This is a genomic window from Streptococcus sp. HMSC064D12, from assembly GCF_001837205.1.
Lineage (GTDB): Bacteria > Bacillota > Bacilli > Lactobacillales > Streptococcaceae > Streptococcus > Streptococcus salivarius_D.
In genome coordinates this window covers 39,324-92,845 of the sequence record NZ_KV831722.1, presented here as the reverse complement: position 1 = coordinate 92,845, position 53,522 = coordinate 39,324, and the positions used below count along the sequence as shown (strand labels likewise).

Here is a 53,522-nt window from a genome sequence, read left to right as displayed (position 1 = left end):
TTGAGGGGTATCCAAAAGGAATTTAACCTTACGACTGCCAATCTCTTGATCTGCTGTAGCAATGATTTGTTCCAAGAACCAGTTTGATTTTTCATACTTGTCCCAGAAGAAGGTGTGGGCTTGAGAAAGCTCGAAACTTTCCAATTTGAAGTCTGAGATTAATTTATGGCGGAAAGTATTTAGTGCCGCAAACATCCAGCAACGTCCTGAAGCTTTCTGATTAGACACCTCATCTTTAGTCAAATCGATTGAGAAAACATGGTCATTTTCAACTTCTGATTGACGTGTTTCGATAGATTTGAGCAAGCCATTGTGAGTTACAGCATTTTCGATAGCACTGTATTTGGCATTGGCCTCATAGTCTGCAAATAGTTTATCTGTGAAATCTGTTGATAGTGAAGTCATAAGATTCCTCCTTTTAAGCCTTATTCCTCTCTATTTTATCACTAATTTCTGAAAATTCAATTTAAAAATAACCCTAGGTTTAACCTAGGGTTATGACAATCTTATTCCACTTTATCAAACTGCGTTTCAGGTGCTGGTTTCGTTGGTTGACAAGACATGATAAGGAGGACAATGCTTCCAATCAATGAGAAGATAGCCAAGATTCGTATAAGACCTATATAACTTAGAAGTACCCAAGCCGGATGAAATCCTGCATCTCTCAAACGACGGATTTGTAGAGACAATTGAGGGATAAGTTCAATTAAGCTAAAAAGCATTAGTGGCCAAGCATAGGTAATAATTATTTTTTGCAGTTCAGTCGAATTATTCAACAGAGCTGGGTCACTAAGATCAACATTACTGAAGAAAGGAATAAGAACACAAAAAACAGTAAGAATAGTAATAATAATGACATTAACCAAGTAAGCCCACCAGTAGTCTGGACGAGTCGAACGGCCTCTAAAGTCAAAGGCACGCTTCCAAAAATCAATATAAGCTTTAATCATAACTCATTTCTCCTCTTATTTCCAAAAATCATCAAAAATGGTGATTGGCAAGTGACGTTTGTGTTGACCTTTACGCCACCAAGACTCAATCGTTTCCTGAGCTTTGGCTGAGACTTCCTTGCCTTCAAGGTAGTCATCAATTTCACGATAGGTCACTCCAAGTGCCACTTCATCAGCGATTCCTGGTTTGTCCTCTTCCAAGTCAGCTGTTGGCACTTTTTCATAAAGGGCCTTGTCTGCACCAAGTTCTGCAAGAAGGGCTGCACCTTGACGCTTGTTTAGACGAAAGAGCGGCAAAATATCCGCACCACCGTCACCAAATTTTGTGAAGAAGCCCGTAAGGTTTTCAGCGGCGTGGTCTGTTCCGATAACTGCCCCACTATTTTCACCAGCAACCGCATATTGGGTAATCATACGTTGGCGGGCCTTGATATTTCCCTTATTGAAGTCAGAAACGGTGACACCTGCCTTGGCAAGTTCAGCAACCTGACCATCAACAGCTTCTTTGATATTAACCGCAAGACTCACATCTGGCTTGATAAAAGTAAGAGCACGTTGGGCATCATCTTCATCTGCTTGGACACCATATGGTAAACGAATGGCAATAAACTGATAGTCTTTTCCTGTCTCTGCACGGAGCTCTTCAATCGCAAGTTGTGCCAGACGACCAGCCAATGTAGAATCTTGACCTCCTGAGATTCCCAAAACATATGTTTTAAGGAATGGATGTTTGAGCATGTAGGCCTTCAAAAAATCAACGGATTTTCGAATTTCTTCCTTTGGATCAATGCTAGGTTTAACGCCTAGTTGAGCAATAATAGTTTCTTGCAAAGTCATAATTTCTCCCTTTACTCTGACAAGTCATGGGCTTTCTTACGGACATTATCAATCAAGGTCATCTTGTTATCCCAGACATCTTTAGCCAAGTCAACTGGATAATCTTGAGGGTTAAGCACGCGCTTGTACTCATTCCAAAGTTCGTCCAATTCCTTAGTAGCATAAGCCTTGATTTCATCAAGACTTGGTAAGTCATAGATTAGTTGCCCTTTGTCGTAGATTGGAACCAAGAGTGGCACTGCATCAAAATCACGAACCGTCTTATTGATGTAAGTATATGTTGGGTGGAACATATTAATTTCATCTAAAGCATTAACATCCGTATCTGCGAAAGTGATATAGTCACCTTCTGATTTGCCCTTAGCACGACTCGTAATACGCCAAACTTGCTTCTTACCTGGTGTCGAAACCTTCTCAGCATTATTGGACAACTTGATAGTATCATGCATGACTCCCTTATCATCTTCCATTGAGACAATCTTGTAAACAGCACCCAAGGCTGGTTGGTCATAGGCAGTGATGAGCTTAGTACCTACTCCCCAAACATCAATCTTAGCCTTCTGCATCTTCAAGTTAAGGATAGTATTTTCATCAAGGTCGTTTGAAGCGTAAATCTTAGCATCAGGGAAACCAGCTGCATCCAGTTGCTTACGGACCTGCTTCGATAGATAAGCCAAGTCACCTGAATCAAGACGAACACCCAAGAAATTAATCTTATCACCTAGCTCTTTAGCGACACGGATAGCATTCGGAACACCAATCTTAAGGGTGTCATAAGTATCTACAAGGAATACACAGTCCTTATGAGTAGATGCATAGGCTTTAAAAGCGTCATAATCATTGCCATAGGCTTGAACAAGAGCATGGGCATGAGTCCCAGAAACTGGGATTCCAAAAATCTTGCCGGCACGTACATTTGACGTTGCATCAGCACCACCAATCACGGCTGCACGCGTTCCCCAGATTGCTGCATCCATCTCTTGTGCACGACGTGTCCCAAATTCCAACAGAGGAGCATCCTCAATGACAGAACGAATACGAGCTGCCTTGGTAGCAATAAGAATCTGGTAATTGAGGATATTTAGCAAGGCAGTCTCTACTAGCTGACACTGAGCCAAGGGACCTTCCACTTGGAAAATCGGTTCATTAGCAAATACCAAATCACCCTCAAGAGCTGAATTGATAGTCAACTCGAGTTTTAGGTTGGCTAGATAGTCCAGAAAATCCTCAGGATAACCTAAATCTTTTAGATAAGCAATATCAGTTTCTGAGAAGGTCAGATTTTCAAGATAGTTGACAATACGCTCCAGACCTGCGAACACAGCAAAGCCATTTTTAAACGGAAGTTGACGGAAATAAACTTCAAAAACGGCCTTTTTATTGTGAATACCTTGGTTAAAGTAAACCTGCATCATATTGATTTGATACAAGTCAGTGTGCAAGGTTAAACTATCATCTTTATACATGGAATTCCTCCAATCGAATAGGTACTTCTTTTTTTGTTATTAATAGCCTGTATATACTGACTATTATAGCATTTTTGAGCAATTGTCTCCACTTTTCAGAAAGTTAATTATTGTTTGGATTTTCCGATTTTTCTAATGCTTGTTTTGACAAAAAAGAGTAGCCTGAGGAGACTACTCTTTATTTCTATTCATATCTTAGGGACTCGACAGGGTCCATTTTACTGATTTTACGGGCTGGAAGGTAGGCTGACAGATAGCCCATCAAGAGTGAGAAACCAAACATGATGAGAATTGATGTCAGATTTAGGTCAAACACCTTGCTGACACTTGGGTAGAGATGTGAAACAATCATGTTAGCCAAGCTTCCAATGCCCTGCGATACAAGGAGGGCAAGAGCTAGTGAGATACCCGTAATCCAGAGGGCCTCATAAACAAAGATAGCTTTCACATCACGATTAAGATAACCGACAGCCTTCATGACACCAATCTCTTTTGAGCGTTGCATGATATTAATATAGATGATAATCCCAATCATGACAGCTGAAACTAGGATAGCTTGTGACGAAAGGATAATCAAGAGTGCTTGGATAACACGGATGAATTTAATAATGACATCGAGGATGGCCTGCTGTGAAAGAACCAGGTACTTCTTGTTTTTCTGTAACTTTTTAGTGACTTCCTTAGTCTTGGCTGGATTCTTAAGCTCCAAAAGCATGTAAGAGACTGTTTTGGTAAAGCCATTTTCTTTGAGCAATTCCTCCAATTGTTTGGCTGGCATATAGCTATTGCTCTCTTCAGCATCCTCGCTGTCATCAACAATACGGACAATCTTAGTCTTGATATCAGCTACTTTAGTTCCCTCAGCAGTATTTTCAACAATCTGAGCTGAGATTTCTTTGCCGATAAAGTCTTTAGCCTTGAGCTTCTTCCCTGTTTCTTCATTGTAATGTTTGACAAAACTCATCGGAAGGGTTAAACCCTTTTCATCTGCGGATTTAAAAGGCTTTCCGGCTGAAATCTTATCCTTACCATTGCGAGATGTAGATATTTTTGTGTTCTTGTAGAGACTGATAACCTGAGAATAGTTAGGAAGGTCCTTGCTGAAATCTATGGTCTTGCCATCAAGGGTAAGACTTGCCATGTTCATTCCGAAGGGACTCTCCAAATACTTAATGTCATCACTCTTAATCTGGCTACGAATAAACTTCTCGTCATCCGCATTTAGAACCCCTCTGGCTGCTGATTTAGCACTAAGACTGATCTGAATTTGGGATGGAATGTTGCCACCATCGGTACTGTCATTAATCATACCAACAATAGCATTTCCCAAACCAAAGGAAATCAAGACACCTATAAAACCAATGGAAGTTGCCGTCGCAATCAAAAGATTACGCCACTTACGTTCCATAAAGTTGTTCAATGACAATTTGAGTTTATTCTTGAGGGTCAACCCCTTATTTTTCGATTGTTTCAACGACTTCACCATCCTTCATTTTAATGACAACATCCGCATAATCCGCCACTTCAGGGTTATGGGTTACGATAATCATAGTTTTACCTGCCTCGGCTAGCTCTTTAAAAATTTCGAGAACATTTTCCTGAGACTGAGAATCAAGAGAACCTGTCGGTTCATCAGCCACAATCATTTCTGGATTGTTGACCAGGGCACGGGCAATTGCCACACGTTGTTTTTGCCCACCAGAAAGCTGCTTAACATTTTTCTTGATAAAGTCTCCGATTCCAAGACGGCTAAGCTCCCTTTCCGCAATCTCGGCCATCTCTTTATCAGTCATATTTTTAACGTAAAGAGGCATCTTGACATTTTCAAGGACTGATTGATGAGGGATAAGATTGAAATTTTGAAAGACAAAGCCAATGTGGGCCTTTCTAAAATAGGTCAGGTCACGCTCTGAAAAATCTCGCATGTTCTGCTTCTTGAAATAAAGATTTCCTTGATACTGACTATCCAAGCCACTAATAATACTAAGCAGGCTGGTCTTACCACAGCCAGATGGACCGTAGATAGCAGTGATCTTTCCTGGTGCAATCTCAAGCGTAACATCATTCAAAGCGCGCTCTTGGTTCGTACCGTCGAGATTATAGTACTTTGAGATGTGGTCGATGGTTAAAATGGACATGGTTTCCTCCGTAAATTTGATTTAGATTAGAATTCGATTAACTTTCCTTCGCTTATCTGCAAGAAAATTTCAAGCAAAATAACAAAAACAGTTAACTAATCACCTTCTAAAACGATACATTAATTATAAACATTAAATGATTATAAAAATAGTGACATAAATGTCACTATGGCATGAAAAAAGCCAAAGTCTTATAGACTTTGGCCTTAGTTTATTGACAATAAATACGAATAGCTTCTGCGAGAAAGGCGGCAGTACCCGATCCTCCGACTTTATCGATAAAACTAGAAAAGCGATTATCTGTTTGATACATCTGACCTAGACCAGCTAATACCGTTTGGTCACATGGATAAAAATGCTGACTAATATAATCTTGTAACGCCTTTACTTGCTCCTGAACACTATCATCACCAGGATTATACTCCTTGAGCTGTCCAAAGGTAGACATGATTGCAGTCATCTCCTTTGTAACTTCAGGGAAGGACCCCTCTTCCTTAGCCGCAAAAGCTTGATAAGCTTCTGTCTGACCCCATCTAGCCTGAGCTTCTTCCTGAAAGGCTTTTACAGCTTTTTGATCAAATGCTTCAAATGACATTTCTTCTTCCTCCATTTGTAAGGCCTTGGCATGAGCTATGACGGCTTCCAACCGGGACTTTTTCAGCTCTAAGAGCTTAATCTGATCCCTAAGCGCTTGAACTTTGTCATAACCTGGTTGACCTACGATTTCCTTAATTTTTTTGAGAGGAAAGTCTAACTCACGGTAAAGCAATATTTCCTGCAAACGGACAACCGCATCGCGATTATAGTAACGGTAACCATTTTCAGCCACAACCGACGGTTTCAGCAAATCAATTTCGTCATAATAATGAAGGGTGCGCACACTGACACCTGATAGTTGGCTCACTTCTTTTACAGATTTCATTAGAACTCCTCTCTGATTAAGAGTATAGGCTATGACGTGGCGTGAGGGTCAAGAGGAAAAAGAGTATTTTTTTGAAGTTTACTATAATTTATTACTTTTCTTTCTTTTTCTGGCTTCGACGATGCAGTAAAGCTTGATTAATACGCTGTGTTCTCATATGCATTTGCCAAATGAGATATAGCCAGATAATACTATAAACGGAAATGAAAATAATCCAGATAGCAGGGTTCGTTAAAGCCTCATACCAGCCTGATATCAGGCAAGTCACTGTAAGTACAATCGCCGTCAACAAGAAATGCAAGATTATTCTAAGCCTATACGATATGCGGTCAAGCTCTTCCAAAATCCACGAGAGCATTCCCATCAAACCACTCATCATAAAGAGGGCTAAAATATTTCCTACACTAACTTTGGGATAGATAAGCTGGGGAAATAATTGACCAAGTAAAAGGAGTGCAAGGTAAAAGAACGATCCCGTTCTCACGCCGGATACAAAATAAGCAATTAAACGTTTCATTGGTTCCTCCTACACCCCTAAATAATCCATCAAGGATTTGACATATTTTCGGCTGACACTGGACTTCACTCCACCTGTCATTTTAGCCATCATATTGCCAGAAAAACTATCTGATAGGGACTCCAAATGATCTATATTCATAACAGCATGACGTGATATCTGTAAAAAACTTCGACGATTGATGCGATGCTGAAAGTTTGTCAGTGTCTCTCTCATCGTATAGGTATTGTTTACGGTATAAATCGTCAACACATTCTTATCAATCTCAGCTAGGATAATATCGTCAATTTTTACCATAACCAAATGATCATCCGTTTTAATAGGAATCACCACTTGATTTACAACTGAAAATTGTTCGAGATAATCCATTACCTCTCGTGCTTGATCAGACAATCGCTCTGCTTGGATGACCACACAGGGATCCTTTGCCGAAATATCTGATTTTTCTTCAAAACGAAGTTTCATTCCTATTCCAACTCTCACTTATTTTTTCTGACTAGTTCTTTTCACTAAAATAATCCAAAGAATACTTGCTAGAAGAATACCTCCTAACACTATAAGGTAAGTATTTTCCTTTGTCAATAAACCTTGCCACTTGAGCTGAACGCCCATTTTTTCTTGAAACTCTTGAAGAAGGTTATCTTGACCTTTAAAGGTCTCACTTAATGTTTCTTTCATGAGGACTTGCCGATAAAGTGCAGCAATATAAGTTGCTGGAGTACATTTCATTAGTAGTTGTGCAAAATCAGGTAGAACGCCCAAGGGTACATAAGTTCCTACCAAAAAACCAGAAGCTGTCCCCACTATGGTCGCAAACTTTCCAAGACTGTCTACGGATTGGAAAAAGTAAACAAGAATGGCATTCACTAAGCTAGAAAGCAGGCTACTAAGCATCATAATTAGGAGAAGTTCGGGTAGTATGTATAATTTTGGCACTTCTCTAAAATAGCTACACATCAGCACATACATAAGGACCTGCATGGCAAAAGAAATGATGATTGCACTCGCTAGATACGAAAATGGTAACCGCCACTTCCCTTGATTCGATAAATAAAGATCCTTATCTACTTGATGTTCACGGTCCTTTACCAACTGAGTTAGGGCAGCCAGACTCGTCGTAATCCCTGTCACAGCTAGCGTCCCACTCATCAACCAATTATTTAACAAAGGGCCACTATTGGGGAGCTGAGCCCAAGCATCTGTTAGATTTTTTTGAAGAAAAATAATATAAAGAATAAAGGAAATCAAGGCTCCCAACAAGGAGAAGAAAACTCCTGGACGATTCCTGAAGTACAATAAAAAATTTCGCTTTAGTAAGGCTAGCATTAGCGAACCTCCCTTCCTGTAAGTGCAATAAAGGCATCATCCATGGTCCCTGGACGAAACTCAAAATGGGCTATTCTATCTCTAACTTGTGCCAGGTAATCAATGGCTTCCCTTTCACTCTCAGGTTGAAAAACATACTCCAGTTGACTTTGTTGCTCTACTGACATTCCCGAAGTTTTAAGACTTTCTATCTGCTCTATCTCCTTGAAACGAATCTTCAAGATGTTTTTTGCATACTGGCTCTTAATATCTAATGCCGATCCCTGAGCAATCAATTTCCCATGGTCCACAATATAAATCTGATCAGCTTCATCTGCTTCGTCAAGATAATGCGTGGTCAGTACAACGGTCATTCCCTCTTCTCTCTGCAATTGATAGAGCAAATCCCAAATAGACTTCCGAGTTTGGATATCCAGACCTGTCGTTGGTTCATCTAAGAACAGAATATCTGGTTGTGAGAGCAAAGCACGTGCAATGTCAACCCGACGCTTTTGACCACCTGAAAGCGTCCCATATTTCTGCTTTTGAAAAGCTGATAGACCTAGCCGGTCAATGAGACTAGATACACGATTGGGTTTCAAGCCTTTATACTGTCTCGCACGAATGGCCAGATTTTCCCTAACCGTCAACATCTCATCTAAAACACTGGTTTGGAAGACCACACCAATCTTAGTACCTGGTTCATAGATGATTTCACCTTGCGTTGGTTGTTTCAAACCAATCAACATGGAAATCGTTGTTGATTTCCCCGCCCCATTTGGCCCTAGAATCGCATTAAACGTTCCCTTTTCAAACTGTAAGTGAATATTGTTTACGGCTAGATGATTTCCATATCGTTTACTGATGTTTTTAGCTTGTAAAATCATTTTTTCCCCTCCTTTTGATAGAACCAGTCTAGCAAAAAAGCCGTTTAAAAAACGGCTTTTAGGGATAAGTGGTTAAAATGAGAGTCTAAGTGGCGAGATGGAAGAGCTAAAAATCAGGAAGCTGTTCAAGAAATCATTACACACGATCCATTCTATCAAAATGAGATTGCCCAATATGATGTCATTGAATTTGAGGCAAGTAAGTATTGTCCTGAATTTAAAACTATCATCGGTAAACCTTTTGGCGATAAGTAACTAGATTTGGAAACAGTTAAAATCTATTCTTCAATACTAGTAAAACAGCTCCTTTCTATTTAGAAAAGAGCTGTTTCTTTAAAGAGAAACACATTAATGTCCTTTATTCTTGTCTCTTCGTTTTTGCTGTTTGCGTTCAAATTTCTCTTGTTTGAGCAATTGCTTTTGGACACTAGATTGATGTTTTGAAATCTTTTTCCTTTCCTCGTACTGCAACTGCAATAGTTCTTTCGACTTGGAAGAAACTTTCTGATTTACTTGTTTCTTCACAGCTCGCTGTAATCGTTTAGGATTCTTAATTTTTACATGTTGATTAGCTGTAGTCTCTGGACTAAAAGATAATTGGGTAAACTGAGTCTGTAAAATCTCTAGAATTTCATCATCTTTTGGCTCCTGACCAAATGTCACACGACAAACTTGATAAGATTCTCGATAAACTTGTTCGAACAAACCATGCCAAAATCCATCTTCAAAATAAACTGTCAATCCAATTGAAATTGTTTCCACGACAGCACCTCCTTAAATCTATCCCTAAGAATGGACAACCAAGGAGGAAGGTTACTGATAGGCTTGCCTACGTCTGGACTACCAACCAGAACTGTGTTTTTATCTTAGTTGGGACTATTATAGCATATTTATAATCTTATGTTATTGCTTCTTCAAATGCCTATCAAAAAAATGAATCGTAGCTAACCAAGAATCCTTGCTCTCTTTCATCAGTAAACGCCAATCTTTTCGATAGCGATGATTGGGTTGATGAGCCACTGTCAACATGTGACCTGTTTCATGGTATTTTTTAAATGTAATGTGGTGTCCTTTATAATATGAAACAATATCACCAATTGCTGACGAGGCATCCCATATTTCATCAACAGTACTTCCGAGCAATAAGATTGGTGAGTGCATTTGACCAATATCTATCCTAGCAGAGCAATCTTTAGGGAAGGATTTTTTTAAAAGTTTGCTGAACAGATAATCTCTAAGTCGAAACTTTTGATAAGGAAGTTCTTTTTGCAAATACGTCCAAGAAGAAGTATGGGAGTTCCATTTTCCTTTTATCCCTTCATACACCACATCAGAGGGTGAATTTAGTACCAAACATTGAACGTCATTAAAAATGCTCTCCTCAGCTAAAACTAACTCTGCTCCCTTAGACCGTCCATAGATTCCAATTCTTTCACTATCTACTTGAGGATGCTGACGTAGATAATCCTTTGCTTCCACAAGGCACTCTAAAGGAATACGTTCCAAATGTTTTGGCAACCCCTCTAAACCAAAGTAGGCAACTGCTAGGCAAATATAACCTCTAGAAGATAGAAGCTGAGCTATATTCTGTGCCTTTTCAATCCTTCCTTCACTACCGCTCACAATAATCAATGCTGGTGCTTTTATTGCCTTTTTATCATAAAAGAGTCTCCCTTGAAAATGTTTCTCGTAAATATCTTGATGACTAATTTGCGAACTCATATAATATCTTGTGAAAGTTCTCTTTGCGACGACAGTATTACCTTGTATAATTTTGATTTCCACAAAAAAGTGATCTAATAAGGGAATTTTAGAAAGAGAATTTGGAAGTTTCTTTTTCCTATTGGTCAAGGGTTTGGCATTAAAGAATAACCCCATTGTTGCAATGTCTTCATAAGAGCCAGAACAAGATGGAGTTTGTGAAATATCAATAATACCATTCTTATCTGATACAAAAGTCGCTGTTGATTTCCATAAAACATCATGAGCTAAAAGCATGGGAGCATTGATACAATAATAATCGGATAGAAACATTTCGACTCGATAGATTTCTCTTGGTTTTAAGCCATCGATGACAATATTAAAAGATTCGTCTGCTAAATCAGACTCTGAGATCAGTTCAATTTTTATATTCATATCTTCCCCTTTTTGTTAATGTGATTAACAATATAGTTTTTAAATTACCGTGATTTTTACCACGGTAATTCTTGCCATACCTTTTCAACATCATCCATCAGTTTCATAACCATTTGAAGGTCCTCATCACTATAGTTTTTTAAAACTGAAAAAATGGCTGTCTCAATATGTTCTTGTTGCTCTTTATGAATGTTAAAAACGTCAACCCCTTTTTGGGATAATATCAGATATTTATTTTTTTCATTATCCGGTGCAAATTCAAAAGAAACAAGGTCTTTCTTGGTTAAACGTCTAACACTCTGAGTAATGGCACTCCTAGAGACTTCAAGTAACTCAGATAATGTCACTAAATTCACAGGCTGATTCCGACCTATTAGGTCAATCAAATGGACTTCATTAATAGTGATTGATTTATCAATACTGTTCCGATGTTGATCTTTTTTCAACTGTTCAAAGGCTAAAACAAAACTATTAAAACGATTATTAAACTTATGCAGTTCTTTCTTATTCATAGTGTCCCTCTTTTTGTTAACAACATTAACAAAACTACTATTTCCTGTCAAGCTGAACCTAAAAAATCCTCCAGAGCTAGGCTCTGAAGGATTTATTTTTATTTAACAACAATATTAACGAGTTTATTAGGTACCGCAATCACTTTCACGATTTCCTTACCATCAATCTCTGCCTTGACTTTTTCATTAGCAAGAGCGACTTCTTGCAACTCTTCGCGTGAAAGGTCTTTCGCAACCATGAGTTTGGCACGAACTTTACCTTTGATTTGAACGACGATTTCGATTTCGTCTTCAACCAATTTGCTTTCATCCCATGTTGGCCAAGCTACATAAGAGATAGACTCACCTGTTTCTGCGACTGTTTGCCAGAGTTCTTCCGCCAAGTGAGGCGCAAATGGGGCGATCAATTGGATAAAGCCTTTGGCGTAATCCACATAGAGTTTATCTTCCTTGTTGGCAGCATTGACAAAGACCATGAGCTGAGCAATGGCTGTGTTGAATTTCATAGACTCGATTTGCTCAGTAACAGATTTAACGGTTTCGTTATAAACCTTGTCAAGAGAGCCATTGTTTTCCGCAACGATTTCTTTACTTGTAATCAAACGATAAACACGGTCAAGGAATTTACGGCTTCCTTCCAATCCTTCTTCAGACCAAGCGATTGAAGCATCGAGTGGTCCCATGAACATTTCATAGACACGAAGGGTATCAGCACCGTATTGTTCCACCACATCGTCTGGGTTAACCACGTTCTTGAGGGATTTAGACATCTTGGCTGGTGCTTGCTCCAACTCTTCCCCTGTTTCCACATGGAAGAAGGAACCGTCACGTTTTTCAACCTTGTCAGTTGCCACAAGAGCTCCACGGTGATCACGGTAGCTTGTTCCCAAGATCATTCCTTGGTTAAAGAGTTTTTGGAATGGCTCTTTAGTCGGTACAACACCAAGGTCATAGAGGAATTTGTGCCAGAAACGAGCGTAAAGCAAGTGAAGCACGGCGTGTTCTGCACCACCCACATAGATATCTACTGGCAACCATTGTTTGAGGAGATCCTCGTCAGCCAATTTCTCTGTGTTGTGTGGATCGATATAGCGGAGGTAGTACCAGCTTGAACCTGCCCATTGTGGCATAGTATTAGTCTCACGACGACCTTTGACACCATCCTCACGAGTCACTTCAAGCCAGTCTGTCAAGTTAGCCAATGGGCTTTCACCAGTACCTGAAGGGCGAATGTCCTTGGTTACTGGCAAGACAAGTGGGAGTTCACTTTCTGGAACAGCTGTTGAAGTACCATCTTCCCAATGAATGATTGGGATTGGTTCACCCCAGTAACGTTGACGGCTAAAGAGCCAGTCACGAAGGCGGTAAGTGATTTTTTCTTGACCAAAGCCTTTTTCTTCCAACCAAGCCACGATTTTAGCAATCGCTTCTTCTTTGTTGAGACCGTTCAAGAAGTCAGAGTTGACGTGAAGGCCATCTTCTGTGTAAGCAGCCTCTTCAACGTTCCCACCTTCAAGCACTTCTACGATTGGAAGGTCAAACTGTTTAGCAAATTCCCAGTCACGCTCATCGTGGGCAGGTACGGCCATGACAGCGCCTGTTCCGTAGCTGGCAAGAACATAGTCCGCAATCCAGATTGGGATTTCTTTACCATTGACAGGGTTGACGGCATAAGCACCAGTCCAAACCCCTGTTTTTTCCTTAGCAAGGTCTGTACGGGCCAAGTCTGATTTAAGGCTGGCTTGATGTTTGTAGTCAGCTACAGCCTCAGCTTGTTCAGGTGTTGTGATAGCATCTACCAAGTCATGCTCAGGAGCCAAAACAGTGAAGGTCGCACCAAAAAGAGTATCTGGACGTGTCGTAAAGACTGTGAATTCCTTGTCTGTCCCTTTTACTTTGAAAGTTACGTTAGCACCAGTTGATTTACCAATCCAGTTGCGTTGCATGTCCTTGATAGACTCTGGCCAGTCAAGATCATCCAAGTCATTGAGCAAGCGCTCAGCATAGGCAGTGATTTTGAGCATCCATTGACGCATTGGTTTGCGGACAACTGGATAGCCACCACGCTCAGATGTTCCATCTGGAAGAACTTCTTCGTTGGCGATAGCTGTTCCCAATTCTTCAACCCAGTTTACTGGCACTTCAGCTTCATAAGCCAAACCTTTTTCGTAAAGCTTAGTGAAAATCCATTGCGTCCACTTGTAGTAGTTTGGATCTGTAGTATTGACTTCACGGTCCCAGTCGTAAGAGAAGCCAAGCGCATTGATTTGGCGTTTGAAGTTGGCAATGTTTTCTGCTGTGAATTCTGCTGGGTCATTCCCTGTATCCATAGCGTATTGCTCTGCAGGCAAACCAAAGGCATCCCATCCCATTGGGTGAAGGACATTGTAACCTTGCGCACGTTTGAAACGGCTGAGGATATCAGTCGCTGTATAACCTTCTGGGTGTCCTACGTGAAGACCCGCTCCAGATGGATAAGGGAACATGTCAAGCGCATAAAACTTAGGTTTTGAGGCATCTGTTCCTGTCTTAAAAGTGTGATGGTCAGCCCAGTATTTTTGCCACTTAGGCTCGATTTCTTTATGATTGTAAAAACTCATGGTTTCTCTCCAATATTCGTAATGCTTCTATTATAGCATTTTTGAAGGATTTTTAAAGATGATAAGGGAACTTTAAGAGGCAAATTCACCTGAGCCTATTTTGCATCTTTTTCATTCTTTTTAAGTTTTTTTGCGTTTTTGTGTTGCAAAAAAGCAAAAAGATGCTATACTAGTATCAGAAAGAAGGTGACACATGTATCAGGAACAACGATTAGAGAAAATATTAACACTCTTGGAAGAGCGAGGAAGCCTTTCTGTCAAGGAAATGGTTGACGCATTGGGTGTTTCCAAAGATACCGTCAGAAGAGATTTCGACTGCCTCAGCCAGAGGAATTTGGCTCAGCGTACCCATGGTGGCATTCTTCCAGTTAAAAATACCACTGTTCTTGGCTTCCAAGAACGTCAGGAAGAACTCACTGAAGACAAGAAAAAATTGGCAGACCTAGCGCTTAGCTTGGTCAAAGACCAGTCTCTCCTCTTCTTCGATGTCTCTACCTTGATGCTTGAGGTTTCACAAAAATTGACTAAGAGCGTCACTGTCTACTCCCACTCTTTGGACAATGCCTTGGTCCTAAGTGGCAAAGAAGAAATCGACTTTCATCTCTTGGGAGGAAGATTTTACAGCAAAAACCGCTTCTACTATTCGCTTCACGAGGCCCAGCTCTTGCAACATCTACAATTTGACTTAGCTTTCTTCGGAGCGGCTAGTCTCAGTCAAGGAGTGGTCAGCTATGAAGATGAAGAGGACGTTGCTGTCAAACAACTGGCCATGCAAGCTGCTAGAATCAAGATACTTATTGCTGAATCTGATAAATATGAAAAGCACTCCAAATATATCTTGGGCAAGATTGAAGACTTTGACTACTGGATTACAGATAAGAAACCTGATCCTGATTTGGTCGAGTCTCTTAAAGATAAAGTAACGATTTTATACGATGGAAAGGATAGCGACTATGAGTAATATTCGTTTGATTATCAGTGACATTGATGGCACTATTCTCACTAGTAACCACCAGGTAGATGAGCAACTGATTGAGGTAATGCCAGAGCTTGAAAAAGCAAATATTCCCTTTGTTTTAGCTTCTGCCCGTTCGCCACTGGGGATGCAACCAATTGCTCATAAACTGGGACTTCATGACAATCCCATCGCTTGCTACAACGGCGCCTTAGTACTTGAGGGTGATCGTACTATCATACAACACCCTGTGGATAAAGCTGAAATCCAAGAACTTCTTAACTACTTATCCACAGATTATCCAAGTGTCTCTGTGAATATCTACTCTGGCAAGGACTGGATCACCAACGAACTAGACAAATGGTCTCAGCTAGAAGGAAGTATTACGGGTGAATCTCCTATCATTAAGGAACTGCAAGACACGGTCTCAGACTCAGAACCACCTATCCACAAGCTATTGTTGATTGATGAGCCTGAAGTTATCCAGGACCTCCACCAAAAACTCCTAAGCATGGATTTTCCACAGACAGCCTTCTACTTATCTAAAGATAACTACCTTGAAGTCACTGCCAAACATGTTTCTAAAGAACATGCTCTCCTTGAGGTTGCCAAATATTATGACCTTCCTCTTGAAGAAGTCATGACCATCGGAGATAACTTCAACGATAGTCCTATGCTAGCTCTAGCCGGTCTAGGAATTGCTATGGGCAATGCACCTGAAGGGGTTAAGGAAACAGCAAACTTAGTAACGGCTTCAAATGATGAGCATGGAGTCGCTCAAGCTATTAGAGAACATGCCCTAAACTAAGCTAATATCTAATGGTGGGAACAGCCTTTAATTGCCAACTCGAATTTTAGAACACATCTTATAACTAAGATAACATTTAGGGTGGGAACAGCCCTTAATTGCCAACTCGAATTTTAGAACAAAAGGAAAGGTGCCCTAGAGGTGCCTTTCCTTTTTCAACGAAAAAAGCCTTCCTCTCTCGAAGAAGACCCAAATTTTCTAAAGATAAAGAAGGAGACCTGTAAGAATCCCAATGGCATAGCCTGCCAAAACATCACTTGGATAGTGAACACCACCTAGCACGCGCAAAAAAGCTAGAGCGCCAGCCAGAAAAAGCATAGCCCCACCTAGCCAGGGGTTAAGCGTCAGTGCCAACATAGCAATGACAGTCGCTGAGAAAACATGCCGACTGGGAAAGGACTTGCCCAGACTGTCCTTCTTAATAAGGGGTTGAATAGCCCAGGTCTGGTATGGACGTGGTCGATTATAGAGGCTACGACCAAGAGAAAGAAGGAAAAAGCCTCCCCCCATAATAAGCACTGTCGTAGAGAGAACAAACCAACCATTCCTTAGCCAAACCCAAATAAGAAATATAGGAAAAAGCAGGTAAAAAGTCCTAGTTATAAGCTTGTTCAACCCTTCTAAAACCTTAGCGTAAGAACGCAAAGGAGCGCTAATCCTATCGTAAAATCGTTTGTAATTCATCATCATCCGTTAGAAAAAAAGGGAGTGACACAGAACTAAATTTCAAAAATCTAGCTTCTAGCCTCTCCCTCAAGTTTAATGAGATAGTCTTCCAAGGTTGAAGTCTCTTAGTCCAACCTCTTTTTGTCTATCTTAAAGTTCAGCGATTTGGTAAAGTTCAAGTTCAGCAGCTGTTTCTGAACCAAACATATTAATCATGATTTTAACCTTGTTGTTTTCAATTTCTACAACACGGCCTTCTTGACCCATAAAGGCACCATCGATGATTTGAACCACATCACCAACCTTGATATTAGTATCAAAGACATCAACTGTTTGACCCATTGAAATCAAGATTTGACGGATTTCTTCTTCCAAAAGTGGTGTTGGTTTAGAACGGTTACCGTGAGAACCAACGAAACCAGTAACGTTTGGAGTGTTACGGACAACGAACCATGCTTCGTCTGTCATTACCATCTCAACAAGAACGTAACCAGGGAAGCGGTTTTCTTCCACTTCTTTAACTTTACCGTTTTTCTCAACATTGACCGTTTGAGTTGGGATTTCAACACGCAAGATATTTTCAAGCATGTTATAAGTTTGTGCACGTTGCAAAAGGTTTTCTTTAACTTTGTTTTCGTATCCTGAATAGGTTTGAAGGACGAACCAGCCCTTGTCGAATGAATCTAGCATTTTAGGATTCCTTTCTTTTTTCTATATGACATTTAAACACCTTCGGCTAGCTATCTTCTAGATTCGAGTGTTAAATGTCAATAAATGTCTATGGTTTAATTCAAAGCGTAATAAAAAAGCCTGGTGGCCCTTGTTCTCGCTTTTATCTGCATTTATTATAACAAAAAAGAGCAGACATTCCCACTCTTTTTGTGTTTTCTTTAGAAAAAGTTAATCAGTGCTGACATAGCGCGACTCAACAATTCATCAAACGCATAGATGATGACAGTGAAGAACGCAGTATACTCAAGAACTGAAATAAAATCGTGCCAGCGTTGTTTACGGTCTGGCCAAGTCGTGTCTTTCAAGACTTTGAAAATACTTCCAGTTTGTCTCACGGTGTCTCCTATCTTGTTTCCTTATGCAAGGTGTATTTTTTACAATGTTTACAAAATTTGTTAACTTCTAGTCGTGTTGGTTTGGGAGTGCTACTCACATTAATTGAGTAGTTTCGGCTCCCACATTCAGCACACGCTAGGCTTGCTTTTTTCTGTGCCATAACGCCTCCGTTCTTTTTATCTTACCACTTTTAAATGCAATTGACAAGCTATCTGAATAGACCTGAGAAGGAGTCTGTAATCTTATCCCAAAGGCTGCTTGCTTGATCTTTAACGTCATTCACAACGTCTGATGCCTTGTCTGTCCATGACTTGTTACTGCTATTGCGCGAGTCATTTGGATCTGCCGTATAGTCTAGTGTTTGACCATCAGCTGCATAGGCATTTTCAACGGTAAACTCAGTACCTGGTGTATTTGGCAAAACATCCGCAGCGATGTAGCTGAAAATCGTCGAAGCTGTTCCCGAGCTAGCTCCTGTTAGGTAGTGACTCTCGTCAGTCTTATCAAAACCAATCCAGGTCGTCATAACCACATCAGGAGTATAACCAATCACCCACTGGTCGCTAGTCAAATCCTTGTTAAATTCAGCCTGAACAGTACCTGTCTTACCTGCCATCGTATAACCTGTGTAGTTGGCATTCACAGCGGAACCATTTGAGAAGGTACCAAGCATCATGCTGGTCATCTGGTTAGCTACTGACTGGCTGATAACACGTTTAGACTTCTTACTATGGGTAGCAATAATGTCACCACTGGCATTTTCAATTTTAGTGATGAAATAAGCCGTGTTCATCTCACCACCATTAGCAAAGGTCGCATATGCCTGAGCCATTTGAAGAGGACTGGCTGTCACACCACCACCAAGTGAAATCCCCAGTTCTTCTGGAACATTGTCAAAGTTGAGACCGAATTTTTGACCGTAACTGATCCCTTTTTGAATACCGATTTGATTAAATAGGTAAACTGCTGGGACATTGTAGGAGTTGGCCAAAGCTTGATACATGGGGATATCCTCTGTCTCAATATCACCATAGTTAGTTGGGGTATAGCCGTTGTAGTCGATTGGTTTATTAGGGAGATCCTTGTTGATACTCCACCCTGAAGCCAAGGCCGGGGCATAAACTACCAAAGGTTTGATGGTCGAACCAGGACTACGCTTACCTTGGGTTGCATAGTTGAAATTACGGAAGGTTGTATCACTGGTACCACCTACACGACCTACTAGACCACGGACCGCTCCAGTTGTTGGATCAAGTGCCACACTAGCGGACTGGGCTGTACTACCATCACTTTCTGATGTAGGGAAGAGATAAGTATTTTCGTAGGTTTGCTGCATGTTAGCTTGTGAGTTGGCATCCATCTCTGTGTAGATCTTGTAGCCATTTTTAACAATTTCATCCTCACTCAAGCCATAAGTTTTCGTAGCTTCTTCAATGACGGCATCGAAGTAAGACGGATACTTGTAGTCATCGCCAGTCCCTTGATAGGTATCATCCAGACGACTAGCCATATCAACTCCAGCCGCACTGTCGGCATCTGCCTGACTCAACTTCTTGTCATCAACCATGTTGGCGAGGACAGTGTTTCGACGGTTGGTCGCATTTTGGATATTATCGATTGGGTTGTAAATTTCAGGTCCCTTAAGCATACCAGCGAGGGTCGCTGCTTCATCAACGGTTAGATTGGCAGCACTTGTCCCGAAGTATTTTTGGCTGGCGTCTTCAACACCCCAAACCCCATTTCCGAAGTAGGCATTATTGAGGTACATAGTAAGGATTTCTTGCTTGCTGTATTTCTTAGTTAATTCCAAAGAGAGGAAGAATTCCTTGGCCTTACGAGTAACAGTCTGTTCTTGAGTCAAGAAGGCATTTTTAGCCAACTGTTGGGTAATGGTTGAACCACCACCAAAGCGCCCCATGGACACAATAGCCAGGAGGAATCGCTTGACGTTAACCCCGCTATTTTTATAGAAGGTACGGTCCTCAGTTGCTATGACAGCATTCTCCAAGCTATCACTAATAGCATCCAGCTCCACATAAGTCCCTTTTTGCCCTGACAAAGAACCAGCTTGATTGCCTTCTTTGTCATAGATAACCGTAGTGGCTTTCAAGGCATCTTGAAGGTCTGAAACATTGGTCGTCTTGGCAATATAGAAAAGATAGGAACCTACTGTCAGAACCAGCACAGCTAGCATGATAAAGAGAATTTTCCCAATATGATAGCGACGCCAGAAACGGCGAATAGGATTTCTTGGCGAAAGCGTAAACTTGCTCAAGAACGCCTGAACCTTACCTAAGGGTTTGGTGGTATCAATAGGTTTCTTTTGCTTAGAACGTTGATAACGTGACGTCTCTTTACTTTCCTGAGACATATCCAAGTCTTCAACGGCTTGTTCAACCTCATCAGGTTTCTTAGCGAACAATCCCTTTATCTTATCTTGTAAATCCTTCGATTTTCCAGCAGGCTGGGATTCCTTACCCTTTCCGCTAGTTTCTTCTTTAAAAAGTTTGTTTTTTAGATTATCAAAAAATGTCATAACCTTATTATACCAAGTTTTTACAGATTCTGTCCTCTTTTAAACGTTCATGATATAATGAAACCATGACTTTACACGTAGAAATTATCAATCCTTATCCTGCAACGACTGTCAAAGACTTGCTAGAAACTAAGCTCCTCATTCCTCGTAAGATTCGTCATTTCCTACGCACGAAAAAGCACGTCCTCATCAATGGAGAAGCTATTAATTGGCAGAGTCCTGTTGAAAAAGGCGATAAGATTAGCCTGACCTTTGACCGGGAGGACTACCCTGAAAAAATTATCCCTATGGGAAATGCTAATTTGATAGAGCCTCTCTACGAGGATCAACATCTCATCGTGGTCAATAAGCCTGAAGGAATGAAAACGCATGGTAACGAACCCACGGAAATTGCTCTACTTAACCATGTTTCAGCCTATTGTGGGCAAACCTGTTACGTCGTTCATCGACTAGACATGGAAACTAGTGGGGCTGTCCTCTTCGCAAAAAATCCGTTTATCCTGCCAATTCTCAACCGCCTCTTGGAAGATAAACTCATCCAACGTCAATACTGGGCATTGGCTGAAGGTAAATTCCAAACCAAGGAGACTGTGTACAATGACAAGATTGGACGCGACCGCCATGATCGTAGAAAACGGGTGGTTGATTCTAGAAAAGGGCAGGTTGCCTATACAACCGTCACACGCCTCAAAACCTTTAAAGGAGCTAGTCTGGTCAATTGCCAACTAAAAACCGGCCGGACCCACCAAATTCGTGTGCATCTGGCCCACCATGGACATGCCATTCTGGGAGACCCTCTTTATAGTCACCGAACCGCATCTCGACTCATGCTCCACGCCCACACTCTTAGTTTCACCCATCCCTTAACACTCGAAAAAATCACTGTTAAGGCGAATTCAGACAGTTTTGAACAAGGGTTGAGAAATCACAAATAATAGAAGTAGGCTCATTCTCAAGCATAGTGCGAAAGGATTATCCTTATGATCCTCTAGTTATGACACAGTGGAAGCTTGCAAATAAGTTACTTTTATTGACTTCAAAAACCTTGACCGCCTTGAATCTCCCTTTACAATATGTTATCCTTTACATATCATTTAAAATTTGAGGGGTATTTAATTTATGAATCCAGTCGATCAATGGATAACCATTAACGCCAAGTATTTCCCAACAGAACAAGTTCAGTACATCCGTCAACGTCTTGAAGCACTTCCTGAGCAACAACTTTCAATGCTTTACTCAATCAGCTTCCAAGATCCAACAATGTTGTTGATTATTTCACTTCTAGGTGGGACTCTTGGAATTGACCGCTTTCTATTAGGACAAATTGGTCTCGGTGTTGGTAAACTTTTGACGTGTGGTGGATGTGGTATCTGGTCAATCGTTGACTTATTCCTCATCATGGATGCTACTCGCCAATCAAACGCTCAAAAACTATTTGCAGTTATTGGCTAATGAAAAACTATTTCACACGCTTGTGGGCCTACCACCAGCGTTTTTTTAGATTATATCTCTTAGTTTTAGTGGCAGTTTATGGAGTCTACCTTTTACATCTTCCAACACCACTCAGTTTAATCCTAAGACCATTTGGCCTTAAAGCTTGGAGTGCCGGTCTAACACGCGCTAGTGTTAGACTCTTACACCTAGATTGGCAAGGAGCCTGGGACTATAATCCACTGATATATCCTCTAGTGGTCTATATCCTAACCTATTTCTTTCTCTTTCCCATCTTTAGTGATAAGAAGATTATAAGGAAATAAAGTAAAGACTCCCATTGTAGTCCCCTTACACTATTGCTATAATTGTAATTATCAACATTTTTATAATCAAGATATCTGGAGGTTATACACATGAAGCAACAAGATTGGATCGATTTTTTCCAAGCAGTTAATGGTCGTAATCCAAGTATTCAAGAAATGGCTGAAGCAGCTCAGAAAGGCGAGTTTGTCCGAGAAACTCCCAAACAAACTGTCGAAATAACAAAACCTGTCCCACAAAAAGACACTGTAGAAACTAAGCAAGACTCAGAAGGTGTTGAGCCTACAGAACCTGCACCATCAACAGAAGTTGTAGAAACTACCGAAAATGATGTTGACAGCTATGACGTCGCTGAAGAGCCACTCACTAACTCTACGGTAAACGAAGAAGGGACTTTTCAAGCGACTAACCTAGCTCAAGAAAATCAATCAAAGACCTTCCAGGAACAAGTTAAACCTGTTGTAGAAACAGCCAGTCAGACTATTCACCAATTTGCGAATCAAACTGGTGAAACTTTCCAACAAGCAGGTAAAAATCTAAACGAAACTTGGAAGAGGCCAGAAAAGAAATCCCAAACAAACCTCATCATGTTAGCCGTCGCTGATATTCCATTTATCATCTGGTCCCTCGGAATATATTTAATTGGAGTTGCTAGCGATGAAGTTGGGGCAACATTACCCTCAGCACTCTTCCTCCTAATTTTTTCTTTACCTTTTGTAGCACTTATTATCTTACCAGCCCTCCTTAATAAAACAGACAAGAAATGGCTAATCTTTGTCTTATCTATCCTCCTAAACTGGACATTCATCGGTTGGATCATCCTTCTTGTTGTTTCTATCAATATGAATAAGGAAGCAGATCGTATCAAGCAGCAACAAATGATGATGCAAATGGCAGGTCAACAAGGAAGTTCTGGTACATTTAACCCTTTTCAGTAATTAACAACAAATAATTGATAAAAAGAAAACCCAGAAAAAGTTTCTCTACTTTTCCTAGGTTTTTTCTTTTGCTTTTTAAACTCTTAGTAACCCATCATTCCTGGATCCATAGCTGGTGCTGCTGGAGCTTCTGGTTCAGGTTTGTTGGCAACGACTGCTTCAGTTGTCAAGATAAGACTAGCTACAGAAGCAGCATTTTGGAGGGCAGAACGTGTGACCTTAACAGGGTCGATAATTCCTGCTTCAACCATATCTACCCATTCACCGTTAGCAGCGTTAAAGCCTGTACCAACTGGGCTGTTCTTCAATTTATCGATGATAACTGAACCTTCATAACCAGCGTTATAAGCAATTTGACGAACTGGTTCTTCCAAGGCACGGAGGACAATGTTACGTCCTGTAGCGTCGTCACCTTCAAGATCAAGTTCAGCAACCTTAGCAATGACGTTAACAAGGGCTGTACCACCACCTGCTACGATACCTTCTTCAACAGCGGCACGAGTAGCGTTAAGGGCATCTTCGATACGAAGTTTCATTTCTTTAAGGGCTGTTTCAGTGGCCGCACCAACCTTAACAACTGCAACCCCACCTGACAATTTAGCCAAACGTTCTTGAAGTTTTTCACGGTCAAATTCAGATGTTGTTGTTTCCAATTGAGACTTGATGAGGTTAACACGGTTAGCAATCGCTTCTGTGCTTCCTGCACCTTCAACGATAACTGTGCTATCTTTATCCACAGTTACTTTCGAAGCTTGACCAAGTGCTGCCATAGTTGCATCCTTAAGTTCAAGACCAAGATCTTCAGTAATGACAGTTGCTCCTGTCAATACGGCAATGTCTTCCAACATCGCTTTACGACGGTCACCAAAGCCAGGCGCCTTAACAGCAACAACATTGAAAGTTCCACGAATCTTGTTAAGAACAAGTGTAGGAAGAGCTTCACCATCCACATCATCAGCAATAATCAAGAGTGGACGACTTGTCTTAAGCACTTCTTCCAAGAGTGGAAGGACATCTTGGATATTTGAAATTTTCTTGTCAGTCACAAGGATAAATGGATTATCAAGGTCAGCGACCATCTTTTCATTATCAGTAACCATGTACTGAGAAAGATAACCACGGTCAAACTGCATACCTTCAACCACTTCGAGTTCAGTCTCCATACCACGTGACTCTTCAATAGTGATAACACCGTCATTACCCACACGTTCCATAGCTTCTGAAATGTATTCACCAACTTTTTCAGAACGTGATGAAACCGCTGCGACTTGGGCAATAGCTTCTTTATTAGCAACTGGTTGTGCAATGGCTTTAAGCTCTTCCACGGCTGTAGCTACAGCTGCTTCAATCCCACGACGGATACCGATTGGATTAGCACCAGCCGTTACATTTTTAAGACCTTCACGGACGATAGCCTGTGTCAAAACAGTGGCTGTAGTTGTTCCGTCACCGGCAATATCATTAGTTTTTGAAGCCACTTCGCTGACAAGCTTAGCACCCATATTTTCAAAGTGATCTTCGAGTTCAATTTCTTTAGCAATTGTCACACCATCATTAGTGATAAGAGGTGAGCCAAAAGCTTTTTCCAAAACCACGTTACGACCTTTAGGACCAAGCGTTACCTTAACTGTATCAGCCAAAGTATCAACACCACGGACCATTGCTGCGCGTGCATCTGATGAAAATTTAATATCTTTTGCCATAGTTACTCCTTCTTTATCTTACTTTATATCTGATTAGCATAGACCTAGGCTAGGACCGCTAAAATATCTGCTTCACGGATAATTGAAACGGAATCATCTCCGTCTTTAACATTGACACCTGCACCATTTTCAACAAGAACTTTATCGCCTGCTGCAACACTAGGTGCAATCAATTCACCAGTAAGAGTACGGATTCCTTCACCTACTGCCAAAACCTCAGCAGTTTTTGTAGCTTCATGACTGGCTCCTGCCAATACAAAGCCACTAGCTGTTTTTTCTTCTGTTTCTTCAAAACGGACAACGATACGATCACCCAATGGTTTCAATGCCATACCAATTACCTCCAAATGTTATTTATTATTAGTAACGTGTGAAACGTTATTTTTAGCACTCATAAACCACGAGTGCTAATCCATATATTTATTTTAGCACTTGGTCAAAAATAGTCAAGAAAAAACTACCCAAAATCTGAACTTTGGATAGTTTCTTTTTTTGTTTGTTAACCGAGCACCAAGGCATCATCATTGAGGACTTGTCCACTATTTTTGTGGAAGAGGTCCATAAGTTCTGCAACAGTGAGATTTTTCTTTTCTTCACCTCGCACATCGACGACGATTTTACCATGATAGAGCATGACTAGACGGTTCCCATATTCGATAGCATGTTCCATATTATGGGTAATCATAAGAGTTGTCAATTCTTGTTCTTCAACAATCTTACGTGTCAAATTCATGACCATGTCACTTGTCTTAGGATCTAGTGCTGCTGTGTGTTCATCCAAAAGCAAGATTTTCGGACGCACTAAGGTTGCCATAGCAAGTGTCAAGGCCTGACGTTGTCCACCTGACAAGAAATTAGCATCGGTCTTCATACGATTCTCAAGACCAAGACCAAGATCTACCAAGGCTTCCTTGAAGACTTGACGTTCGCTTTCAGTGATAGACTTTTTAAAGAAGCTACGTTTCTTACCACGACGATAGGCAATAGCCATATTTTCTTCGATAGAAAGGTTTGTCGCTGTCCCCATTCGAGGATCTTGGAAAACACGACTAATATCTTTAGAGCGCTCATCTACAGATGCTTTCTTAATAGATTGCCCCTCCAACAAGATATCCCCCTCATCAATGCTAAGAACACCAGCAATTGAATTCATCAAGGTTGATTTACCAGCACCATTTCCCCCAATAACGGAGATAAAATCTCCCTGTTCAATGTCGAGATCCAAACCACGAAGGACGTGATTTTCATTGACCGTGCCTTTTTCAAAGGTTTTATGAATCTGTTGTAAACTAAGTAAAGCCATTACTTGTCACCTCCTGGAGTCAAGGATTTGTTAGGTCTGATTTTCAATTTTTGTCGTACTTCTGGCACATAAAGGATGATAGCAAGTAAGATGGCTGAAGCCAATTTCAACATCTGAGCATCAACATTCATGGCAAGGATAATAACCAAGACCAAACGGTAGAGAACAGCTCCTACAACAATTGACCAGAGGCGTTTGCCAAGCGGTAGATACTTGACGATAACCTCAGCCAAGATGATTGCAGCCAAGCCATTTACGATTGTACCAGTACCCATATTCATATCCGCATAGCCATTGTTTTGAGCTAGGAGGGCACCTGATAGGGCAATCAAACCATTGGAAATCATATAGCCAAGAATCTTCATACGGTCAACCTTGATACCATTAGCTTCACCCATGGCAAGGTTATCACCTGTTGCACGAAGAGCAAGTCCAACCTGTGTATTAAGGAGAATAACCAACATAAGTACTACCAGACTAACAAAAATCAGTCCTAATAGAATCACACCATTCAGCTTAGATAGACCAAGATCCATCACCATAGTCACAAGCGTGTTATGTCCTGAAAGAGAGACATTGGCACTGCCAAGAACCAAAAGGTTAACTGAATAGAGCCCTGTTAAGGTAATAATCCCTGTTAAGAGTGCTGGTATCTTCATTTTCGTATGCATAAAGCCAGACACCGCTCCAGCAAGCATACCAGCTACAAAACCACCTAGAGTCGCAAAGATTGGGTTAATCCCACGGATAATCATGATAGTTGTCGTAGCAGCACCAAGTGGGAAGGCCCCCTCAGCTGTCAAATCAGCAAGGTCCAAAATACGGAAGGTAATGAAGACCCCAATAGCCATAATAGCCCAGAGAAGCCCCTGAGAAATGGCTGTTAGCACCACATTTGAAAATCCTTTTTTAGAAGACTTATTGACCTTAAGCTTAATGACACCCTTATCTTTTTTAGCAATTGGTTTGTCATCTTGTGTTGATGCTTTAGATTCCTCGTCACTAATGCTAGAAACATCAATACCAAGTTCTTTAGCCATGTCATGGTTTACTACAACATTAAGTGTTTTAGGATACTCGGCATCGACATCCTTGATCTTCTCACCTCGGAGAACACGGCCTGCCAACTTACCTGTTTGACGTCCAAGCGCTTCATAGTTGGTTCCATAAGTGAATAGGACACCTTTTTCTACACTACCAGCGTCACTACCAACAACTGGAACCTTAGTCTCTTTAGAAAGATCTACCAAGGTATTAATAGCACTAACAATGGTATTATCAGTTGGGATGAAGATGACTTCGGTCTGACTCATCAAGCTCTTGGCTGTATCTTGGATATCATTGGTTGATGAAATTCCTTTGATAACCGTTTCAATACCAGCTTCCTTGAAGTATTTCTTGGCTTCTTCAACCTGAACTTCTGAGTTACGCTCACTGGTCGTGTACATAATCCCAACTTTTTTAGTGTTTGGAAGGACCTTTTTCAACAACTCAACTTGTTTGTTGATTGGTGACATGTCGCTTGTCCCTGTCACATTTCCTCCAACATTGTCCATAGACTTAACCAATTTAGCTGAAACTGGATCTGTAACAGCTGTAAAGAGAATTGGCTTGTCCTTTGTCAAACTACTCAAAGACTGGGCTGCTGGAGTTGCGATAGCCAACATGACATCATTATCTTCAATAAGCGACTGAGAAATCGTCTGCAAGTTAGACTGATCTCCTTGTGCATTCTGATAATCGATTTTGATGTTCTTACCGTCGACGTAACCTTCCTCTTTAAGTTCTTCAATGAACCCTTTACGGGTCGCTGACAAGGAAGGATGTTCCACATATTGGAGCACACCGACGTGAACCAAATCTTTATTAGAAGCATTGGAACATGCTACTAAGAGGACAGCTGTGATAACAGCCATCATACTGACCAAGAATTTCTTCATCTTGTATACCTCTATTTTTATTCTATCTATTTCCAATTTTCTGTCATCTTTTTTCCGAGATGATAGAGTCAAAAGAAAATTAAAAATAGACCACGGTATGAAAAAAACCAGTTAGGACAGGCCCAACTGGTTTTATGCATCTTGACTAGCACAGGCTAGCTTATGTCACCGGTTAGACCTATTCATCTAATCGGCTAATCCATCACAAAATGCTTTAGCTTCATAGATACAAACTGACTGACGCTTGTATCCTGAAACACAAACGTCCTATCTAAAGAAACTAAAGTAATAAAAAGCTTTAAGATTTCCCAAATGGGTCGCTTTGTTAAGCATGTGATGCCTCCGTAGTTATGATAGTTTTAAGTTTACACTATTTAGACAATTCTGTCAAATTGGAATTTACTCTCTTTTCTCTCAATTTATCATTGTCACTACAAAAGAAAAATCTCTTCTTGCTCCTGCAAGAAAAGATTTTTTATATTAAGCATTTTGTTCTGTTGTTAAGATAGCAAGTGTCTCAATCAAGTTATCGGCATTAACTTCAATAGTATCACCTGTTGCCTTGATTTTAACTTCGACAACACCTTCGCTGGCTTTTTTACCAACTGTCACACGGATCGGAAGTCCGATAAGGTCACTGTCAGAGAATTTAGAACCAACACGCTCATTACGATCATCTGTCAAGACATCATAGCCTTCAGCCATAAGAGCAGCTTCCAAACGTTCTGTCAAAGCATTGGCTTCCTCATCCTTAGTGTTAACTGTAATCAAGTGAACATCATACGGAGCCAATTCTTTAGGGAAGTTAATTCCCCATGCATAGCGGTATTGACCTTTTGGTGTCTTGTTAACAAAGAGACGTGCATGTTGTTCGATTACAGCTGACAAGATACGGCTAACACCGATACCGTAACATCCCATAATGATTGGAACAGCACGGCCATTTTCATCAAGAACATTAGCCCCCATACTTTCAGAGTAACGTGTCCCAAGTTTAAAGATATGACCAATCTCGATACCACGCGCAAACTGAAGGACACCTTGACCATCTGGTGAAATTTCACCCTCTTTAACTTCACGAATATCCACGTATTCTGCCTTGAAGTCACGCTCTGGGTTAACCCCTGTCAAGTGGTAACCATCTTCATTGGCTCCAACGACCGCATTAGCCACGTCTTGAACCTTACGGTCCGCAACGATACGAACATTTTCAGGAAGGTTAACTGGACCAAGAGAACCGAAGTTAGCGCCAAAGACTTGACGTGCTTCATCTTCTGTAGCTGGTTCAAGGAAATCAGCAGCAAGGTAGTTTTTCAACTTCACATCGTTAACCTGATCATTACCGACAAGAAGAGCCACCACTGGTTCATCATCTGCAATGAAAAGCAAAGTCTTGATGGTTTGTTCTTCTGGAACATTCAAGAAAGCAGCAACTTCATCAATTGACTTGCAATCTGGTGTTTCAACACGAGTCACTTCTTCTTGAGTCACAACCTTAGTCGCTGGTGTGTAAGCGTTTGTTGCCATCTCAAGGTTAGCTGCATAACTTGACTCTGTAGAGTAGGCAATTGTGTCTTCACCAGATACCAACCATGATGTCAATTCTTTCTTGATTTCTTCCATGACATCTTCTGGGATCTCATCCAATGAAGCAATTGACTTGTCAAGAACTACCCAACGGTTGAGATCTGTACGCTCAGGAGTGACCGCCATGAATTCTTGAGAATCCTTACCACCCATGGCGCCACCATCACCGATGATACCCTTAAATTCAAGGCCAGCACGTGTAAAGATAGCCTCATAAGCTTTACGGTAGTCTTCATAGGTTACATCCAAATCTTCATAGTTTTGGTGGAAACTATAGGCATCCTTCATGATAAATTCACGTGTACGAAGAAGACCATTACGAGGACGTTTTTCATCACGGTATTTTGATTGGATTTGGTAGAGATTAAGTGGCAATTGTTTGTATGATTTAACCGCATCACGAACCAAGGCTGTAAACGTTTCTTCGTGAGTTGGACCGAGGATAAAGTCAGATTTATCACGGTTTTTAAGTTTATAAAGGTCTTCACCGTAAGTTTCATAACGGCCTGACTCACGCCACAAATCTGCTGTCAAAAGCGCTGGCGCCAACATTTCAACCGCACCGATTTTTTCAAACTCCTCACGCATGATGGTTTTGAATTTCTCGATAGCACGATTTGCCAATGGCATATAAGCATAAATACCAGCAGAAACCTGACGCACGTAACCCGCACGTACCATAAGGGCATGACTGATAACTTGAGCATCACTTGGCATTTCACGAAGTGTTGGAATCAACATTTTACTTTGTTTCATCATTTACATACTAAGGAGGCTGGCCCTTGGCTCAAGTCCCTTAGACTTCCTTTCGTTTCTTTGTTTCTAATTAAAAGAAAGCACGCATAATATCATTCCAAGTGACTGCAATCATAAGAACAACCATGATAGCAACACCTGCAAGTGTAATATAGCTTTCAATTTCTTGATTAAGTGGTTTACGACGAATGGCTTCAATAATATTCATAACAATTTTTCCACCGTCAAGGGCTGGAATTGGGATAAGATTGAAAATTCCCAGGTTAATTGAGAGCATCCCCATAAGGTTAAGAATGGAAATCAAGCCATTTTCTGAAGCCTGGGCAGACATCTGGAACATAGCAACCGGTCCACCAAGTTTATTCAAACTAAAGTTGGTGATAAGCCCTTTAAGTGCTACGAGAATTTTGAAGGCCCCTTCCCAAGCCATTTGGAAACCACCAAAAATCTTATCTTTAAGACCTGTTTTTAAAGCAGGAGAAATACCCAAAAAGTAGCTACCTTGGTTCTCCTGAGGTTTAACAGAGATTGTTTCTTCCTGACCGTTACTTCTCTTAACTGTCACAGAAAGGCTGTCACCTTTGGAGAATTTTTGGGTATTCTCTGTCAATGCTTCCTTCAAGCTGTCCCAATCAGTAACCTTGTCCTTATTGATAGCCTCGATGGCATCACCATTTTTCAAGCCTGCCACCTGAGCAGCGCCTCCATCGGCTACCTGGATACGGTTGGTCGATATATCTTGAACACCACCCTGAACAAAGGCTAAGATAATAAAGACAAGCACCCCAAGAATGAAGTTATTCATAGGACCAGCAAAGTTGGTCATTAAACGTCCCCAAATGCTTGCATTTTGATATTGGACATCCTTAGGAGCGATACGAAGTTCTGTACCATCCTCCTCAACGATAGTGGCATCATGATCAACCTCATAGGTCTTGGTCTCATCTAGGACTAGACCTGTAATGGTTAACTTATCCTCCAAATCATAGGCAGTGACGTTCATAGGTAAAGCCGTCTGATCAATCTGGCGATCCGAAAGGTTGATACGTCTTACCTTACCATCTGATCCAATCGTTAGACTGGCAGGGCTACCTGTTTTAATCTCAGTTGTATCTTCACCCCAACCAGCCATACGGACATAACCACCCAAAGGGAGGATACGGATAGTATAAACGGTACCATCCTTACCTGTATGTGCAAAAATTTTCGGTCCCATACCAATGGCAAATTCACGAACCAAAATCCCTGAGCGTTTGGCGAAAAAGAAATGACCAAACTCATGGAAGACGACAATCACACAGAAAATCAGTAAAAAGGTAATAATAGCTTTCATCTAGACACCTCCACTCTTAAAAAAGTCCTAGGAAGTGCATGATTGGGAAAACGAAGATCCAGCTATCACAACGGTCCAAAATACCACCATGCCCAGGAATAAGATTGCCTGAGTCTTTAACGCCAAAGTGACGTTTAATAGCTGATTCAACCAAATCACCAAATTGACCAAAGATACTAAAGAGAATCGTACAGATAAGCAACCAGAAGAAGTTATGAGGGGCATAAACGCTGTGGTTAATCAAACCAAAGATAAGAGCTACAATGATTGCGGATAAGATACCTCCGACACTGCCTTCAATAGTCTTATTTGGTGATACTTTTGGCAATAGCTTATTCTGACCAAATTGACGACCAAAGAGGTAAGCTCCAATATCTGTTGCCCAAACAATAAAAAGGGCAAAGAGAACTTTTTCCCAACTATCCAAACGTGCCGCAATGAGATTTTGGAAACCAAAACCAACATAAAAGGCAGATGCGATTGGATAAGCTGCATCATCAAAAGAATAATGGTCGCTATTAAGGACTGTCCCCGCTAGAATCAAAAATGAAATAACAGCGAAACCTGTCACACTAGCATTTGTTGGAAGACTGATAAAATACTGATCAATCGGCACAGCCAAGATAAAGGCTGCCACCATTGATAAAATACCCTCGATAGAGAAAATCTCCAAGTGCTTCATACGAAGCATCTCAGACACTGCAACCATGGCCATAGCTCCAACCAAAAGTTGGAAAGGAAGACCACCGATAAAGAGCAATGGGAGGAAAATGGCTGCTGCCACACCCCCACCAATTAAACGTTCTTGCATGAGAGGTCCTTTCTAGACACCACCGAAGCGACGGTGACGTTTATTGTAGTCAGAGATGGCTTGACGTAGCCCTTGCTGGTCAAAGTCTGGCCAGAAAACATCTGTGAAGTAAAACTCACTATAGGCAGATTGCCAAGGCAAGAAGTTACTTAGACGAAGCTCGCCACTCGTACGGATAATCAAATCTGGATCACGGTAGAGGTAAGGCAATTTATCCGTCATCAAATGCTTAGCAATGAGATCTTCATCAATAGCTTCAGGACTGAGTTTGCCTGCTTCAACCTCTTTAGCAATCGCTTGAACTGCAGATACAATCTCCGCACGACCACCATAGTTCAGTGCAAAGTTGAGAACCAAACCGGAATTATGTTTTGTCTGCTCAACTGCCTTTTCAAGAGCATCTAAGGTTTCCTTAGGCAGACGACTGTTATCTCCGATTGTCAAAATACGAACATTGTTTTTGTCTAATTCTGGTACATATTTGTTAAAGAATTCAACTGGCAAATTCATGATGAATTTCACTTCATCTTGTGGGCGTGACCAGTTTTCAGTTGAGAAGGCATAAACTGTTAATACCTTAACTCCAAGTTGTGATGCTTCGATAGTTACCTTTTGCAAGGCATCCATCCCAGCCTTATGCCCCATCACACGTGGTTGTAGACGTTTTTTAGCCCAACGGCCATTTCCATCCATAATAATACCGATATGGTTGGGAATATTGTCTAGAACCTCTTGATGAGATTTTTTTCTAAATTTAAACATGGAATATCCTCTAAATATAGTTTACCCTTTATTTTACCACATTTTCAGGGGTTCTGAACAGCTTTTAATACCGATAAGATTAGAAAACGCAAAAAGACCAGGATTTAACCTAGTCTCAAATACATATCTTACTTTTCATCAGCAGACTCAATTGCTGAATCTTCTTCGATAATTGTCTTTTTAGTTGTTTCTGTAGTTGGTGCTGGTGTGATCACTTTCATGATTGAACGACTCAAATCAAATGTCAAGAAGACACCTTCTGCATCCAAAACAATACGGTTATTTTCTTTGTCAATCTCATCGACAATAGCAATCAAACCACCGATTGTTTCAACCTCAGCACCCTTAGCAAGACCTGCAAAACGATCTTCCTGTGCCTTTGCTTGGCGACGACGGCTGAAAGCCACATAAGCAACAATTGCGACCACATAAATGGCCAAAACTAGCATCATATTCATATTTCGTATTCCTCCAATAATTCACTTGGCTACTACTATATCAGATTAAGGCAGGACAAGCAAGACAAATCCTTAGACAGACCACATAAAAACACTTTCCTTATGACGGAAAGTGCTGAATGAGATTACATATCTGCTACGTTGTGATATACCTTTTGAACATCATCGTCTGCTTCAAGCGCATCAATAAGTCCTTCGAAAACTTCAAGGTCTTCACCTTCAAGAGTAACCTCAGTTTGTGGAATCATTTCAAGTTCAGTTACTTGGAACTCTTCTTGTCCGTTAGCACGGAGAGCTTCCAAAGCTTTGTGAAGAGCTGTTGGCTCAGTATAAACAGTGATAGTACCATCTTCTGCTTCCACATCTTCAACTTCTACATCTGCTTCAAGCAATTGTTCAAAGATAGCATCTGCATCTTCACCTGCAAATACGATAACACCTTTTTTATCAAACATGTATGAAACAGAACCTGAAGCACCCATGTTACCACCGTTTTTACCAAAGGCAGTACGTACGTTAGCAGCTGTACGGTTAACGTTTGAAGTCAAAGTATCTACGATAATCATAGAACCATTTGGTCCAAAACCTTCATAACGTCCTTCAACGAAAGTTTCATCAGTGTTACCTTTAGCCTTATCAATGGCCTTATCAATAACGTGTTTTGGCACTTGCGCTTGTTTAGCACGCTCCAAAACAAATTTCAAAGCTGAGTTTGATTCTGGATCTGGTTCACCTTGTTTAGCAGCCACATAAATTTCGACACCAAACTTAGCGTAAACCTTAGAGTTTGCACCATCTTTAGCAGTTTTCTTAGCAACGATATTAGCCCATTTACGTCCCATGGGATTCACCTCTTCTAAGAGATTTGTATCTCTGATTTGTTTTTTCTTTTTTTGAAAATAGCAAAGCTTGCTAAATTCACAATCCCTTACATTATAGCACTTTGACTGCCGTTAGTAAAATTGAAATAAATCCTAAACATTTATCATATGAAACATTTACTCAGTGGCCTCTCCCAAACGAATAATCTTATCAAAATATGCTTCATTTTCCTTTATAAGATGGTGGGTAACCGTGATATAAGTGATATTGGGATTGCTTAATAATAGGTGCTCAATACGAGTAGCGTTATTATGGTCAAGATTGGCAGTTGCTTCATCAAAAATCACAACAGAACTTCCTTTTAAAAACGCTCTTATCAGGCCTATTCTTTGTTTTTGACCCTCCGAAAAGCTACCGTCGCTTACTTGCTCATCTATACGGTTTAAGAAAGATAAAAGATTAACTCTTTCAAGAACTTTCTTGATTTGTGTATCAGTAATAGCTTCATTCCAAAGGGTTAAATTGTTCCTCAAGGTATCATTATAGATATGAGTTTGACTCCCAACATAGGCACATTCAGACACGATTGAGTTCTCATCAATCTCTTTTGACTCCAATTTTCCAAACAAGATTTTTCCCTCGTAATCTTTAAGATTGCCTAGGAATATATTAAGCAGGGTTGACTTCCCACTACCTGAGCATCCAGTAATAGCATACTTGCCTCCTTTTTTAAAGGTTTGGGTGAATCCCTCAAAAATAGCCTTATCTCCAAAATGATAACTTACATTCTCAAAACGAACATCCTGAATAGTCGCTATGCAAGTCTTTGGACCCTCTGGAAAATCGTGAAATTTTTTTAAGATAGGATCGACAGACTTAATGGTCACTTGCAGCTGATTAATAGTGGATAGAGAGTTAAAAATATTACCTGATATCTGTCCTACCGAGGCAATGGTTCCAACAGTAATATTTCCAAAAATAATTAACAAACCAGTTAGAAGAAGTATCAACATCTGGGCGATAACTGAAAATAAAGCCATCAGTGTCTCAGTGCTAGTCTTTCTTTTTGTAAAAATAATTTTTTGTACAATATATTTCTCAACAATGGACCTCACTTGTCTAAGAAATATCTGTTTACGACTAGCGTAATAAACATCCGCATATCCATATAACTGATCGCTTATTCCAGAAACAAGCTCCTCATTCGCTTTGGAAAATATCTCCATTGATTTCTGCATTTTATTGGTAAATGGTTTGGGAAGATAAGTCAGACATAAAGTTAAAAAAATGGCTAACAGAACAATTCTTACATCATAACTTAATAAGGCAATAATTGAAAACAAAGTTGTGAATACTGTTGAACAAAGGGTATAAATACTTGTAAAGCCATTTGATTCAATCAATTGGATATCATTATTTAATACTGAGAGATGCTCTCCAATATCAGTCTTTCTGAATTCACTAAAAGAATGGTGAATAATTTTACTAAGATAAGACTGACGAATAGACAAAGTCATTTTTTGGATTAATTTTGTTTGATGTACAGCAATAATGTAATTCAAAACTAAATAAATAACGTAAAGCCCCACCTCTAGACCTAATAGAGCTAAAAAAGATTGGATTCGCTTCGATACCAGCTGATTCGTCATTAAAGCTAAGGTTACCGAGGCACTTACAAAAATAGCAGCATTCAGTGCTAACAGTAAGATATGAACTAAATTGTCATACTTGTATTTAAGAATATAGGTTCTCATAGATTTCCTCACAATCTAAATCACCTTGGTATATAATCAGTTGGATAAATTGAAGACATTGGAATACCATATATCCATTGAAAATTAAAAACCATAGTGATGTCATACTATGGTCTTAGTTTATTCTATTTTTTAACTCACTCTATAAAATTGTCATATAGTGGAATTTAACAACTCTTGATACTCTGATTCCTTAGCAAGCAATAACTTTTCCGCACCTAAAGTCCTAAGAGTTTCTAAGCACCCCTCAATTAGATTTCTCCCTTCAGCAACTTCGCCCGACTTTATCAAGTAAGACCCCATCACAAATATCAACTCATGTCTTTCATATAAGAGGACCTCAGGAATTCCACTATCATTGACTAAATCTAAATAGTATTTCGCTGAATCTAGTTCATCACGTCGTAAAAATTCATAAGCTGCATTAATAAGAAGACTAATTCGGATTCTTTGATTTGAGTCGCTATTTCCAAAAAGTCTAGTTTTATACACAATCTCCTTGGTCAAAACATTAAGTGTCTGGGTGGAAATAAACGACATACTATTTCCTAATATGATTAACTCTCTTTTTCCCCATTGTTCAATGCTAAAAAGATAGTCTGTTAATTCCCTTACCTTATTTTCATCAACCTCTTTATTTGAAACACTTGCCAAAAAAGATTCTAGCATAATACTGTTATAGAGAAATGATTTGTCTTGTGTAACCTCAAATTTACGACGCTCTTCTCCAGCGTACTTCTGTAACGATAAACTATCGTTTTGATAATAAGCCTTACTAGCACTTTCTAATAACTTTTCAGTATGAGTTGGATTATCTTGAGATAAAATACCATAGAACTCTTCAATACTGACATCCAATTTATCTAACAAAAGAAAAAATCTAGATAATGAGATATCAGATTCTCCACGTTCAAATTTTGATAGGAAAGATACTGATAAATAATCACTAGCAAGCTCTTTCAATGTCAAATTCTTTGATAAACGAATTTTTTTCAACAAAGCACCCATTTCCACAGGTCCAATCATGATTCATCCTCCTATGCTTGAACTAATTATAACAACAATCATTTCTAAATTAAAGAGCCACAAAACCCAACTAGCCAGTCCAAAATATTTAAAATAAAAATTCGTAAATTAACCTACAAGAAATCATTAATGGAGAGTTTTAGCCTACAAATGAATAAAAAAAGACCAGCCAAAGCTGATCTTATCTGAGAATTACAAGCGAGCGTTAAGTTCTGCTCCAAGTTCTTCAAATCCTGGTTTACCAAGAAGAGCGAACATGTTTTTCTTGTATGCTTCTACACCTGGTTGGTCGAATGGGTTGATAGCATTCAAGTAACCTGAAAGGGCGATAGCAATTTCAAAGAAGTAGATGATGTAACCCAATGTAAAGGCATCTTGTTCAGGAAGAGTGATGAACATGTTTGGCACATCACCATCTGTGTGAGCAAGAAGAACACCGTCTGTTGCTTTTTTGTTAACAAAGTCAACATCTTTACCTTGGAGGTAACCAAGTCCATCAAGATCTTCTTCCAATTCAGGGATAATCACGTTCTTACGTGGTTTTTCCACACGAACAACTGTCTCAAAGAGGTTACGTGTACCTTCTTGGATAAATTGTCCAAGAGAGTGCAAGTCTGTTGAGAAGTTTGCTGATGTTGGGTAGATACCTCTTTGGTCTTTACCTTCAGATTCACCAGCCAATTGTTTCCACCATTCTGAGAAGTATTGAAGTGATGGTTCGTAGTTAGCCAAGATTTCAGTTGTGTAACCTTTACGGTAAAGGATGTTACGAAGTGCAGCGTATTGGTAAGCTTCGTTTTCAGAGATTTTAGATGAAGAATACTCTTTACGTGCAGCGTTAGCACCTTCCATAAGGGCTTTGATATCAGCACCTGAAGCTGCAATTGGCAAGAGACCTACAGCTGTCAATACTGAGAAACGTCCACCGATGTCATCTGGAACAACGAAAGTTTCCCAACCATTAGCATCTGCTTCAACTTTAACTGCACCTTTTTGGCGGTCAGTTGTTGCGTAGATACGTTTGTTTGCTTCCTCTTGACCGTATTTCTTAACAAGGAGTTCCTTGAAAACACGGAAAGCGATAGCTGGTTCAGTTGTTGTACCTGATTTAGAGATAACGTTAACTGAGAAGTCTTTATCTTCAACATACTCAAGCAAGTCTGCAAGATAAGTTGATGAAATTGAGTTACCAGCGTAAACAATTTGTGGAGCTTTGCGTTCTTCTTTTGTTTGAAGGTTAGCAAAGTGATGATTCAAGAAGTCAATGGCTGCTTTGGCACCAAGGTAAGAACCACCGATACCGATAACAACCAAAACATCGCTTTCTTCTTTGATTTTTTCAGCAGCTTTCAAGATACGATCAAATTCTTCACGATCGTAGTTTTCTGGAAGGTCACGCCATCCAAGGAAGTCTGCCCCTGGGCCAGTTCCTTTGCGAATCATTTCGTCTGCTACTGTTACTTGTGCTTGAAGGTTGTCCACTTCGTGTGGTGCTACAAATTTATCCAAAACTTTTGAATAATCAAATGTAATATGAGCCATTAGTCTCTCCTTATAAAAATTCAATTATAGCTTCTAGTTTACTCTTTTATTTGTCTTTTGACAATGTTTTTTACCCTTATTAGGTCATAATAGGATACAGTTTCTACTTAAATGTTAATTCTGCTTCAAGACCGTAGTGGTCGCTTACCAAAGGTTGATTGTTGCCATCAAAAATCACGCTAAGGCGCTCTACTGTCCAATCTTGGCTAGCAAAGACATAATCGATACGTAAAGGCTCTTCATTGCCCTTCCAACCATCGATACCTGGTCCAACTGTATAGCTACCAGTTGTTTCTTTAGCTACTTCAAAACTATCTTGAAGATTGAGTGAGCTAGCCAAAATGGCTTGATGCCCTTCGCGACCTGCTGGGTTGTTAAAGTCACCTGCTAGGATGAGCGGTTTCCCAATAGCTTTGAAACGTTCCTCAATACGTGCCCACTCTTCTTGGAAACCTTTGTCCCACCATGAAAGGTGAACACTAGCAACAGCAACTTCTCGGCCATCTACAGTAGTTTCAGCAACTGCTACACGGCGTGTATGGTAGTCAGTTGGATCATCAACATCTGAAACCAAGATTTCGCTAGCTGTCAATGGTTGACGTGACAAGACGGCAACCCCCTCATTAAGGTGATCATAACCAATGTGATTATAGGCCCAAGTCCAATGGTATTGAAGCCCTTCTTCAGCTAACTTTTCCACAAGAAGACGGACAAAGTGATCTTGGTGGATTGGTGTTGCTGATGGAAGTGCATGATAGTAAGCATCCGTGTCCACAACAGAAGTCTCTATTTCTTGGTTAACTTCCTGGAAGCAAATAATATCATACTGAGCCTTTAGGATCTGTTCCTTTAAGGTTTGGAATTTTCCTTCTGCATCTTCTTCCATCCAACTGTGAGTATTTAAAGTTAGAAATTTCATAAGTTTATCCCTCTTCTGACTTGCATCTAGAAATGACATAGGGTCATTTACAAACAAAACAGCCCAAGGGCTGTCTGCTTGTTTATCGTTTAGCAAATTAAAGTTCTACTTTTGCAACTGGAGCGTTAGCAGCCAATTTACCTGTATGTTCTACTTTAACTGATTTGATTGCATCTGCATTTGTAAAGACAACAACTGTAGATGTTTCACGACCTGCTTCACGGATAGCATCAAGGTTTGCTTCAACCAAGAGATCACCTGCAGCAACTGTTTGACCTTCAGTAACTTTAACGTCGAATGGTTTACCTTCAAGACTAACAGTGTCAAGTCCGATGTGAACCAAAACTTCAAGACCATTGTCTGTTACCAAACCAAGAGCGTGTTTAGTTGGGAAGATGCTTGTCACTTTACCAGCTACTGGTGAAACGATTTTACCGTTTTCTGGTTCTACAGCGAAGCCGTCACCCATCATTTTTTGTGAGAATACTGGGTCTTTAACATCTTCGATGTTGATAACTTGACCATCAGCAACTGAATGCACTTCATCAGTCACACCTTTGAAGTTAGCTTCTGCTTTTTGAACAGCAGTCATTTGACTTGGAAGTGTTTCAGGAATAACTTCACCTGAATCAAGAACGTCTTGGATATCAGATTTCAATACGTCTGCTTTAGGACCATAGATAGCTTGAACCCCTTGTCCTTTCATGACAAGACCCATAGCTCCTTCAGCTTTCCATTGTTCTTCAGTTCCGACTTTTTCAGCGTCTTTAACAGTAACACGGAGACGAGTCATACATGCGTCAACATCGACGATGTTAGCACGTCCACCAAGAAGGTTGATGATGTTGATAACTTGTGAGCTTGCTGAGCTTGTTCCAGCACTTGCTGATCCAGCAGATTCTGATGAAGAATCTTCACCTTGCTCATAGTTACCGTTACGTCCTGGTGTAGCGTAGTCAAATTTCTTAATCATGAAGTTTGCGATGAAGAACATGATAACACCAAAGAGTACAGTTACCCAAATGAAGTTAACGATATCCATCGCCAAACCAGCGTTAATAGCAAGTGGTGTACGTGTCAAGAACTCGATAGAACCGAATGAGTGAACACGAAGGTGAACGATATCAGCCATGGCAAAGGCACATCCTTGCACCAAAGCATAAATGATGTAAAGTGGAGTAGCCACGAACATGAACATGTACTCGATTGGCTCTGTTACCCCTGTCAAGAATGTTGCAAGTGCAGTTGCAGTCAACATCCCTTTGTATTGATGTTTCTTATCATCATCAACGTTACGGTAGATAGCTACCACCATACCCATCAAGATACCAAATGAACCAATCATTTGACCAACTTTAAAGCGGGCTGGTGTAACAGATTCAAGAAGGTGTTTGTATTGTTCTGGGTGTGCACCTTTAAGGTTTGCAAGGTCAGTAACCCAGGCAAGCCAGAGTGGGTCTTGACCCAATACTTCAGTACCTTTAGCGGCACCAGTCAATACGTGGTAAGTACCACCCAATTGAGTGTAGTTAATTGGGATAGTCAACATGTGGTGGAGACCAAATGGCAAGAGAAGACGTTCCAAAGTACCGAACAAGAACGGTGCCAAGATTGGAGCAGTTTCTTTTGAGTTGGCAATCCACATACCGAAGCCGTTGATTCCTGATTGGATAACTGGCCATACGATAGCAAGGACGATAGCTGCGATAGCTGAACGAAGAATAACTACGAATGGTACGAAGCGTTTACCATTGAAGAATGACAAAGCTTCTGGCAATTTACGGAAGTTATAGTATTTGTTGAAGGCAGTAGCTCCGATGAAACCAGAGATGATACCTACGAACACACCCATGTTGAGGGCTGGAGCTTCCATAACACTGATGAAGTAATCAGATACCTTGATTGATTGACCAAAAATGGTGTGGACTGTAGCAGCCTTATCAGCAAGAATATCTGAAGTAACACCAAAGATTGAACCAGTCAAACGGTTAATCAAGATAAAGGCAAGACCTGCCGCAAAGGCACCGCCTGCACGTTCCTTAGCCCAGCTACCACCAATGGCAAGGGCGAACAAGATGTGAAGGTTACCAATAACCCCCCAACCAATCTGCTCAAGAAATCCACCAGTAATAACGAGTGGTGCCACGTTTGGATTAATCATGGCAACTGTTTTACCGAGTGAGATCATGAGACCTGCTGCTGGCATAACTGCGATAACAACCATGAGGGCTTTACCGAATTTTTGCCAGAACTCAAAGCCAAATTTTTCTTTTAGCTTATTCATTTCATTTCCTCCTACGTTTCGATGCAAACGCTTGCATAACTTATGTAATTATTATAGCATCTTTTTACGATTTGTAAAGCGTTTTCGTAAACTTTTTTTGAATTTTTTTACAAATTTAAAAACCCCCAGAAAAACAGGGGTTACTTGATTATTTTTAAGCCATAAGAACCATCAAAATTGGGATAACAATCATGGTTGCAAGGGTAGTCTCAGTAACCATAACAGCTGCGTAATCACTATCAGCTCCATAGAGTTTAGCAACTACTGGAGCATTGGTCATGACAGGCATGGCAGACTGGATGATAAAAACTTGTTTCATCAAAGTTGGGAGAGGTGCCCAGTAAACAATGGCAGCCATCAAGAGAGGGGCAACTACAAAGCGTCCCAACAAAATCAATACCTGGTCCTTTTTAAGAACCAACTGCTTCACACCTGCATTTGACACTGACAAACCGATGAAAATCATAGATAAAGGAGTCGTCAAACTACCCAAATACTTCAAGTCACTGGCTAAAAAAGTTGGTAATTTAATATGAAGGATAACAATAATAAGACCTAACATGAAACCCATTAGAGGGGGTGAGAAGATCTTTTTCAGACTTGTTTTTAAATCAAATTCTGCCTCTCCTTCCCCATCTCGCTGAATAAGGTAAGTTCCCAAGGTCCAGAAAAAGGTCGTATTGCACATATAATAGATAAGAACATAGGGAATACTAGCATCGCCAAAGAGGGCTTGATTGATAGGGAGCCCCACAAAAATGGTGTTTGAATTAAAAAACATGGAGATAAAGAGACCACGACGCTCCTTTTTCACTGCAAAAATACTAGCCACCGCTGTCGCAATCCCAAGTAAAATCACCATGGACAGTGCAGGAAAACGCAATTCTGGTAACATCTTGAGCAGGTCTGTCGCTGTGAAACGCTGTGTGATCGTATAGAGCATGTAACAAGGCAGGGCAATTTGAGTGACTAGCTTAGCTATAAGACCACGTGACTTGTCGTCAAACCAGCCTTTTTCGCCCATAACGAATCCCACTAAAATCATACCCAAGATGACTAGGATGCCCGATATACTCGTTAAAAAGATTTCCATGTTTTCTCCTTTTTTGTTACTGTTACAAATAATAGTAGACACCAGAAAAAACTAATCATTTTTTCTGCCTAGAAATCTACCATTCTTATTTTAACTTCTCTCAAAAACCACTTTAGTATATCACAAAAAGAGCTTGATTTCTCAAGCCCTTTTCTTCTATTATTTATTCTGCTTTTAAGAGAGGTTCAAAGATGGATACCAGGCCAAAGAAGGCGATGAAGATAAGGGTAATGGTTGCACTAGCTGGTGTTTCCCAATAATAGGAAATAAAGATACCAGAAAGCATGCCAACCAAACCAATACCAATAGCCCAGAAAATGACAGATTTAAAGGTTTGACCTATTTTCATACCAATAGCTGCAGGAAGAATCATGATGGTAGAAACCAAAAGTGATCCTGCTGCTGGAATCATCAGGGCAATCGCTATCCCTGTCACAATATTGAAGAGGAGGGACATGAGACGAACTGGCAAGCCATCCACATGAGCGGTATCCTCGTCAAAGGTCAAAAGATACATAGGACGAATAAAGAGTAGGGTCAAGACCAGTACAATGGCCGCAATAACAAAGAGGGCACGCACCTGCTCAGCGCTAATCGTGATGATAGAACCAAAAAGATAGCTATCCAGACTCATGCTACTGCTACCCGCCTTGTTACTAAGAATAAGAGCCACTGCCAATCCCATTGACATAAGGATAGCCGTCGAAATCTCCATATAATGCTTGTAACTGACCCTGAGATATTCCAAAACCAAAGCGGCAATAACCACAACCACAAGGGTCATCCAAGTGGTTGATTGTCCCAAGAAAATCCCTACAGCCACCCCAGCTAGGGACACGTGACTCAAGGTATCACTCATCAGACTCTGACGACGAAGAATTAAGAAGAGCCCCAAAATTGGCGAAAAGATGCTGATAGCAATCACCGCGAGAATAGCACGTTGCATAAAATCATAGGCTAATAATTCACTAATCATGTCTATGCTCCTCTCCATCCTTTTCATGGACATTGAAACAACGCCAAGGCAATTTCTGGTTACGAACCAGATGAATATTACGGTCTGTGTACTCCTTGACTTCCTCTGGGTCGTGGGTAATCATCAAGACAGACTTGCCATGCTTGTGAGCCGAGTGGTGCATGAGTTCATAGAAAGTATTGGCTGTTCCTGCATCCATACCCGTCGTTGGCTCATCCAAGACAAAGATATCTGGATCTGAGGCAAAAATACGAGCAATAACGGCACGTTGCTTTTGCCCACCTGAGAGACGTCCAATCTGCTTGTGACGATTTTCCCACATACCTACAGACTCAAGGGCACGTTGAACGTGCTCCAAGTCGTGCTTAGTCAAACGACGGAACCAGCCCTTACGAGGATAACGGCCAGACTTCACAAACTCGTAGACCGTGCTTGGAAAACCTGCATTAAAGCTGGCAATTTGCTGGGGAAGATAGGCCATACGAAGCTTTTTACCATCTTTATTGGTTTCAGAGATGGTTACAGTTCCCTTCTTAGGCTTGAGAATTCCTAGGGTAGCCTTAATAAGCGTTGACTTGGCAGCTCCATTCTCCCCAGTTAGGGTTACAAACTCCCCAGAATCCAAATGATAATGAATATTGTCCAGAACGGGCTCCGCATCATACTGGAAGCTCAGTCCTTCAACTGTAATATAGCGCATCTTATTCCTCGATTTTTTCTGCTAATGTTGTCAAGAAACGTCCAATCACCTGACGCTCTTGATTATCAAACTGATCCAATACAGACCGATAAACCCCCAAGGTCTCTTGGTGGTGTTCCTCATGCTCTTGGGCTATGGGTTGAGCTTCTTGTGTCAAGACAAAGTAGGTCACGCGCCCATCATCCTTGTCTTTCTTAGCCTCCAACATGCCCTCTTTGACCAAGGTTTTAACTGCCTTGGTAACAGCAGCTTGGCTGACATTGAGGGTCTTAGCCAACTCAGAATTGGTTTTACGTCCCTCAGACAAAAGCATGAGAATATGCTCCTGGGTATTGGTCAACTTAACCTGACTACGGCACTGACCAATGAGGAGCTCATGCTGATTTTCAGCCTTAAGCAAGATTTGGTTAATCAATTGATTTACTTGTTCTTCTAGTTCTAGCATTGCTTTCTCCATTTACTTAACCAGTTAATTATATCGAAAACACAGAGGTTTTGCAAGGGTGGAGCAAGAAAAAGATTGGTGATGGGCTATCATCACTATCAAGGAAGAATAAAGGTAAAATAAAAACCTAACCAAGCTGGTTAAGTTTTCATCAGATATAGATTTATCGCAAAGTTGCAAAGATTTCTTCGACCTGAGCCACAGACTCGGCACGTGAGACTTCGCCACGAACCTTGGCTGCTCCCGCTGTTCCACGAAGATAGTGTGGCGCAAGACCACGGAATTCACGGACGGCAATCTTCTCACCTTTAAGGTCTACCAAACGTTTGAGGTGGTCTTCAGCGATGTCCAATTTCTTATCAAATGGAAGCTCTGGCAACTCCTCTCCTGTTTCGAAGAAGTGGTTGATTTGCGTGAAAATGTAAGGATTGTTCATAGCTGCACGACCCACCATAACAGCATCTACACCAAGTTCCTCAATCATAAGTTTAGCATCTTGAACGCTACGAACATCACCATTTCCGATAAATGGAATCTTAGTGATAGCCTTAGCAACACGGGCCAAAGTCTCATGATCACAGTGACCTGTGTACATTTGCTCACGAGTACGGCCGTGCATAGCAAGGGCAGAAACACCTGCAGACTCAGCTGCAAGGGCATTTTCTACAGCCAAGTCACTGTCTGACCAACCTGTACGCATCTTAACAGTCAAAGGAATATCAAGTACTGATGTTACTTCCTTGACGATGTGGTAAATCTTGTCTGGATCCTTGAGCCACTTGGCACCCGCTTCATTTTTAACGACCTTATTGACTGGACAACCCATGTTGATATCAACAATATCAGCCTTGGTATTGGTCTGGATAAAGTCGGCTGCACGCTTCAAGCCCTCAGCATCACCACCGAAAAGCTGGATAGACATTGGATGCTCATTCTCATCGATATGAAGCATATGAAGGGTTTTCTCATTGTTATAGAGGAGCCCTTTTTCAGAGATCATCTCCATAACCACGAGACCTGCACCAAATTCCTTGGCAATGGTACGGAAGGCCGAGTTGGTCACACCTGCCATAGGAGCTAGTACTGTACGATGAGGAATCTCCACATTTCCAATCATGAAGGACGAATTAAGTTTAGTCATTGATGAGTTCCTCCAAGTCAGCTTCTGAAAACTCATACTTGGTTTGGCAGAATTGGCAGACGATTTCAGCCCCATGATCCTCGTCTTTCATGGCTTGAAGTTCATCCTTACCAAGCGTCAAGAGGGTATTTTCAAAACGTTCAAGTGAGCAATCACACTCAAAGCTAAGCTCCTCTTCAGACAAACGTTTGAAAGGTTCATCCCCATAAATGGCATTCAAGAGAGCTTCGATATGGTCATCAGACTCCAAAAGCGTTGAAATGGCTGGCATCTCTTGGATGCGTTTTTCGTAACGAGCGATTTCTTCTTCGCTAGCTCCTGGTAAAACCTGAAGCATGAAACCACCAGCAACCTTAACCTTGTCCTCTTCGTCAAGAAGTACATTAAGACCAACAGCAGATGGCGTTTGCTCAGATTCTGTCAAATAGTAGGCAAAGTCTTCACCAATTTCACCAGAAATAAGTGGTGTTGATGACGTGTAAGGATTACCAGTTCCATAATCGATGATTGAGACAAACTGCCCTTGCCCCATAAAAGGCCCCACCAAAACTTCACCAGTCGCTGTTTTCTTGATGTCCACACCAGGATTTTGGATGTAGCCCTTAACATGTCCTTTGGTATCGGCTACAGAGATGATATGACCAAAAGAGCTGTTTCCGATAACCTTAACCGTAATTTTGCTTTCACCTTTTTGGTTAGCAGCCAAGATTTGGTTGGCAATAAGAGTACGCCCCAAGGCAACTGTCGATGATGATAGAGTATTGTGTTTTTCTTGTGCGGTTCTAACAGTTTCCGTGCTATCAAGAACGTAAGCACGGAAAGAACCTGATTCTGAAATTGTTTTAATTAATTTATCCATAGTGATTCTATTATAACACAAAAAAGAGGGTGGAAAAATCGTAAACGCTCGGCGTTTCGCTTCCACACTCTCTATCAAATTACCATGAAAATTCGGATAGTTTTTCCCTCAAACTTGCTATTTTTCTATCATCAAAATGGTGTTTTTGCCTTATTACAGGTGGCAAATTCTCCAAATACTCAATATAGACGCTGACAAGGAGATTATAGTCATTAGTCGTCAAACGCTTGAGTTGACTATGAATGAAGGTAGTTGCCTGATCATACTGTTCATGGATTAACAAGTCGTCAATGTAGTCATTGCCATCAATCGTGTGACCTTTCTCGTCCTCCACCTGACCTAAATCAATATCCAGAGTCTCAAATTTAAAAGCCTTACTGACCACATTAGCTGTCCCTCGAATTTGATTGAGTAGCCAGTCACTGTTATACACTCCCATATTAGTCCCCTCCATTACTTGCTATTCAAATCTATTATATCTTTTTAAATATGTGTTGTAAACGCTTTCTTGCTCTAACAAATAAAAAGGAGGTGACTAAAAATCACCACCTTTTTACAGTCTAATTTAGGCTTCTTCTTTATAATTTTTAGCCTCTGCTTCTGTAGCATAAACAAAATGTCCTGGTCGGATTTCATACATTTGTCTCTTTTCCCCATCATTTTCAATAGAGGAATCATAAATCAAATGTTGACGTTTACGCTCTCTTTCTGGGTCTGGTTCTGGAATGGCAGACAATAAACTCTTTGTATAAGGATGGATCGGATTATGGTAAATCTCATCTGCTGGTCCTACCTCAAGAAGTTTACCCCAATGCATTACACCAATACGATCGGATATATATTTAACCATTGACAAGTCATGTGCAATAAACAAATAAGTTAACCCCTGTTCGTGTTGTAACTTTTGCATCAAATTAACTACTTGTGCTTGAATAGAAACATCTAAAGCAGAGATAGGTTCGTCTGCTACAATAAAATGAGGATTGACCGCTAAAGCACGCGCAATACCAATTCTTTGACGCTGACCACCAGAAAATTCATGAGGATATCTTGATAAGTGATCTTCATTTAATCCCACCAAATTAATAAGTTCTTTAACCTTGGCTTCACGTTCTTCCTTGGATTTAGCCAATTTATGAATATCAATCCCCTCAGCAATAATATCACGAATCTTCATTCGTCCATTAAGACTAGCTTGAGGATCTTGAAAAATCATCTGAGCTGTCTTACGGAAATCATGAAGGTCTTTCCCTTTTAAACTTGATATATCATTACCAGCAAAGGTAACAGTACCCGAATCAATATCATAAAGCTTTAGAATAGAACGCCCAATGGTCGTTTTACCTGAACCAGATTCTCCAACTAGGCCGAAAATTTCGCCCTCATAGATATCAAAGCTAACGTCATCAATGGCCTTAACTTCGTTTGATTTTCCTTTATTAAAAGTTAGAGACACATTTTTTAATTCTACTAACTTCTTACGTTCTTGTGTCATCTTATTTCTCCTTCATCTTTGACCATTTTTCCCATCGTTTCAATATTGGTGAAGGAGGGGTTACTTTAGGAGCTCGTTCATCTAAGAGCCATGTTGCTGCAAAATGCGTATCTGATACTTTAAACATTGGCGGTTCTTCCTGATAATCAATATCTAAAGCAAAGGCATTTCGAGCAGCAAAGGCATCTCCTTTAGGAGGATAAAGTAAGTCTGGGGGAGTTCCTGGAATAGCTTCTAGACTACCAGATTCTGTTTCTGTTGTAGGCATTGAGTTAAGAAGCCCCCACGTGTATGGGTGTTTCGGATTGTAGAAAACCTCATCCACAGTACCATATTCCACAATTTTACCGGCATACATTACCGCTACACGATCAGCCATACCAGCGACAACGCCCAAGTCATGAGTAATAAAAATAATAGATGAATTACGCTCTTCTTGAATTTTTTTCATAAGATGAAGAATTTGTGCTTGAATCGTTACATCTAAGGCTGTCGTAGGCTCATCAGCAATCAAAATTTCAGGATCTGCCGCTAGAGCAATGGCAATTACTGCTCTTTGACGCATTCCTCCTGACCATTGATGAGGATAATCATTTATATGTTCTTCAGCATTAGGTATACCAACATCTTTCATTAATTGTAAAGCCATTTCTAAGGCTTCCTTCTGAGATACCTTGGCATGAAGCATGATAGGCTCAGCAATTTGGTGTCCAATTTTCATAGTAGGGTCAAGGCTGGTCATAGGATCCTGAAAAATCATAGCAATATCATTTCCACGAACTTCAACCCAATCTTGCTCCTTCAAGGTTTGCATATTGCGTCCCTTAAAGGTAATTTCTCCAATTACCTCAGCATTTTTATCTGATAGCCCCATTAGTGTCCTTGTCGTTACAGATTTTCCTGAACCAGACTCACCAACAATCGCTAATGTTTCACCTTTTTTTAAGTCAAAATTAACATCACGAATCGCTTTTACTTCTCCAGCGTAAGTATGAAAATTAACATGGAGATTTTTTACACTTAAAATCGTTTCTTTCGTCATTATTACGCTCCTATTAGTTTTCTTTGTTAGATTTAGGGTCAAATGCATCACGCAAGCCGTCCCCTAAAAGAATGAAGGCAAGAGAGATAAAAACAAGAGCCAAAGCAGGAATAACCACCTGATAAGGGTAGTATTGGAGATTTTCAGACGCATCTGTAATCAACGAACCTAAAGAAGCTGTTGGTGGCTTAACCCCCAAATTGATAGCTGACAGAACTGCTTCATACATAATAGCACTTGGAACTGTCATCATAATTTGAACAATAATGATACCTGAGATATTTGGTAAAACATGTTTAAAAGCTATCTTAAATTTGTTTTCACCCAAAGCGCGTGAGGCTAAAACAAATTCACGTTCTCGATAAGATAAAGTTAAATTGCGTACTTGACGTGCCATAGATGTCCATCCGACAATGGCAATGGATATAATGATTGACATTACACCATTACCCAAGAGAAGTCCTAACATAGTTACTATGACCAAATTAGGGATAGATGAGATGACCTCAATAACACGTTGCATGAAGAGGTCAATTTTCCCACCCAAGAACCCTGACACCAGACCATAGGTCACTCCAATAATCAAATCAATCAAGGTCGCAACAATGGCAATCAAGAGAGAGATACGTATACCAACAATCACACGTTTCGCTAAGCTACGTCCTAGATTATCAGTTCCTAAAATAAATTTATCACCTTTTGGAACAGATTGGTCAGAATACACATCATTAGGTTCCGTATTGCCTGAAAACACGATACTACCATTCCAGAATGGTAAACTATCTGATATTTTTGGGGGTAAATTACGATATGTCTTAACTTCATCACCATTAAAACTATTAGCATCCTTGGCTTTAACAAAGAAATTTGATCCAATTGAAAAGACCAACAGAATCGCTAAAAACCAAAGTGATATGGTCGCCAATTTATTTTTTTTCAGACGTCTCCAAGCATCTTGCGTAAAAGAGAGAGTCGGTTTTTCAATTTTTTCTTGTGATTCAGTATTTCCAGCACCAACAAGTTTGAATAGTTGTTTTTCTTCCATGATACTCTCCTTACTTCAGACGGACACGTGGATCCACAAAACTAGTAATGATATCTGTCAATAGGATAGCTACCATAAGCATAACGGCATAAACAATAGTGGTTCCCATAATGACAGGATAATCTTTTGTTGGAATAGAGGTAACAAACTGTTGGCCAATCCCAGGAATTGAGAAAATCTGCTCTATGAGTGCTGAACCTGTTAGGATATTAGCTGCCATTGGACCGATTAAGGTAAGAACAGGAATCATTGAATTGCGATAAGCATGTCTATTACTAATTTGACGAGCTGTTAAGCCCTTGGCCCTAGCTAGTTGAATAAAATCAGTATTCATAGTTTCAATCATTTCACTACGGAAAAAACGTGTAACTTGAGCAAATACTGGAATAGCAAGAGCTAAAGTAGGTAAAATAGTTTGGCTAAATGAACCCCACCCAGATAAAGGAAGAACTCCCCACTTAAATCCGAGATAATCCAAAAGCAAAAGACCAATAATAAATGAAGGTACTGAAATACCGAGTGTTGATAGCACGCTCAAGATATTATCAATCCAATTATTTTTATTACGCGCTGACACTGCTCCTACAAAAAGACCAGCCAACACCCCAACAACAAGGGCTTGAATACCCAGTTGCGCTGAAACTGCCAAACGCTGACTAATCATCATGCTAACAGGCTGATTAGCAGACTGATAGCTTGTTCCTAAATCACCGTGCAGTACATTCCAAAGATATTGCAAATACTGTTGCCATACAGGCTTATCTAACCCATATTGCTTATTCATAACCGCAATCATATCATTCGTTAATTTGGGATTATTGAATGGTGACCCCGGCATAACTTGCATTAGGAAGAAAGATAGAGTGACAACCACCCATAAGGTAACTAGCAATATAGCTATCCTTTTCAATAAATATTTCGTCATAAAATTTCCTTTATCTAACAACGAAAGAAGCTGGGACTAAAGCCGCCAGCTTCTTAGTTCATTTTGTGATAAACGTACATACAGTAGCTGATGAATGTTCTACTTTACTCTGTCATTATAATGATAGCAACTATTTATCTTTATAAGCATAGGTGAAGTCAACATCAAGACCAGTTGAGTTACGTACAAGTCCTTTGATTGAAGGATTTTGCAAACCTTTTGTAAATCGGAAGTAAATCGGATTATACATTGCTTCATCATAAAGTGCTTTTTCAGCAGTTTTATAATCATTTGCAGCAGCTGTTGGATCTAATGCATCAGTTGAAAGTGCTTTTTCATAGGCTGCATCATATGTAGAGCTATTTGCCTTACCATAGTTATAAGCTGAATTTGAAGTGAACAAGCCATAGAATGTTGATCCTTCTGGATAGTCACCACCCCAAGAGACAAGAGCAACATCAAAGTTTTGATTCTTGGTATCTTCAAGACGTTGTTTGAATGTCACAAATTTTTCTTCAACAGTCAAACCAGGAAGAGCTTTTTCCCAAGTTTCCTTAATATAATCAACTGCAGCTTTAGAAACAGGGGAATCTGAATCTGCTGTAATTGTCAATTTCAAGTCACTTAAACCAGCTTCAGCAAGACCTTCTTTAAAGAGCTTAGCTGCTTCTTCCTTGTTATAGCTATAGCCAGGTGCTACATATTTAGATAAATCAGTACCATCAGGTAATTTTTCCAATCCAGTAGGTACAAGACTAGTTGCTGGAACTGAACCTGTATCAACCGCAGCTTCGACAATACCTTTACGATCAGTAGCAAGGTTGAGGGCTTGACGGATTTTAAGATTATCTAGACCTTTAACTTTGCCAGTTTCATTATAGGTCATATAACTTGTTGTTGCTTCTGGAACTGTAACAACATCTTTATTCTTTTTATTAGAATTAAAAATTGCTGACGTACTTGAAATGCTTGCAAAGTCAAGTTGACCTTGTTTATACATTTGAACGGCTGTATCAGGTTTCTTAACCGTTTGAATATTGATTGTCTTTGTTTTGACGTGCTTAGCATCCCAATAATTGTCATTTTTGACAAGTTTAAAGCTACCACTTGTACCATTCCAATTTTCAACTTTAAAAGGTCCAGAATAAATTTGTTTATCAGACTTCGTTCCATATTGTTTTCCAGTCTTTTCTACAAATTCCTTATGTTGCGGAACAAAATTTGAGAATGACAAAAGACTCTTAAATTGTGGAGAAGGATTTGACAAGGTAAAGATAACTTTATTACCCTCAGCCTTAACACCCAACTCTTCAACACTCTTCTTACCAGCAATAATATCTGCAGCATTAACAAGGTGAGAATCTGAAGCGAGGTAAGCATATTCAGAAGCTGTAGCAGGATCAACCATACGTTGCCAAGTATAGACAAAGTCCTCAGCAGTAAGTTTAGTACCATCTGAATACTTCAAGTCATCTCTAAGAGTAGCTGTATAAGTCAAACCATCGGCCGACACATCAACCTTTTCAGCCAAATCAGGTTGCAACTTACCATTTTTATCAACACGGAGCAAGTTGCTTTCTGAATTCCCAATCGCCAAGGCCGAATAGTGGTCTGTATTTTTAGAAACATCAAGTGTCAATATTTCAGTAGGTGTGTACCAGTTAATTTCATCTTTACTTGAGGTTGATTTTGAACCACAAGCAGCAAGAAGTGTTGCAGAAGCCAAAGCAATTACTCCAGTAGCTACAATACTTTTAAAGTTACGTTTCTTAATCATGTTTATAAGAAACCTCCTCCAATAAAAA

Annotated in this window: 52 protein-coding genes and 2 pseudogenes; 7 read left to right on the top strand and 47 right to left on the bottom strand. The window is 40.3% G+C overall.

The features are described 5' to 3' along the window. The 11 genes and pseudogenes from pepC to HMPREF2697_RS01235 all read right to left on the bottom strand — a co-directional run. Nucleotides 1-405, bottom strand: a pseudogene (pepC, locus tag HMPREF2697_RS01285) (aminopeptidase C); the annotation flags it as partial. A 101-nt stretch (nucleotides 406-506) separates the two neighbouring features. Beyond that, nucleotides 507-950 (bottom strand): DUF805 domain-containing protein, encoded by a 444-nt coding sequence (locus HMPREF2697_RS01280; protein ID WP_049527398.1) that lies wholly within the window; start codon nucleotides 948-950, stop codon nucleotides 507-509. Between the two features lie 15 nt (nucleotides 951-965). Next, nucleotides 966-1,787, bottom strand: a complete 822-nt coding sequence (gene nadE, locus HMPREF2697_RS01275; protein ID WP_049553990.1) for an ammonia-dependent NAD(+) synthetase — start codon at nucleotides 1,785-1,787, stop codon at nucleotides 966-968. 11 nt (nucleotides 1,788-1,798) lie between these two features. Beyond that, a complete protein-coding gene (locus tag HMPREF2697_RS01270) occupies nucleotides 1,799-3,253 on the bottom strand; it encodes a nicotinate phosphoribosyltransferase (protein WP_002886494.1) in 1,455 nt (484 codons plus the stop codon). 184 nt (nucleotides 3,254-3,437) lie between these two features. Then, nucleotides 3,438-4,739, bottom strand: a complete 1,302-nt coding sequence (locus HMPREF2697_RS01265) for an ABC transporter permease (protein WP_083319669.1) — start codon at nucleotides 4,737-4,739, stop codon at nucleotides 3,438-3,440. Continuing rightward, on the bottom strand, nucleotides 4,708-5,391 hold the full coding sequence (locus HMPREF2697_RS01260) for an ABC transporter ATP-binding protein (protein ID WP_013990013.1): 684 nt from the start codon (nucleotides 5,389-5,391) through the stop codon (nucleotides 4,708-4,710). Before HMPREF2697_RS01260 ends, HMPREF2697_RS01265 begins: the two co-directional genes overlap by 32 nt. 211 nt (nucleotides 5,392-5,602) lie before the next feature. After that, on the bottom strand, nucleotides 5,603-6,313 hold the full coding sequence (locus HMPREF2697_RS01255; protein ID WP_070849296.1) for a MerR family transcriptional regulator: 711 nt from the start codon (nucleotides 6,311-6,313) through the stop codon (nucleotides 5,603-5,605). Nucleotides 6,314-6,404: 91 nt separating this feature from the next. Further along, the gene (locus tag HMPREF2697_RS01250) at nucleotides 6,405-6,830 is read right to left on the bottom strand and encodes a DUF3021 family protein (RefSeq protein ID WP_070849293.1); all 426 of its coding nucleotides are present in this window, start codon (nucleotides 6,828-6,830) and stop codon (nucleotides 6,405-6,407) included. A gap of 9 nt (nucleotides 6,831-6,839) precedes the next feature. Beyond that, nucleotides 6,840-7,295, bottom strand: a complete 456-nt coding sequence (locus tag HMPREF2697_RS01245) for a LytTR family DNA-binding domain-containing protein (RefSeq protein WP_002886486.1) — start codon at nucleotides 7,293-7,295, stop codon at nucleotides 6,840-6,842. Between the two features lie 18 nt (nucleotides 7,296-7,313). Beyond that, a complete protein-coding gene (locus tag HMPREF2697_RS01240; RefSeq protein ID WP_061652316.1) occupies nucleotides 7,314-8,156 on the bottom strand; it encodes an ABC transporter permease in 843 nt (280 codons plus the stop codon). After that, a complete protein-coding gene (locus HMPREF2697_RS01235; RefSeq protein ID WP_070849290.1) occupies nucleotides 8,156-9,022 on the bottom strand; it encodes an ABC transporter ATP-binding protein in 867 nt (288 codons plus the stop codon). Before HMPREF2697_RS01235 ends, HMPREF2697_RS01240 begins: the two co-directional genes overlap by 1 nt. A gap of 102 nt (nucleotides 9,023-9,124) precedes the next feature. Here HMPREF2697_RS01235 and HMPREF2697_RS10765 point away from each other — a divergent pair. Continuing rightward, a pseudogene (locus HMPREF2697_RS10765) lies at nucleotides 9,125-9,277 on the top strand (GTP cyclohydrolase); the annotation flags it as partial. 93 nt (nucleotides 9,278-9,370) lie between these two features. On the opposite strand, the gene HMPREF2697_RS01230 reads toward HMPREF2697_RS10765, so the two are convergent. The 4 genes from HMPREF2697_RS01230 to leuS all read right to left on the bottom strand — a co-directional run bounded on the left by HMPREF2697_RS01230 (nucleotide 9,371) and on the right by leuS (nucleotide 14,270). Continuing rightward, nucleotides 9,371-9,784 carry a YjdF family protein gene (locus HMPREF2697_RS01230; RefSeq protein ID WP_070849287.1) on the bottom strand — a complete coding sequence of 138 codons (414 nt, stop codon included), beginning with the start codon at nucleotides 9,782-9,784 and terminating at the stop codon, nucleotides 9,371-9,373. 141 nt (nucleotides 9,785-9,925) lie between these two features. Beyond that, on the bottom strand, nucleotides 9,926-11,158 hold the full coding sequence (locus tag HMPREF2697_RS10460) for an acyl-CoA thioesterase/BAAT N-terminal domain-containing protein (protein ID WP_070849284.1): 1,233 nt from the start codon (nucleotides 11,156-11,158) through the stop codon (nucleotides 9,926-9,928). Nucleotides 11,159-11,214: 56 nt separating this feature from the next. Beyond that, nucleotides 11,215-11,670 (bottom strand): MarR family winged helix-turn-helix transcriptional regulator, encoded by a 456-nt coding sequence (locus tag HMPREF2697_RS10610; protein WP_070655672.1) that lies wholly within the window; start codon nucleotides 11,668-11,670, stop codon nucleotides 11,215-11,217. A gap of 98 nt (nucleotides 11,671-11,768) precedes the next feature. Further along, entirely contained in the window at nucleotides 11,769-14,270 is a 2,502-nt protein-coding gene (gene leuS / locus HMPREF2697_RS01215; protein ID WP_070849281.1) for a leucine--tRNA ligase, read from the bottom strand. A 193-nt stretch (nucleotides 14,271-14,463) separates the two neighbouring features. Between leuS and HMPREF2697_RS01210 the strand changes: the two genes are divergently transcribed. Both HMPREF2697_RS01210 and HMPREF2697_RS01205 read left to right on the top strand, forming a co-directional pair. After that, nucleotides 14,464-15,231, top strand: coding sequence for a DeoR/GlpR family DNA-binding transcription regulator (locus tag HMPREF2697_RS01210; protein WP_070849278.1), 768 nt, complete (start codon nucleotides 14,464-14,466; stop codon nucleotides 15,229-15,231). Beyond that, a complete protein-coding gene (locus HMPREF2697_RS01205; RefSeq protein ID WP_070849276.1) occupies nucleotides 15,224-16,033 on the top strand; it encodes a Cof-type HAD-IIB family hydrolase in 810 nt (269 codons plus the stop codon). The genes HMPREF2697_RS01210 and HMPREF2697_RS01205 overlap by 8 nt, the downstream gene beginning before the upstream one ends. Nucleotides 16,034-16,231: 198 nt before the next feature. On the opposite strand, the gene HMPREF2697_RS01200 is transcribed toward HMPREF2697_RS01205, so the two are convergent. From HMPREF2697_RS01200 to pbp2a, 5 genes are all read right to left on the bottom strand, one after another. Further along, nucleotides 16,232-16,720 (bottom strand): phosphatase PAP2 family protein, encoded by a 489-nt coding sequence (locus HMPREF2697_RS01200; protein WP_070849273.1) that lies wholly within the window; start codon nucleotides 16,718-16,720, stop codon nucleotides 16,232-16,234. Nucleotides 16,721-16,849: 129 nt separating this feature from the next. Beyond that, on the bottom strand, nucleotides 16,850-17,389 hold the full coding sequence (gene nusG / locus HMPREF2697_RS01195; RefSeq protein WP_002883644.1) for a transcription termination/antitermination protein NusG: 540 nt from the start codon (nucleotides 17,387-17,389) through the stop codon (nucleotides 16,850-16,852). Nucleotides 17,390-17,589: 200 nt separating this feature from the next. Beyond that, nucleotides 17,590-17,766, bottom strand: coding sequence for a preprotein translocase subunit SecE (gene secE / locus HMPREF2697_RS01190; RefSeq protein ID WP_002883656.1), 177 nt, complete (start codon nucleotides 17,764-17,766; stop codon nucleotides 17,590-17,592). Between the two features lie 8 nt (nucleotides 17,767-17,774). Continuing rightward, entirely contained in the window at nucleotides 17,775-17,927 is a 153-nt protein-coding gene (rpmG, locus tag HMPREF2697_RS10055) for a 50S ribosomal protein L33 (RefSeq protein WP_002886472.1), read from the bottom strand. A 48-nt stretch (nucleotides 17,928-17,975) separates the two neighbouring features. Beyond that, nucleotides 17,976-20,303: a penicillin-binding protein PBP2A gene (gene pbp2a, locus HMPREF2697_RS01185; RefSeq protein WP_070849270.1), complete on the bottom strand. Its 2,328-nt coding sequence runs from the start codon at nucleotides 20,301-20,303 to the stop codon at nucleotides 17,976-17,978. A 65-nt stretch (nucleotides 20,304-20,368) separates the two neighbouring features. Between pbp2a and HMPREF2697_RS01180 the strand changes: the two genes are divergently transcribed. From HMPREF2697_RS01180 to HMPREF2697_RS01170, 4 genes are all read left to right on the top strand, one after another. Further along, nucleotides 20,369-21,238, top strand: coding sequence for an RluA family pseudouridine synthase (locus tag HMPREF2697_RS01180; protein ID WP_070849268.1), 870 nt, complete (start codon nucleotides 20,369-20,371; stop codon nucleotides 21,236-21,238). A 184-nt stretch (nucleotides 21,239-21,422) separates the two neighbouring features. Further along, nucleotides 21,423-21,755 carry a TM2 domain-containing protein gene (locus HMPREF2697_RS01175; RefSeq protein ID WP_013989998.1) on the top strand — a complete coding sequence of 111 codons (333 nt, stop codon included), beginning with the start codon at nucleotides 21,423-21,425 and terminating at the stop codon, nucleotides 21,753-21,755. Then, a complete protein-coding gene (locus HMPREF2697_RS10050) occupies nucleotides 21,755-22,060 on the top strand; it encodes a DUF2752 domain-containing protein (RefSeq protein WP_073689661.1) in 306 nt (101 codons plus the stop codon). The genes HMPREF2697_RS01175 and HMPREF2697_RS10050 overlap by 1 nt, the downstream gene beginning before the upstream one ends. A gap of 90 nt (nucleotides 22,061-22,150) precedes the next feature. After that, nucleotides 22,151-22,996 carry a superinfection immunity protein gene (locus HMPREF2697_RS01170; protein WP_070849266.1) on the top strand — a complete coding sequence of 282 codons (846 nt, stop codon included), beginning with the start codon at nucleotides 22,151-22,153 and terminating at the stop codon, nucleotides 22,994-22,996. A gap of 83 nt (nucleotides 22,997-23,079) precedes the next feature. Here HMPREF2697_RS01170 and groL read toward each other — a convergent pair whose 3' ends face one another. From groL to HMPREF2697_RS01035, 27 genes are all read right to left on the bottom strand, one after another. Beyond that, nucleotides 23,080-24,699, bottom strand: coding sequence for a chaperonin GroEL (gene groL / locus HMPREF2697_RS01165; RefSeq protein WP_070849264.1), 1,620 nt, complete (start codon nucleotides 24,697-24,699; stop codon nucleotides 23,080-23,082). A 44-nt stretch (nucleotides 24,700-24,743) separates the two neighbouring features. Beyond that, a complete protein-coding gene (gene groES, locus HMPREF2697_RS01160) occupies nucleotides 24,744-25,031 on the bottom strand; it encodes a co-chaperone GroES (protein ID WP_002883604.1) in 288 nt (95 codons plus the stop codon). Nucleotides 25,032-25,198: 167 nt separating this feature from the next. Continuing rightward, nucleotides 25,199-26,002, bottom strand: a complete 804-nt coding sequence (locus HMPREF2697_RS01155) for an ABC transporter ATP-binding protein (RefSeq protein ID WP_002883592.1) — start codon at nucleotides 26,000-26,002, stop codon at nucleotides 25,199-25,201. Further along, complete coding sequence (locus HMPREF2697_RS01150) at nucleotides 26,002-27,942, bottom strand: ABC transporter substrate binding protein (RefSeq protein ID WP_070849261.1); 1,941 nt, start codon at nucleotides 27,940-27,942, stop codon at nucleotides 26,002-26,004. The genes HMPREF2697_RS01155 and HMPREF2697_RS01150 overlap by 1 nt, the downstream gene beginning before the upstream one ends. Nucleotides 27,943-28,422: 480 nt before the next feature. Next, nucleotides 28,423-30,285 carry a proline--tRNA ligase gene (locus tag HMPREF2697_RS01145; RefSeq protein ID WP_104020717.1) on the bottom strand — a complete coding sequence of 621 codons (1,863 nt, stop codon included), beginning with the start codon at nucleotides 30,283-30,285 and terminating at the stop codon, nucleotides 28,423-28,425. Nucleotides 30,286-30,355: 70 nt separating this feature from the next. Continuing rightward, nucleotides 30,356-31,618: an RIP metalloprotease RseP gene (gene rseP / locus HMPREF2697_RS01140; protein WP_070849257.1), complete on the bottom strand. Its 1,263-nt coding sequence runs from the start codon at nucleotides 31,616-31,618 to the stop codon at nucleotides 30,356-30,358. A 16-nt stretch (nucleotides 31,619-31,634) separates the two neighbouring features. Further along, nucleotides 31,635-32,429: a phosphatidate cytidylyltransferase gene (locus HMPREF2697_RS01135; protein WP_070579707.1), complete on the bottom strand. Its 795-nt coding sequence runs from the start codon at nucleotides 32,427-32,429 to the stop codon at nucleotides 31,635-31,637. 12 nt (nucleotides 32,430-32,441) lie between these two features. Beyond that, nucleotides 32,442-33,191: an isoprenyl transferase gene (locus tag HMPREF2697_RS01130; RefSeq protein ID WP_002886457.1), complete on the bottom strand. Its 750-nt coding sequence runs from the start codon at nucleotides 33,189-33,191 to the stop codon at nucleotides 32,442-32,444. 128 nt (nucleotides 33,192-33,319) lie between these two features. After that, nucleotides 33,320-33,649: a preprotein translocase subunit YajC gene (locus HMPREF2697_RS01125; RefSeq protein WP_014633649.1), complete on the bottom strand. Its 330-nt coding sequence runs from the start codon at nucleotides 33,647-33,649 to the stop codon at nucleotides 33,320-33,322. Nucleotides 33,650-33,774: 125 nt separating this feature from the next. Continuing rightward, on the bottom strand, nucleotides 33,775-34,491 hold the full coding sequence (locus HMPREF2697_RS01120; protein WP_014633650.1) for a YebC/PmpR family DNA-binding transcriptional regulator: 717 nt from the start codon (nucleotides 34,489-34,491) through the stop codon (nucleotides 33,775-33,777). Nucleotides 34,492-34,647: 156 nt separating this feature from the next. Continuing rightward, nucleotides 34,648-36,225 carry an ATP-binding cassette domain-containing protein gene (locus tag HMPREF2697_RS01115; RefSeq protein WP_014633651.1) on the bottom strand — a complete coding sequence of 526 codons (1,578 nt, stop codon included), beginning with the start codon at nucleotides 36,223-36,225 and terminating at the stop codon, nucleotides 34,648-34,650. Between the two features lie 153 nt (nucleotides 36,226-36,378). Next, complete coding sequence (locus HMPREF2697_RS01110) at nucleotides 36,379-37,251, bottom strand: helix-turn-helix domain-containing protein (protein WP_014633652.1); 873 nt, start codon at nucleotides 37,249-37,251, stop codon at nucleotides 36,379-36,381. A gap of 192 nt (nucleotides 37,252-37,443) precedes the next feature. Then, nucleotides 37,444-38,793, bottom strand: a complete 1,350-nt coding sequence (locus tag HMPREF2697_RS01105) for a glucose-6-phosphate isomerase (RefSeq protein WP_002883580.1) — start codon at nucleotides 38,791-38,793, stop codon at nucleotides 37,444-37,446. 103 nt (nucleotides 38,794-38,896) lie between these two features. Next, entirely contained in the window at nucleotides 38,897-39,712 is an 816-nt protein-coding gene (locus tag HMPREF2697_RS01100) for an endonuclease/exonuclease/phosphatase family protein (RefSeq protein ID WP_002886451.1), read from the bottom strand. 97 nt (nucleotides 39,713-39,809) lie between these two features. After that, nucleotides 39,810-41,996 (bottom strand): PTS transporter subunit IIBC, encoded by a 2,187-nt coding sequence (locus HMPREF2697_RS01095; protein ID WP_014633653.1) that lies wholly within the window; start codon nucleotides 41,994-41,996, stop codon nucleotides 39,810-39,812. Nucleotides 41,997-42,150: 154 nt separating this feature from the next. Beyond that, the gene (locus HMPREF2697_RS01090; protein ID WP_045001970.1) at nucleotides 42,151-43,089 is read right to left on the bottom strand and encodes an AEC family transporter; all 939 of its coding nucleotides are present in this window, start codon (nucleotides 43,087-43,089) and stop codon (nucleotides 42,151-42,153) included. 163 nt (nucleotides 43,090-43,252) lie between these two features. Further along, nucleotides 43,253-44,065, bottom strand: a complete 813-nt coding sequence (locus HMPREF2697_RS01085; protein WP_014633820.1) for a metal ABC transporter permease — start codon at nucleotides 44,063-44,065, stop codon at nucleotides 43,253-43,255. Beyond that, nucleotides 44,058-44,765 (bottom strand): metal ABC transporter ATP-binding protein, encoded by a 708-nt coding sequence (locus HMPREF2697_RS01080; protein ID WP_014633656.1) that lies wholly within the window; start codon nucleotides 44,763-44,765, stop codon nucleotides 44,058-44,060. The genes HMPREF2697_RS01085 and HMPREF2697_RS01080 overlap by 8 nt, the downstream gene beginning before the upstream one ends. A gap of 1 nt (nucleotide 44,766) precedes the next feature. Further along, a complete protein-coding gene (locus HMPREF2697_RS01075) occupies nucleotides 44,767-45,210 on the bottom strand; it encodes a zinc-dependent MarR family transcriptional regulator (RefSeq protein ID WP_022496535.1) in 444 nt (147 codons plus the stop codon). A gap of 163 nt (nucleotides 45,211-45,373) precedes the next feature. Then, nucleotides 45,374-46,351 carry a tRNA dihydrouridine synthase DusB gene (gene dusB, locus HMPREF2697_RS01070; RefSeq protein ID WP_002883588.1) on the bottom strand — a complete coding sequence of 326 codons (978 nt, stop codon included), beginning with the start codon at nucleotides 46,349-46,351 and terminating at the stop codon, nucleotides 45,374-45,376. Next, nucleotides 46,344-47,210 (bottom strand): Hsp33 family molecular chaperone HslO, encoded by an 867-nt coding sequence (hslO, locus tag HMPREF2697_RS01065; protein WP_045769213.1) that lies wholly within the window; start codon nucleotides 47,208-47,210, stop codon nucleotides 46,344-46,346. The genes dusB and hslO overlap by 8 nt, the downstream gene beginning before the upstream one ends. A 79-nt stretch (nucleotides 47,211-47,289) precedes the next feature. Continuing rightward, a complete protein-coding gene (locus HMPREF2697_RS01060; RefSeq protein WP_070849254.1) occupies nucleotides 47,290-47,649 on the bottom strand; it encodes a hypothetical protein in 360 nt (119 codons plus the stop codon). A gap of 126 nt (nucleotides 47,650-47,775) precedes the next feature. Continuing rightward, nucleotides 47,776-48,705: an ABC transporter ATP-binding protein gene (locus tag HMPREF2697_RS01055; protein WP_045771698.1), complete on the bottom strand. Its 930-nt coding sequence runs from the start codon at nucleotides 48,703-48,705 to the stop codon at nucleotides 47,776-47,778. Between the two features lies 1 nt (nucleotide 48,706). Next, a complete protein-coding gene (locus HMPREF2697_RS01050) occupies nucleotides 48,707-49,747 on the bottom strand; it encodes an ABC transporter ATP-binding protein (protein WP_014633662.1) in 1,041 nt (346 codons plus the stop codon). 13 nt (nucleotides 49,748-49,760) lie between these two features. After that, nucleotides 49,761-50,792 (bottom strand): ABC transporter permease, encoded by a 1,032-nt coding sequence (locus tag HMPREF2697_RS01045; RefSeq protein ID WP_155213976.1) that lies wholly within the window; start codon nucleotides 50,790-50,792, stop codon nucleotides 49,761-49,763. Between the two features lie 10 nt (nucleotides 50,793-50,802). Continuing rightward, nucleotides 50,803-51,717: an ABC transporter permease gene (locus HMPREF2697_RS01040; RefSeq protein WP_045001977.1), complete on the bottom strand. Its 915-nt coding sequence runs from the start codon at nucleotides 51,715-51,717 to the stop codon at nucleotides 50,803-50,805. A 130-nt stretch (nucleotides 51,718-51,847) separates the two neighbouring features. After that, nucleotides 51,848-53,494 carry a peptide ABC transporter substrate-binding protein gene (locus tag HMPREF2697_RS01035; protein ID WP_045769209.1) on the bottom strand — a complete coding sequence of 549 codons (1,647 nt, stop codon included), beginning with the start codon at nucleotides 53,492-53,494 and terminating at the stop codon, nucleotides 51,848-51,850. Nucleotides 53,495-53,522: the final 28 nt, after the last annotated feature.

Excerpts from the sequence above, each read along its gene's own strand:
- HMPREF2697_RS01280 (WP_049527398.1), bottom strand. The coding sequence starts at position 950 with ATGATTAAAGCTTATATTGATTTTTGGAAGCGTGCCTTTGACTTTAGA.
- nadE (WP_049553990.1), bottom strand. The coding sequence starts at position 1,787 with ATGACTTTGCAAGAAACTATTATTGCTCAACTAGGCGTTAAACCTAGC.
- HMPREF2697_RS01270 (WP_002886494.1), bottom strand. The coding sequence starts at position 3,253 with ATGTATAAAGATGATAGTTTAACCTTGCACACTGACTTGTATCAAATC.
- HMPREF2697_RS01265 (WP_083319669.1), bottom strand. The coding sequence starts at position 4,739 with ATGGTGAAGTCGTTGAAACAATCGAAAAATAAGGGGTTGACCCTCAAG.
- HMPREF2697_RS01260 (WP_013990013.1), bottom strand. The coding sequence starts at position 5,391 with ATGTCCATTTTAACCATCGACCACATCTCAAAGTACTATAATCTCGAC.
- HMPREF2697_RS01255 (WP_070849296.1), bottom strand. The coding sequence starts at position 6,313 with ATGAAATCTGTAAAAGAAGTGAGCCAACTATCAGGTGTCAGTGTGCGC.
- HMPREF2697_RS01250 (WP_070849293.1), bottom strand. The coding sequence starts at position 6,830 with ATGAAACGTTTAATTGCTTATTTTGTATCCGGCGTGAGAACGGGATCG.
- HMPREF2697_RS01245 (WP_002886486.1), bottom strand. The coding sequence starts at position 7,295 with ATGAAACTTCGTTTTGAAGAAAAATCAGATATTTCGGCAAAGGATCCC.
- HMPREF2697_RS01240 (WP_061652316.1), bottom strand. The coding sequence starts at position 8,156 with ATGCTAGCCTTACTAAAGCGAAATTTTTTATTGTACTTCAGGAATCGT.
- HMPREF2697_RS01235 (WP_070849290.1), bottom strand. The coding sequence starts at position 9,022 with ATGATTTTACAAGCTAAAAACATCAGTAAACGATATGGAAATCATCTA.
- HMPREF2697_RS10460 (WP_070849284.1), bottom strand. The coding sequence starts at position 11,158 with ATGAATATAAAAATTGAACTGATCTCAGAGTCTGATTTAGCAGACGAA.
- HMPREF2697_RS10610 (WP_070655672.1), bottom strand. The coding sequence starts at position 11,670 with ATGAATAAGAAAGAACTGCATAAGTTTAATAATCGTTTTAATAGTTTT.
- leuS (WP_070849281.1), bottom strand. The coding sequence starts at position 14,270 with ATGAGTTTTTACAATCATAAAGAAATCGAGCCTAAGTGGCAAAAATAC.
- HMPREF2697_RS01210 (WP_070849278.1), top strand. The coding sequence starts at position 14,464 with ATGTATCAGGAACAACGATTAGAGAAAATATTAACACTCTTGGAAGAG.
- HMPREF2697_RS01205 (WP_070849276.1), top strand. The coding sequence starts at position 15,224 with ATGAGTAATATTCGTTTGATTATCAGTGACATTGATGGCACTATTCTC.
- HMPREF2697_RS01200 (WP_070849273.1), bottom strand. The coding sequence starts at position 16,720 with ATGATGAATTACAAACGATTTTACGATAGGATTAGCGCTCCTTTGCGT.
- nusG (WP_002883644.1), bottom strand. The coding sequence starts at position 17,389 with ATGCTAGATTCATTCGACAAGGGCTGGTTCGTCCTTCAAACCTATTCA.
- rpmG (WP_002886472.1), bottom strand. The coding sequence starts at position 17,927 with ATGGCACAGAAAAAAGCAAGCCTAGCGTGTGCTGAATGTGGGAGCCGA.
- pbp2a (WP_070849270.1), bottom strand. The coding sequence starts at position 20,303 with ATGACATTTTTTGATAATCTAAAAAACAAACTTTTTAAAGAAGAAACT.
- HMPREF2697_RS01180 (WP_070849268.1), top strand. The coding sequence starts at position 20,369 with ATGACTTTACACGTAGAAATTATCAATCCTTATCCTGCAACGACTGTC.
- HMPREF2697_RS01175 (WP_013989998.1), top strand. The coding sequence starts at position 21,423 with ATGAATCCAGTCGATCAATGGATAACCATTAACGCCAAGTATTTCCCA.
- HMPREF2697_RS10050 (WP_073689661.1), top strand. The coding sequence starts at position 21,755 with ATGAAAAACTATTTCACACGCTTGTGGGCCTACCACCAGCGTTTTTTT.
- HMPREF2697_RS01170 (WP_070849266.1), top strand. The coding sequence starts at position 22,151 with ATGAAGCAACAAGATTGGATCGATTTTTTCCAAGCAGTTAATGGTCGT.
- groL (WP_070849264.1), bottom strand. The coding sequence starts at position 24,699 with ATGGCAAAAGATATTAAATTTTCATCAGATGCACGCGCAGCAATGGTC.
- groES (WP_002883604.1), bottom strand. The coding sequence starts at position 25,031 with ATGGCATTGAAACCATTGGGTGATCGTATCGTTGTCCGTTTTGAAGAA.
- HMPREF2697_RS01155 (WP_002883592.1), bottom strand. The coding sequence starts at position 26,002 with ATGGCTTTACTTAGTTTACAACAGATTCATAAAACCTTTGAAAAAGGC.
- HMPREF2697_RS01150 (WP_070849261.1), bottom strand. The coding sequence starts at position 27,942 with ATGAAGAAATTCTTGGTCAGTATGATGGCTGTTATCACAGCTGTCCTC.
- HMPREF2697_RS01145 (WP_104020717.1), bottom strand. The coding sequence starts at position 30,285 with ATGAAACAAAGTAAAATGTTGATTCCAACACTTCGTGAAATGCCAAGT.
- rseP (WP_070849257.1), bottom strand. The coding sequence starts at position 31,618 with ATGAAAGCTATTATTACCTTTTTACTGATTTTCTGTGTGATTGTCGTC.
- HMPREF2697_RS01135 (WP_070579707.1), bottom strand. The coding sequence starts at position 32,429 with ATGCAAGAACGTTTAATTGGTGGGGGTGTGGCAGCAGCCATTTTCCTC.
- HMPREF2697_RS01130 (WP_002886457.1), bottom strand. The coding sequence starts at position 33,191 with ATGTTTAAATTTAGAAAAAAATCTCATCAAGAGGTTCTAGACAATATT.
- HMPREF2697_RS01125 (WP_014633649.1), bottom strand. The coding sequence starts at position 33,649 with ATGAATATGATGCTAGTTTTGGCCATTTATGTGGTCGCAATTGTTGCT.
- HMPREF2697_RS01120 (WP_014633650.1), bottom strand. The coding sequence starts at position 34,491 with ATGGGACGTAAATGGGCTAATATCGTTGCTAAGAAAACTGCTAAAGAT.
- HMPREF2697_RS01115 (WP_014633651.1), bottom strand. The coding sequence starts at position 36,225 with ATGAGAACCTATATTCTTAAATACAAGTATGACAATTTAGTTCATATC.
- HMPREF2697_RS01110 (WP_014633652.1), bottom strand. The coding sequence starts at position 37,251 with ATGATTGGACCTGTGGAAATGGGTGCTTTGTTGAAAAAAATTCGTTTA.
- HMPREF2697_RS01105 (WP_002883580.1), bottom strand. The coding sequence starts at position 38,793 with ATGGCTCATATTACATTTGATTATTCAAAAGTTTTGGATAAATTTGTA.
- HMPREF2697_RS01100 (WP_002886451.1), bottom strand. The coding sequence starts at position 39,712 with ATGAAATTTCTAACTTTAAATACTCACAGTTGGATGGAAGAAGATGCA.
- HMPREF2697_RS01095 (WP_014633653.1), bottom strand. The coding sequence starts at position 41,996 with ATGAATAAGCTAAAAGAAAAATTTGGCTTTGAGTTCTGGCAAAAATTC.
- HMPREF2697_RS01090 (WP_045001970.1), bottom strand. The coding sequence starts at position 43,089 with ATGGAAATCTTTTTAACGAGTATATCGGGCATCCTAGTCATCTTGGGT.
- HMPREF2697_RS01085 (WP_014633820.1), bottom strand. The coding sequence starts at position 44,065 with ATGATTAGTGAATTATTAGCCTATGATTTTATGCAACGTGCTATTCTC.
- HMPREF2697_RS01080 (WP_014633656.1), bottom strand. The coding sequence starts at position 44,765 with ATGCGCTATATTACAGTTGAAGGACTGAGCTTCCAGTATGATGCGGAG.
- HMPREF2697_RS01075 (WP_022496535.1), bottom strand. The coding sequence starts at position 45,210 with ATGCTAGAACTAGAAGAACAAGTAAATCAATTGATTAACCAAATCTTG.
- dusB (WP_002883588.1), bottom strand. The coding sequence starts at position 46,351 with ATGACTAAACTTAATTCGTCCTTCATGATTGGAAATGTGGAGATTCCT.
- hslO (WP_045769213.1), bottom strand. The coding sequence starts at position 47,210 with ATGGATAAATTAATTAAAACAATTTCAGAATCAGGTTCTTTCCGTGCT.
- HMPREF2697_RS01060 (WP_070849254.1), bottom strand. The coding sequence starts at position 47,649 with ATGGGAGTGTATAACAGTGACTGGCTACTCAATCAAATTCGAGGGACA.
- HMPREF2697_RS01055 (WP_045771698.1), bottom strand. The coding sequence starts at position 48,705 with ATGACACAAGAACGTAAGAAGTTAGTAGAATTAAAAAATGTGTCTCTA.
- HMPREF2697_RS01050 (WP_014633662.1), bottom strand. The coding sequence starts at position 49,747 with ATGACGAAAGAAACGATTTTAAGTGTAAAAAATCTCCATGTTAATTTT.
- HMPREF2697_RS01045 (WP_155213976.1), bottom strand. The coding sequence starts at position 50,792 with ATGGAAGAAAAACAACTATTCAAACTTGTTGGTGCTGGAAATACTGAA.
- HMPREF2697_RS01040 (WP_045001977.1), bottom strand. The coding sequence starts at position 51,717 with ATGACGAAATATTTATTGAAAAGGATAGCTATATTGCTAGTTACCTTA.
- HMPREF2697_RS01035 (WP_045769209.1), bottom strand. The coding sequence starts at position 53,494 with ATGATTAAGAAACGTAACTTTAAAAGTATTGTAGCTACTGGAGTAATT.